47 protein-coding genes, 7 tRNA genes and 1 other RNA gene (2 of these 55 running past the window's edge) are annotated in these 57,671 nt (G+C 36.4%); 38 read left to right on the forward strand and 17 right to left on the reverse strand.

Annotated features, from left to right (window positions below; all coding sequences use genetic code 11):
* The 3 genes in view from DRF57_RS00745 to DRF57_RS00755 are tightly spaced (at most 12 nt apart) and all read right to left on the reverse strand, a layout consistent with a single transcriptional unit that may run on beyond the window.
* Positions 1–373: the 5' portion of an ankyrin repeat domain-containing protein gene (locus tag DRF57_RS00745; RefSeq protein WP_084085725.1), read on the reverse strand. Its footprint begins 74 nt before the window's first position; the window shows 373 of its 447 coding nt (coding positions 1–373); its start codon is at positions 371–373; its stop codon lies off the left edge, out of view.
* Between the two features lie 12 nt (positions 374–385).
* Positions 386–589 carry a helix-turn-helix domain-containing protein gene (locus DRF57_RS00750; RefSeq protein WP_047488898.1) on the reverse strand — a complete coding sequence of 68 codons (204 nt, stop codon included), beginning with the start codon at positions 587–589 and terminating at the stop codon, positions 386–388.
* 2 nt (positions 590–591) lie between these two features.
* Entirely contained in the window at positions 592–1,176 is a 585-nt protein-coding gene (locus DRF57_RS00755) for a DUF2975 domain-containing protein (RefSeq protein ID WP_157969864.1), read from the reverse strand.
* A gap of 209 nt (positions 1,177–1,385) precedes the next feature.
* On the opposite strand from DRF57_RS00755, the gene DRF57_RS00760 reads away from it, so the two are divergent.
* Together DRF57_RS00760 and DRF57_RS00765 are read left to right on the forward strand one after the other, a co-directional pair.
* The gene (locus tag DRF57_RS00760; RefSeq protein ID WP_047488906.1) at positions 1,386–2,780 is read left to right on the forward strand and encodes an MATE family efflux transporter; all 1,395 of its coding nucleotides are present in this window, start codon (positions 1,386–1,388) and stop codon (positions 2,778–2,780) included.
* Positions 2,781–2,909: 129 nt separating this feature from the next.
* Positions 2,910–3,029, forward strand: coding sequence for a 30S ribosomal protein THX (locus tag DRF57_RS00765; protein WP_081989009.1), 120 nt, complete (start codon positions 2,910–2,912; stop codon positions 3,027–3,029).
* Positions 3,030–3,089: 60 nt separating this feature from the next.
* Here the strand turns inward: DRF57_RS00765 and DRF57_RS00770 are convergent, their stop codons facing one another.
* From DRF57_RS00770 to DRF57_RS00780, 3 genes are all read right to left on the reverse strand, one after another.
* A complete protein-coding gene (locus DRF57_RS00770; protein ID WP_047488909.1) occupies positions 3,090–3,746 on the reverse strand; it encodes a DUF937 domain-containing protein in 657 nt (218 codons plus the stop codon).
* A gap of 83 nt (positions 3,747–3,829) precedes the next feature.
* Complete coding sequence (locus DRF57_RS00775) at positions 3,830–5,089, reverse strand: protein O-mannosyl-transferase family (RefSeq protein ID WP_115916363.1); 1,260 nt, start codon at positions 5,087–5,089, stop codon at positions 3,830–3,832.
* Between the two features lie 2 nt (positions 5,090–5,091).
* Entirely contained in the window at positions 5,092–5,601 is a 510-nt protein-coding gene (locus DRF57_RS00780) for a DUF2480 family protein (RefSeq protein WP_047488918.1), read from the reverse strand.
* Between the two features lie 159 nt (positions 5,602–5,760).
* Here DRF57_RS00780 and lpxB point away from each other — a divergent pair, with 159 nt between their 5' ends.
* From lpxB to DRF57_RS00860, 15 genes are all read left to right on the forward strand, one after another.
* Entirely contained in the window at positions 5,761–6,864 is a 1,104-nt protein-coding gene (gene lpxB / locus DRF57_RS00785) for a lipid-A-disaccharide synthase (protein WP_084085884.1), read from the forward strand.
* A 40-nt stretch (positions 6,865–6,904) separates the two neighbouring features.
* Entirely contained in the window at positions 6,905–7,996 is a 1,092-nt protein-coding gene (locus DRF57_RS00790; protein ID WP_115916365.1) for a glycoside hydrolase family 99 protein, read from the forward strand.
* A 147-nt stretch (positions 7,997–8,143) separates the two neighbouring features.
* Positions 8,144–9,916, forward strand: coding sequence for a ComEC/Rec2 family competence protein (locus DRF57_RS00795; protein ID WP_115916572.1), 1,773 nt, complete (start codon positions 8,144–8,146; stop codon positions 9,914–9,916).
* Positions 9,917–10,062: 146 nt separating this feature from the next.
* Positions 10,063–10,725, forward strand: coding sequence for a succinate dehydrogenase cytochrome b subunit (locus DRF57_RS00800; protein WP_047488924.1), 663 nt, complete (start codon positions 10,063–10,065; stop codon positions 10,723–10,725).
* A gap of 15 nt (positions 10,726–10,740) precedes the next feature.
* The gene (locus tag DRF57_RS00805) at positions 10,741–12,753 is read left to right on the forward strand and encodes a fumarate reductase/succinate dehydrogenase flavoprotein subunit (protein WP_047488928.1); all 2,013 of its coding nucleotides are present in this window, start codon (positions 10,741–10,743) and stop codon (positions 12,751–12,753) included.
* A 24-nt stretch (positions 12,754–12,777) separates the two neighbouring features.
* On the forward strand, positions 12,778–13,545 hold the full coding sequence (locus DRF57_RS00810) for a succinate dehydrogenase/fumarate reductase iron-sulfur subunit (RefSeq protein WP_047488931.1): 768 nt from the start codon (positions 12,778–12,780) through the stop codon (positions 13,543–13,545).
* 236 nt (positions 13,546–13,781) lie between these two features.
* On the forward strand, positions 13,782–13,997 hold the full coding sequence (locus tag DRF57_RS00815; RefSeq protein ID WP_115916367.1) for a hypothetical protein: 216 nt from the start codon (positions 13,782–13,784) through the stop codon (positions 13,995–13,997).
* 158 nt (positions 13,998–14,155) lie between these two features.
* A complete protein-coding gene (locus DRF57_RS00820; protein WP_115916369.1) occupies positions 14,156–15,727 on the forward strand; it encodes a vitamin K epoxide reductase family protein in 1,572 nt (523 codons plus the stop codon).
* A 110-nt stretch (positions 15,728–15,837) separates the two neighbouring features.
* The gene (locus DRF57_RS00825; RefSeq protein ID WP_115916371.1) at positions 15,838–17,376 is read left to right on the forward strand and encodes a TlpA family protein disulfide reductase; all 1,539 of its coding nucleotides are present in this window, start codon (positions 15,838–15,840) and stop codon (positions 17,374–17,376) included.
* A 172-nt stretch (positions 17,377–17,548) separates the two neighbouring features.
* Complete coding sequence (gene rlmD / locus DRF57_RS00835) at positions 17,549–18,958, forward strand: 23S rRNA (uracil(1939)-C(5))-methyltransferase RlmD (protein ID WP_047488941.1); 1,410 nt, start codon at positions 17,549–17,551, stop codon at positions 18,956–18,958.
* 31 nt (positions 18,959–18,989) lie between these two features.
* Positions 18,990–19,466, forward strand: a complete 477-nt coding sequence (locus DRF57_RS00840) for a DUF6452 family protein (protein WP_115916373.1) — start codon at positions 18,990–18,992, stop codon at positions 19,464–19,466.
* Complete coding sequence (locus DRF57_RS00845) at positions 19,432–20,091, forward strand: DUF6048 family protein (RefSeq protein WP_047488950.1); 660 nt, start codon at positions 19,432–19,434, stop codon at positions 20,089–20,091. Before DRF57_RS00840 ends, DRF57_RS00845 begins: the two co-directional genes overlap by 35 nt.
* A gap of 306 nt (positions 20,092–20,397) precedes the next feature.
* On the forward strand, positions 20,398–23,379 hold the full coding sequence (locus DRF57_RS00850) for a reprolysin-like metallopeptidase (protein WP_084085710.1): 2,982 nt from the start codon (positions 20,398–20,400) through the stop codon (positions 23,377–23,379).
* A 290-nt stretch (positions 23,380–23,669) separates the two neighbouring features.
* Complete coding sequence (locus DRF57_RS00855) at positions 23,670–28,379, forward strand: GEVED domain-containing protein (RefSeq protein WP_115916375.1); 4,710 nt, start codon at positions 23,670–23,672, stop codon at positions 28,377–28,379.
* 258 nt (positions 28,380–28,637) lie between these two features.
* Positions 28,638–33,659 (forward strand): GEVED domain-containing protein, encoded by a 5,022-nt coding sequence (locus DRF57_RS00860; protein ID WP_115916377.1) that lies wholly within the window; start codon positions 28,638–28,640, stop codon positions 33,657–33,659.
* A 53-nt stretch (positions 33,660–33,712) separates the two neighbouring features.
* Here the strand turns inward: DRF57_RS00860 and coaE are convergent, their stop codons facing one another.
* Genes coaE through ruvB form a run of 4 tightly spaced genes read right to left on the reverse strand, consistent with a single transcriptional unit; the run spans position 33,713 to position 36,894 of the window.
* Positions 33,713–34,342 carry a dephospho-CoA kinase gene (coaE, locus tag DRF57_RS00865; protein WP_047488957.1) on the reverse strand — a complete coding sequence of 210 codons (630 nt, stop codon included), beginning with the start codon at positions 34,340–34,342 and terminating at the stop codon, positions 33,713–33,715.
* A 9-nt stretch (positions 34,343–34,351) separates the two neighbouring features.
* Positions 34,352–35,218: an MBL fold metallo-hydrolase gene (locus DRF57_RS00870; RefSeq protein ID WP_047488960.1), complete on the reverse strand. Its 867-nt coding sequence runs from the start codon at positions 35,216–35,218 to the stop codon at positions 34,352–34,354.
* 11 nt (positions 35,219–35,229) lie between these two features.
* On the reverse strand, positions 35,230–35,841 hold the full coding sequence (locus tag DRF57_RS00875) for an FMN-binding negative transcriptional regulator (protein ID WP_115916379.1): 612 nt from the start codon (positions 35,839–35,841) through the stop codon (positions 35,230–35,232).
* Positions 35,842–35,871: 30 nt separating this feature from the next.
* Positions 35,872–36,894, reverse strand: a complete 1,023-nt coding sequence (ruvB, locus tag DRF57_RS00880) for a Holliday junction branch migration DNA helicase RuvB (RefSeq protein ID WP_047488973.1) — start codon at positions 36,892–36,894, stop codon at positions 35,872–35,874.
* Positions 36,895–37,202: 308 nt separating this feature from the next.
* On the opposite strand from ruvB, the gene hutI reads away from it, so the two are divergent.
* From hutI to DRF57_RS00900, 4 genes are all read left to right on the forward strand, one after another.
* Positions 37,203–38,429: an imidazolonepropionase gene (hutI, locus tag DRF57_RS00885; protein WP_115916381.1), complete on the forward strand. Its 1,227-nt coding sequence runs from the start codon at positions 37,203–37,205 to the stop codon at positions 38,427–38,429.
* Positions 38,430–38,448: 19 nt separating this feature from the next.
* Complete coding sequence (locus DRF57_RS00890) at positions 38,449–39,525, forward strand: DUF695 domain-containing protein (RefSeq protein ID WP_115916383.1); 1,077 nt, start codon at positions 38,449–38,451, stop codon at positions 39,523–39,525.
* 100 nt (positions 39,526–39,625) lie between these two features.
* Positions 39,626–40,549 (forward strand): formimidoylglutamase, encoded by a 924-nt coding sequence (gene hutG, locus DRF57_RS00895; RefSeq protein ID WP_047488979.1) that lies wholly within the window; start codon positions 39,626–39,628, stop codon positions 40,547–40,549.
* Positions 40,550–40,687: 138 nt separating this feature from the next.
* Positions 40,688–41,980: an aldehyde dehydrogenase family protein gene (locus tag DRF57_RS00900; RefSeq protein ID WP_115916385.1), complete on the forward strand. Its 1,293-nt coding sequence runs from the start codon at positions 40,688–40,690 to the stop codon at positions 41,978–41,980.
* 128 nt (positions 41,981–42,108) lie between these two features.
* Here DRF57_RS00900 and pyk read toward each other — a convergent pair whose 3' ends face one another.
* The 6 genes from pyk to map form a co-directional block, all read right to left on the reverse strand.
* A complete protein-coding gene (gene pyk, locus DRF57_RS00905; protein WP_047493496.1) occupies positions 42,109–43,554 on the reverse strand; it encodes a pyruvate kinase in 1,446 nt (481 codons plus the stop codon).
* Positions 43,547–44,020, reverse strand: a complete 474-nt coding sequence (locus DRF57_RS00910; RefSeq protein WP_115916387.1) for an IPExxxVDY family protein — start codon at positions 44,018–44,020, stop codon at positions 43,547–43,549. Before DRF57_RS00910 ends, pyk begins: the two co-directional genes overlap by 8 nt.
* Positions 43,998–44,762, reverse strand: coding sequence for a ribonuclease III (rnc, locus tag DRF57_RS00915; RefSeq protein ID WP_047493503.1), 765 nt, complete (start codon positions 44,760–44,762; stop codon positions 43,998–44,000). Before rnc ends, DRF57_RS00910 begins: the two co-directional genes overlap by 23 nt.
* A 9-nt stretch (positions 44,763–44,771) precedes the next feature.
* Positions 44,772–46,016: a beta-ketoacyl-ACP synthase II gene (fabF, locus tag DRF57_RS00920; RefSeq protein WP_047493506.1), complete on the reverse strand. Its 1,245-nt coding sequence runs from the start codon at positions 46,014–46,016 to the stop codon at positions 44,772–44,774.
* A gap of 34 nt (positions 46,017–46,050) precedes the next feature.
* Positions 46,051–46,290 (reverse strand): acyl carrier protein, encoded by a 240-nt coding sequence (locus DRF57_RS00925; RefSeq protein ID WP_002976354.1) that lies wholly within the window; start codon positions 46,288–46,290, stop codon positions 46,051–46,053.
* A gap of 459 nt (positions 46,291–46,749) precedes the next feature.
* On the reverse strand, positions 46,750–47,514 hold the full coding sequence (gene map, locus DRF57_RS00930) for a type I methionyl aminopeptidase (RefSeq protein ID WP_115916389.1): 765 nt from the start codon (positions 47,512–47,514) through the stop codon (positions 46,750–46,752).
* A 146-nt stretch (positions 47,515–47,660) separates the two neighbouring features.
* On the opposite strand from map, the gene DRF57_RS00935 reads away from it, so the two are divergent.
* Complete coding sequence (locus DRF57_RS00935) at positions 47,661–48,116, forward strand: hypothetical protein (RefSeq protein WP_123863264.1); 456 nt, start codon at positions 47,661–47,663, stop codon at positions 48,114–48,116.
* A gap of 18 nt (positions 48,117–48,134) precedes the next feature.
* A complete protein-coding gene (locus DRF57_RS00940) occupies positions 48,135–48,467 on the forward strand; it encodes a hypothetical protein (RefSeq protein ID WP_115916391.1) in 333 nt (110 codons plus the stop codon).
* A gap of 137 nt (positions 48,468–48,604) precedes the next feature.
* On the opposite strand, the gene ssrA is transcribed toward DRF57_RS00940, so the two are convergent.
* Positions 48,605–49,003: a transfer-messenger RNA gene (gene ssrA / locus DRF57_RS00945) on the reverse strand.
* 313 nt (positions 49,004–49,316) lie between these two features.
* Between ssrA and rpsU the strand changes: the two genes are divergently transcribed.
* The 15 genes from rpsU to DRF57_RS01020 all read left to right on the forward strand — a co-directional run.
* On the forward strand, positions 49,317–49,514 hold the full coding sequence (gene rpsU / locus DRF57_RS00950; RefSeq protein ID WP_047493530.1) for a 30S ribosomal protein S21: 198 nt from the start codon (positions 49,317–49,319) through the stop codon (positions 49,512–49,514).
* 83 nt (positions 49,515–49,597) lie between these two features.
* On the forward strand, positions 49,598–50,485 hold the full coding sequence (locus DRF57_RS00955; protein ID WP_047493533.1) for a tyrosine-type recombinase/integrase: 888 nt from the start codon (positions 49,598–49,600) through the stop codon (positions 50,483–50,485).
* Complete coding sequence (locus tag DRF57_RS00960; RefSeq protein WP_047493536.1) at positions 50,482–50,772, forward strand: HPF/RaiA family ribosome-associated protein; 291 nt, start codon at positions 50,482–50,484, stop codon at positions 50,770–50,772. Before DRF57_RS00955 ends, DRF57_RS00960 begins: the two co-directional genes overlap by 4 nt.
* A 107-nt stretch (positions 50,773–50,879) precedes the next feature.
* Positions 50,880–50,953, forward strand: a tRNA-Thr gene (locus DRF57_RS00965).
* Positions 50,954–50,972: 19 nt separating this feature from the next.
* Positions 50,973–51,053, forward strand: a tRNA-Tyr gene (locus DRF57_RS00970).
* An 87-nt stretch (positions 51,054–51,140) separates the two neighbouring features.
* A tRNA-Gly gene (locus tag DRF57_RS00975) sits at positions 51,141–51,213 on the forward strand.
* 90 nt (positions 51,214–51,303) lie between these two features.
* Positions 51,304–51,377, forward strand: a tRNA-Thr gene (locus tag DRF57_RS00980).
* A gap of 21 nt (positions 51,378–51,398) precedes the next feature.
* A tRNA-Tyr gene (locus DRF57_RS00985) sits at positions 51,399–51,479 on the forward strand.
* Between the two features lie 83 nt (positions 51,480–51,562).
* Positions 51,563–51,635, forward strand: a tRNA-Gly gene (locus DRF57_RS00990).
* A gap of 41 nt (positions 51,636–51,676) precedes the next feature.
* Positions 51,677–51,748: transfer RNA gene (locus DRF57_RS00995), tRNA-Thr, on the forward strand.
* A gap of 203 nt (positions 51,749–51,951) precedes the next feature.
* Positions 51,952–52,632, forward strand: a complete 681-nt coding sequence (locus DRF57_RS01000) for a response regulator transcription factor (protein WP_047493539.1) — start codon at positions 51,952–51,954, stop codon at positions 52,630–52,632.
* Positions 52,633–53,997: an ATP-binding protein gene (locus tag DRF57_RS01005; protein ID WP_047493542.1), complete on the forward strand. Its 1,365-nt coding sequence runs from the start codon at positions 52,633–52,635 to the stop codon at positions 53,995–53,997.
* A gap of 222 nt (positions 53,998–54,219) precedes the next feature.
* Entirely contained in the window at positions 54,220–55,467 is a 1,248-nt protein-coding gene (locus DRF57_RS01010) for a TolC family protein (protein ID WP_228450425.1), read from the forward strand.
* A gap of 2 nt (positions 55,468–55,469) precedes the next feature.
* Complete coding sequence (locus DRF57_RS01015; RefSeq protein WP_115916393.1) at positions 55,470–56,555, forward strand: efflux RND transporter periplasmic adaptor subunit; 1,086 nt, start codon at positions 55,470–55,472, stop codon at positions 56,553–56,555.
* A 103-nt stretch (positions 56,556–56,658) separates the two neighbouring features.
* Positions 56,659–57,671, forward strand: the 5' portion of a protein-coding gene (locus tag DRF57_RS01020) for an efflux RND transporter permease subunit (RefSeq protein WP_084085686.1). Its footprint extends 2,086 nt past the window's final position; only the first 1,013 of its 3,099 coding nucleotides appear in the window; the start codon lies at positions 56,659–56,661; its stop codon lies off the right edge, out of view.

Here is a 57,671-nt window from a genome sequence, read left to right on the forward strand (position 1 = left end):
TCTTAGTATCTTTTTTAGCACCGTTTATTAAAAGTTTTTTCAGCAGCTCTGTATTGCCATACTTGGCAGCAAACATTAAAGGTGTCTTTCCATCACATGCTTTTTCTATATCGGCTTTTTCATCAATCAGCTTTTGAAACACCTCTTTACTGTTCATTTTAATGGTTAATCCTAACAAGGTGTAGGCATTGTTTTCTATCTGATAGCATGTGTTGATATTCTCTTTATTGACCAGTGTGGGAAAGTAGGCTGTATTATCATACTTCAACATTTGTTTATGCTCGTGGGTGAGTTCCTGAGCAGAGATAAACAGTACAGTGCACAGTCCGAAGACCAGACTGAGCATTTTCTTAGGGATTGAAGATAATTTCATGGTTTTTTATTTTTAAGGTTTAAATTCTAGTATATCACCTGGCTGGCAGTCTAAAGCAGTGCATATTGCTTCCAAAGTAGAAACTTTTATGGCCTTGGCTTTTCCATTTTTCAAAATGGAGAGGTTAGCCTGAGTTATTCCTATTTTTTCAGCTAACTCCTGAGATTGCATTTTTCGTTTAGCAAGCATTACATCTATATTGATAATAATAGGCATAGTTATATTGTTAAGTCGGTTTGTGTCTGGAGTTCATATCCTTTTTTGAAGAACTCGATAATGAATATAATGATGATACCTGTAGCAAGGTGAAGCAGGATAAACATAGGATCAATGCTGTATACTGACTGATCTATGAAATATAAAACGATTGAGTAAATCGGTATGAATATGATGTTGAGGAAGGCAAATTTTCTTAAATACCTGATGGTTTCTTTATTAAAAATGATATCCGTACTCATTCCTTTAAAAATCCTGAACAAATAAAAAGTAAACAGGCTGTAGAACCCAAGAAAAAATAATATTGAAGTGAATGTAGAGAACGTAAAATTTCCTTTAATAACAGCTTCAGAAAATGGTATACTGAACTGGAATGCAAGAGCATTGGATACAGTGTTGTCTACTTCGTTATTAAAATTTCCGGTTTTAAAAATATCAGAGAAAAAAAGTGTTTCCTGATGAAGGTTGGTGTAGGCAACAATAAATCCAAAGATGAGATAACCTAAGTACAGCAATTGACCCATACAGCCAATCAGTAATATTTTGCTTAAAATTGTAGAGATAGATTTTTCGCCAATTAATTTCATGGTGTTCATTTTATTGTTGTAAATATATAAATATTTATTGATTTACGATAAAAAATTATTGTAATTTTATTTTTGAATGAGTTGTTAGCTCAATAAAGCTCAATTCTGCCCGGAACAGAGCAAAGATTTGTCATCTCTATAAAACTTTCCATATGCTAAGTCTTAATTGTTTTTGAATTGATATTTTTGTCAGGTAAACCAAAAATAGAATGACAAAATATATCAATTTCATAAAAAGAGCCCTAAGCGGAGAAGAAGTAGATTATACTAAAGTGGGTATAAGAAGTGCTGTGCTTTTTTTAGCAATACCTATGATGTTGGAAATGGCAATGGAATCGGTATTCGCTTTAGTGGATCTCTATTTTGTCGGACATTTGAAAGAGAGTGGTTTTGCCATTCAGACAGTGGGCCTTACAGAATCTGTACTTTCTGTAATGTATTCTATTGCTATCGGAATGAGTATGGCTGCCACAGCATTGGTAGCGAGAAGAATTGGAGAAAAGAATCCGGAGCAGGCTTCCAGAAGTGCTGCACAGGTTGTATTGGTTTCATTTGTTATCACGTTTGTCTTGAGTTTACTGGGAGTTGTCTACGCAGAGGAAATTTTAATCCTGATGGGGTCAAAACCCGAAGCGGCAGCTTATGGTAAAGATTTTACAAGAATTATGATGGGAAGCAGTACAGTGATTATGCTCTTATTTTTAATTAACGGAATCTTCAGAGGAGCGGGAAATGCTATGATTGCAATGAAAAGTTTATGGATCGCCAATATTGCCAACATCATCCTTTGCCCCATCTTAATTAAAGGATTAGGGCCGGTTCCGGCAATGGGGCTTACTGGGGCAGCATTGGCCACAACCATAGGACGAAGTATTGGAGTGCTGTATCAGCTTTATCATCTTTTGATTGCGGATACCCAGATCAGGATTAGAATGGATTACTTTAAACCGGATTTTGAATCTATCAAATCTATTATAAAAATTGCAACCCCTGGAATTTTTCAATTTGTGATTGCTTCATGCAGCTGGATTTTTCTTGCGGAGCTGGTAGCTACCACAGGTGGAGAAAATGCTTCCGCCGGTTATCAGACCGCACTGAGACTGATGATGTTTTTTATGCTTCCGGCGTGGGGATTAAGTAATGCCGCCTCCACCTTGGTAGGGCAAAATATGGGTGCTAATGAAATGCTGAGAGCAGAGCAGGCGGTCATGAAAACGGTGAAGTATAATGTGATTTTTATGTTAGCTGTCAGTCTGATATTCCTTTTTATGGGTAATTTTTTGGTAAGTTTCTTTACTCAGGAAACCGAGATCATGAATTTTGCAAAGAATGCCCTGCATATTATGAGTATAGGATTTATTTTTTATGGAATAGGTATGGTGATGATCAATGCCTTTAATGGAGCCGGAGATACCTGGACACCTACATGGGTCAATCTTTTTGGGTTCTGGCTGTTTCAGATTCCTTTGGCTTATTTTCTTGCAAAGCATTTTGGAATGGGACCTAAAGGTGTTTTTATTTCAATCCCGGCAGCAGAAACTCTTATTACCATCGTAGCCTTTATTTTATTTAAAAGAGGAAAATGGAAAAACGTTAAAGTGTAACAAAGACTAAGGCAGAACTATTGTACTCTTACCTAAAATCCATCCTGTTTTAGCAGTTTTTAACACTGTAATTGATTGGATTTTAATAGTATATTCCCTATATTCGTAGAACAACAAACATTTAATACTATGGGAAAAGGAGACAAAAAATCTAGAAGAGGTAAAATTAATTCAGGAAGTTATGGGAAAAAGAGACCTAGGAAAGCTTCAAGATCTATTGTAGCCTCTGAAGAAAAAACTAAGAAATAGTATAAGTAAAAAAGACCGAAGAATTAATCTCCGGTCTTTTTTTATAACAAATTAAACTAATTATTTTCCAAAAATATTTCCAAGGATACCTCCCAGGCCTCCTTGCTGTTGTTGAGTATTACCTCCACCACCAAGTACACTTCCCAGTATATCATTCAGTGGATTTCCTGATGATTGTGATTGCCCACCATTACCAAGTACGCTGCCAAGAATGTCATTTAAAGGACTTGATTGCTGAGCCTGTGCCTGGCTGGATGCGTTTCCAAGGATTCCTCCCAGAAGATCACCTAGGCCTCCGGCACCTACATTGTTTTGCTGTTTTTGTTGGCCAATATATCCCATTACTACAGGAGCTAGCATGGCCAGGATTGGTCCCAGTTTATCTATTGAAATTCCTGTATTTTGGGAAAGCTGGTTTTCTACAGTGCTTTTTTGTCCTCCGAAAATGTGATCAAGAATAGAGCCTCCTTCAGCCTGCCTTGCTTCAACTTGTGATGCATCATTTAAAATACTGCCATTATGATCTTTATCTAAAGCGCTGTTTAAAGCTTCTGCTTCTTTAGCATCCTGAGATTTATTTCTTAAGTAAGAAATGATAAGAGGTGTGGCTACTGCCAATAAGGCGATGACCTGATTTTTGCTGATTCCAAATTTGTTTTCAGCCTGTTCAGCAACCTGGTTGCTGGTGTTCCCTGTAAGTAGGTCGATTAAGCTCATTTTTTGTGTTTGTTTAAAGTATTAACTATCTCAAAGTTATCAAAAAATATGGTTCATAAAATGCCTTCAGGTCATAATTATTGTTAAAGTTTTCTGATCTCTTTTTCAGTAAATCCTTTGCTTTTTAGGAGCTCAATATATATTTCTGCCTCTTCGGTCATCCAGAAGATAAGATCGGGGGCTACTTTCTTGTCTATTGTGAATTCCAAAATCCCCACATTGTTATTCATCCATGGATACATATAATATTCCAGTCCGCCCTTGTATTTTTTATAATTACCAAAATCCTGTCCTTTTTCAGTTGATGAAACAATTTGAAGGGATAGCACGTAGAAAAGAGGAATGAAAATACATACCCATGACCATTTTTTTATCCACGGATATTGTACCTGAGATAGTCCATAGCCTATAGATAAAGCAAAAATCATATTGAAAGGGATAAAGAAAACATAGTTATCTGTAACAGCATAGAATGTTGCAAAACCATATACACATAACGAAGCGGTAAAGAAAACAAAAAACATTTTCTTATTTGTCCGGTATAAAAAATAGATCCCGGCAATCCCTAAAAGTGTAAAGACATTAAAATTGTAAATGATATAGACTACAGATTTAACGAGGTCCTGAAGGTATTGTACAAATGTTTTTTTGAATGAATTGGAAAGCCATTCTCCTCGTTCAGAAAAATAAGGAGAGCTCAAAGATAACCCCTGGGAAACATTAAGAACGCTAATGGACCCGAAGATCAGTAAAAAAATCAATAAAGAGGAGTAGACATACTTAGTTTCTTTTCTGAAATAATACAGAAATAAAATAAAAGCTGGAATCAGCAGAATATTCTGAATATGTACCCAAAGACTGATGGCAAAAAAGAATCCGGCTAAAGGAATGTGTAGCTTCTTTTGCTCTGCAAAACTTTTGACCAGGGAAAAAAAGAAAAGGCTTAGCCATAGTGAATTATAGGTATAAACCTCTACAATTTCTGCATTTTTCCAAAACGTAAAACTAAATCCAAAAATAAATGCTGCTGCAACAGAAGCCCATTCTAGCTTTGTAATACTTTTTACGGTAAGATAGATTACGGAAACAGTAAGGGCACCAGACGTGATAATTAAAAACCGACTGGCTTCAATAGCATTGATTCCTGTAATATTCTTGATAAAAATAGCGGTGTTAACATACAGAAAATGAGTAGTGGCTGTAGCCGTTGTCTCAAAATCTCCCTGTTCTACGGGAAGTACAAAACCGATAGCGTCAGCGAAAGGAATTCTTGTAAAACTGCCGAGATAGTAAATAAGTAAGAAAATAAAAAATATAAAACCTGCAGATATATATTTATTCATTCCTAGTTCTTTATGATAGGGACATTAGAGCATGCTTCTCCGAACATCAGCGACTTTACAAGTGGCTTTAGCTGTTCTACCAGTTCGATGTAGGCATTTTCCGGAATTTCTTTATCTGAGCATCCTTTTACTAAAACTCTTTTCCCTCTCATCTCTTCAAAATCATAAGTCTGAATAGCATTGTGCATCAAAATAACTTCCAGATCCTCACGGTTTCCGAAAACTATTTTTTTAGCAACCTCCGTAAGCTTGGCTGTCAATACAAAATAAGCCCAAAGAGGAATAATGGTATCCACAGAATTATAGATGTAAATATAAGCATCCTTGTATTCATCAACGTTGATGAGCTCCACTTTTTCACGGAAATCTTTTTCTTTCAGAATCATTTCCTGAAAAAGAAAGTCTTTAAGGTCAATACCCTTTCTCTGCCCTTTTGGAAGCAACGTACTAAGGTCAAAATTTACAAGGCCGCTTTCCGCAACTTTATTTCGGATTTCAAATTCTTCTGACATTTTTATCATTATCTTTGAACAAATTTACAAATTAAGATCAATATATATTTTAATTTGTTCTCTATCCTTACCATAGAGACCGCCCATGATTCATAATGATCCGATAATGGTAGGTTTACAGTGGGTATTAAAAAACAAATAATAAAGATTTCGGAAGAAATGAAATATTACATTATTGCAGGAGAAGCTTCCGGTGATCTGCATGGGAGCAATTTAATGAAAGCTTTAAAACAAAAAGATCCGAATGCGGAATTTCGGTTTTGGGGCGGAGATCTTATGGAAGCTCAGGGAGGAACACTGGTTAAGCATTACCGTGACCTGGCTTTTATGGGATTCCTGGAGGTTGTTATGAACTTAAGGACCATCCTAAATAATATTGCATTCTGCAAAGAAGATATCAGAAAAAACAGACCGGATGTTTTAATATTGGTAGACTATCCCGGTTTCAATTTAAGAATTGCCAGATTTGCCAAGGAGTTGGGAATCAAAGTAGTTTACTATATTTCTCCACAGCTTTGGGCATGGAAGGAAGGACGTGTGGAAACCATTAAAAAATATGTGGATGAAATGATGGTTATACTTCCGTTTGAAGAAGATTTTTACAGAAAACATGGTGTTCATTCCCATTTTGTAGGACATCCTTTGCTTGATGCTATTTCGGATCTTAAAGAAATCAGTACAGAGCAGTTTAAGAAGGAAAACGGATTGAATGACAAAGAAATTATAGCCCTTCTGCCGGGTTCCAGAAAACAGGAGGTGGAAAAAATGCTTGAAATAATGCTTTCGGTAAGGCCTCATTTCAAAAACTACCAGTTTGTGATCGCCGGGGCACCCAGTCTTCCGAAAGAATTTTATCAAAAATATGTGGATGACAATGTTCATTTTGTCTCCAACAGAACTTATGATGTATTGAGATGTTCAAAAGCAGCTCTTGTGACTTCCGGAACGGCTACTCTGGAAACCGCCCTGTTGAATATCCCTGAAGTAGTCTGCTACCGAGGCAGTACAATTTCGTATGCAATCGCCAAAAGATTAGTGAAAAATATCAATTACATTTCTTTAGTCAATCTGATTATGGACAGAGAAGTGGTGAAAGAACTGATTCAAAATGATCTGAACACTAAAAATCTGGTAGATGAGCTTGCCAAAATTTTAGAAGGAGAAAAAAGAGAACAGGTACTGAAAGAGTATAGCCTTCTAAGAGAAAAGCTGGGAGGTAAAGGGGCTAGTGACCATGCGGCTGAGGTGATTTTGAAGGTCTGAAATTTATTTAATTCTTGATAATTTAATTACTTTATTGAAAATGAATCATTTGAAACGTTTTTTATTACTTGTTGCATGTACGTTTTTTTTCTCAAAAAGTTTTGCTCAGGAGAATATTCCAAGAGATAAAGTTCAGATATTTTATTACGGCTGGTATGGAAATCAGGCAGTAGATGGGAGTCTTCAGCATTGGAATCATGAAATTATCCCTCATTGGAATAATCCTAAATGGAATAATTTGGGACATTATAAAGGAGGTGATGATATTGGAGCCAATTTTTATCCTGCTTTAGGAAACTACAGCTCTAATGATGTAAAGATCATTGAAAAACATATGAAAATGATCAAAGAATCAGGTGTTGGTGTTGTGGTTATCAGTTGGTTGGGAAAAGATTCTTTTACAGATAAAAGTGTTTCGAAATATTTAGATATTGCAGATCGTTTTAATCTGAAAATTGCATTTCACATAGAGCCGTTTTATAAAACAATTACCGAGCTCAGAGATCAGCTTTCCTATCTTGTTAAAACCTATTCTGCTCATCATGCCTTTTATAAAAAAGACGGGAAACCTATGTTTTACGTTTATGATAGCTATAAAATTTCTCCGGAAGAATGGTCAAAGCTTCTTTCTAAGAATGGAGAGAAAACGGTGCGTGATACGGAGCTTGATGCTCTTTATATAGGGTTGTGGGTGGAGGAAAAAGATGCTGCTTTTTTTGAAACTTCCGGCTTTGATGGTTTTTATACCTATTTTGCGAGTGAAGGTTTTGTGTATGGAAGCACCACTTCAAACTGGGATTTTCTTTCCAGATTTGCAAAAGACCATAAGCTGATTTTTATACCTTGTGTGGGACCCGGGTATTCTGATACCAGGATCAGGCCGTGGAATGAAGCTAATTTCAAAAGCCGTGAGAACGGAAAATATTATGAAAGTATGTTTGATGCTGCTATAAAAGTGAAGCCTGAATGGATTGGAATCACATCTTTTAATGAATGGCATGAAGGCACACAAGTAGAACCTGCTAGCCCCAAAAAGACAAGCCGTTTTACATATGAAGACTATGGAAAAGATCCATGGATGTACATTAAAGAAACAAAACGTTTAACGGATAAGTTTTTAAAAGGGAAGTAAAAACTTTTTTATAAAAACTTAAATTGACAGCAAAAAAATAAGCGCTCTATTAATCTCTTTGATGAGGTATAGAGCGTTTTTTAGTGATCGTAGAGTTGAAATTCAATTGATTAATTTCCTACTTTGGTAATGTAATTGATTGGAAATGTGAACAAACAACCTCTCCTTATTCTAACGTTATGTTTTATCCTTGGAATTCTTTTTCAGGATCATTTTTTATGGGAAGGTATTACTGTTTATTCCGGCATGCTTCTTTGCCTTGGAATTGTAGTTTCGTTATTTTTTTATTCCTATTTTTTGAACAAATCTAAACCGGTTTTGCTGGGTGTGTTGTTTTTTGGATTGGGAATTATTTTTCATTTTTTCAATACGTTTTCTTCTGTTGCAGGATTAGCTGTTAAAGAAAAAGAAACTGTTATTTTCAATATTTCTCAGAAATTGAATACAACGGAGAAGTATAAAAGGTACGAAGGAGTAGCCATGGTTGGGAAGAAGAGCTTCAATACCATTTTATATATTCCGAAAGATGCTCATGAACTTGATTTTAAACATTATTACAAAGCCGAAGCTTATCTGACACCCATAAAATCTCCGAAGTATGATTTTCAGTTCGATTATGCCAGGTATCTGAAAAGGAAAAATATTGAATACCAATGTTATCTTTCAAAGAGTATTTCTTCAGCTGAGAAAAGAGACTTAAGTTTTTTTGATAAAGTGAGGCAACAGAGACTCGAGATTCTGCAAAGGATTGACAAAACCGGAATGTCTGAAAAAGCCAAAACTTTTTTAAAAGGAATTATTCTGGCTGACCGGACCGAAATTGATGCAGGAACAGTCCGGGACTTCAACAGATCCGGGTTGATTCATTTACTGGCTATTTCAGGAACTCATATTGTTGTGATCTTTGGGATGTTTTATTTTTTACAGATTCGGTGTATGCCTTTGCGGTTAAGAAAGTATGCTGTCATTTTCAGTTTGGTTTTTATCTGGCTGTTTGCAGGTTTTATAGGTTTTGGAAATTCTGTTTTAAGATCTTGTATTATGCTGATCGTATATTTTATTTATATTTTACTTCAGAGAAAAACGGATCTGCTGCATGCACTGGGATTATCTGCATTTATTATTCTTGTTTTTGATACCCAGCAGTTTTTTGATATTGGATTTCAGCTCAGCTTTTTGGCTGTTTTGGGAATTTTTTGGTTAAATGAGCCTCTGTTGAGAAAATTTCCAATACAGGATCATTATTGGAAAAAATTACTTTTTAATACGATTACGATTTCCATTGCTGCCCAGCTGGCAACACTTCCTTTGGTGTTATATTATTTCCATCAGTTTTCCTTTATTTCAGTCATTGCCAATTGTATTATTGTTCCTTTTTCAGAAGTCATTATTGTATTTTCATTTTTAATGACAATTCTTATTGCTTTTAGGATTGACTTTACGTTCATTACTGTAGTATATGATAATGCTATCTTGCTGTTACTAAAGGTGATTCACTGGTTTGCAGAGACCGATGTGTTATTTTTTGAAAATATACCTATGAATTTACCTGAAGTCATATCAGTATTGGGAGTGGTCTACTTACTGAGGTCTGTAATTTTAGACTTTAATTTTAAGAGTTTCATGAGGCTTTCAATGTCTTTTTTAGCCTTTTTAATAATAAGAACAGGGAGTAATGTTTTTGAAAATCAGAGAGAAGAGGTGTTATTTCAAGAATTCAATAAAAATAAAGTGTTTTTGGTAAAGAAAGGAAATGAGGCCTGTTTTTGGATTTCAGAAAGGACAGATCGGGACAGGGTTATCCGGTATTTTATCAATCCTTACTGTTCATCGAGGAGGATCGCACATTTTGAGATAAAAAGCTTCCCTTCTTCTGTCCGGAAAATTGTTTTTCAGGATCAGATTTATGAAGTAAAATAGGATAGAGTCTTTCTGATTAATTACGCTCTGTTTATCGTTGCGTAGTCTTATTTAGAAAGATTACAAACTGGTTAATTGTGAGATTTCTCACTTTTCAATATTGTTAACATTCCTTAATTTTGTGGGAAATTCAAATTTAAACTTATATGGCAGGTTTAACGAGTTCTACGATAGGTAGAAAATATGCTATGGCATTATCAGCTATGTTTTTGCTGATTTTTCTTATACTGCATTTGACGACCAATTTGTTATCAGTTCTTAATAAGGACGCCTTTAACACGGCTTCTGACTTTATGGGCTATAATCCTTTTGTGCAGTTCTTAATGCAGCCTATTCTTGGTTTTGCAGTAATTTTCCATTTTGCGATGGGGTTTGTACTGGAAATTAAGAATAATAAAGCGCGTCCGGTAAAGTACGCAGCAAACAATGCTTCTGTGAATTCTTCATGGATGTCCAGAAATATGATTATTTCCGGTGCTGTTATTTTAGCTTTCCTAGCGCTTCACTTGTATGATTTCTGGCTTCATGAAATTAATTACAAGTATGTGGAAGGAATCGCTCCTGATGCAGAACGTTTCTGGCCGGAACTTCATGAGAAGTTTGCTGACCTTTGGAGAGTGGCTCTATATGTGATCTCTTTTGTATTATTAGGATTGCACTTAGCACACGGATTTCAGTCTTCATTCCAGTCTGTGGGAGCAAGACATCCAAAGTATACACCAGTAATCAAAGCTTTTGGGAAATGGTATTCAATCCTTATTCCTGCAGGGTTTATTTTAGTTGCTGTTTTTCATTTTATAACTCAATAATATCAATATACTAGTATGAGTAAATTAGATTCAAGAATTCCAGCGGGTCCTCTTAAAGACAAGTGGAAAAATCATAAAGACCATATGAACCTTGTTGCACCAAACAACAGAGATAAGATTGATATTATTGTTGTAGGTACAGGTTTGGCGGGAGGTTCTGCTGCTGCTACTTTAGCTGAGCAAGGATACAATGTGAAAGCATTTTGTTATCAGGATTCTCCAAGAAGAGCGCACTCTATTGCGGCTCAGGGGGGAATCAATGCTGCTAAAAATTACCAAGGTGACGGTGACTCTACCTATAGATTGTTCTATGATACAATCAAAGGTGGTGACTATAGAGCAAGAGAAGCTAACGTTTACAGATTAGCTGAAGTTTCTGCAAATATTATTGACCAGTGTGTTTCTCAGGGAGTTCCTTTCGGTAGAGATTACGGTGGCCAGCTAGATAACCGTTCATTTGGTGGGGTTCAGGTAAAAAGAACATTCTATGCAAAAGGACAGACTGGACAACAGTTGTTGTTAGGTGCGTATTCTGCAATGAGCCGTCAGATCGGTAAAGGTAGAATCAAGATGTACAACCGTCATGAAATGCTAGACCTTGTTATTGTTGACGGAAAGGCAAGAGGTATTATTGCAAGAAACCTGGTAACAGGTGAGGTTGAAAGACATTCTGCACACGCTGTAGTAATTGCTTCAGGAGGATACGGAAACGTATATTTCCTTTCTACCAATGCAATGGGATCAAACGTTTCTGCAGCATGGAAGATCCACAAAAAAGGAGCTTACTTTGCCAACCCTTGTTACGTACAGATTCACCCGACTTGTATTCCTGTTCATGGAACACAGCAGTCTAAACTGACTTTGATGTCTGAATCATTAAGAAACTCCGGAAGAATCTGGGTTCCTAAAAAACATGAAGATTCAGTAGCCATCAGAGAAGGTAAACTGAGACCGGAAAATATTAAAGAAGAAGATAGAGATTATTATTTGGAAAGAAGATACCCTGCATTCGGTAACCTTGTGCCTAGAGACGTTGCGTCAAGAGCAGCTAAGGAAAGATGTGATGCTGGTTTCGGAATTGAAAATAATGATACACAGGAAGGTGTTTACCTGGATTTCTCTACAGAGATCATGAAGAAAGGTAAAGAAGCCGCTATCGAAAAACATATTCATAACCCAACTGACCAACAGCTTTATGATTTAGGTAAAAGCTGGGTTGAGGAGAAATACGGTAACCTATTCGTAATGTACGAAAAGATTACTGCTGATGATCCTTACAAAACTCCAATGAAGATTTATCCTGCAGTTCACTATACTATGGGAGGTGTTTGGGTTGATTATAACCTTCAGTCTACTATCCCTGGATGTTTCGTAATTGGTGAAGCTAACTTCTCTGATCACGGTGCAAACAGACTTGGAGCATCTGCTTTGATGCAGGGGCTTGCTGACGGATATTTTGTACTTCCTTATACTATTGCAGATTATCTTTCTGCAGATATCAGAACAGGAGAAATTCCTACCAATTCAGGAGCATTTGATGAAGCTGAAAAAGGGATTAAAGAGAAAATTGATTTCTTCTTAAATAATAAAGGAACTCATTCAGTAGACCATTTCCATAAACAATTAGGACACATTATGTGGAATAAAGTAGGGATGGGAAGAACTCCTGAAGGATTAAGAGAAGCGATCAGAGAAATTGAAGAAGTAAGAAACGACTTCTGGAAAAATGTAAAAGTTCCTGGTGAAGGAGAAGGGATGAACACTGAGCTTGAAAAAGCATTCAGAGTAGCAGACTTCCTTGAATTAGGACAATTAATGGCTATCGATGCACTACACAGAAACGAGTCTTGTGGTGGACATTTCCGTGAGGATCACTCAACTCCAGACGGAGAAGCGGAAAGAGATGACGTAAATTACAAATACGTCGGAGCTTGGGAATATCAGGGAGGAGATATCAACGCGGAAGTGTTGCATAAAGAAGACCTGATATATGACAACATCGAGGTTAAAACTAGAAGTTACAAATAATCTCCAACCTATAAATAAAAAATTATGAGTGCAAAAAAAGGCTTACATCTTACGCTGAAAATTTGGAGACAAAAAAATAGTAAAACTAAAGGTCAGTTTGAGACCTATAAAATATCAGATGTTTCCACAGATTCTTCATTTTTGGAGATGCTGGACATCCTGAACGAAAATTTAATTAACGAAGGAAAAGAGCCGATCGCTTTTGACCATGACTGTCGTGAGGGGATCTGCGGAATGTGTTCTCTTTACATCAATGGTAGAGCACATGGTCCGGATACGGGGATTACTACCTGTCAGCTTCACATGAGAATGTTCAAAGACGGTGAAACCATCGTTATTGAACCATGGAGAAGTGCTGCTTTCCCGGTTATTAAAGACTTAATGGTAGACAGAAGTGCATTTGACAGAGTAATGGCTGCAGGTGGTTTCGTTTCTGTAAATACTTCAGGAAATACGTTGGATGCGAATGCTATTCCGGTTCCTAAAGAAGATGCAGACAGAGCTATGGATGCTGCTGCTTGTATTGGATGTGGAGCTTGTGTAGCAACATGTAAAAACGGATCTGCTATGTTATTCGTGGGAGCTAAAGTTTCACAGTTTGCTTTACTTCCTCAAGGTAGGGTAGAAGCAAAAAGAAGAGTTCTGAACATGGTGAAAGCTATGGATGAAGAAGGATTCGGAAACTGTTCAAATACCGGAGCATGTGAAATAGAATGTCCTAAAGGTATTTCTCTTGAGAATATCGCAAGAATGAACAGAGAATATATGGCTGCTCTTGTAGATCAAGGATAGAATTGATTCAGATACATAAAAAGTCGTCTTCATTTGAAGGCGACTTTTTTTATGCTATTGAAGCAAAAAAATGGCAATATTTTACATAAATATAAATTACGTTATATTAGTGATTTTAATATTTGAAATTTTATTTTGCTTGTTTTTTTTAAATTCATTTTGTTAAAACAAAAATATTTTCATTTATAAATGTTGAATAATTCTATATTTGGTGATACAATAAAACAATTCTTAAAATGAAAAAACTTAAAAAAATCACAGGAGGTTTATCAAGAAATGAAATGAGAAAAGTTAATGGAGCTGGGCTGCCTCCTGAGGATCCTGAAACTCTTGCATGTCCAACAACAACATGTACTTCGAGTGACATTTGTACTAGCACATCAGGATTAGGTTCTTGTTCTTGTAAAATAGGTCCTTGGGATTCTGTTGGTGTTTGTCAAGCGCATGGATAAACAAAAAGACATTTATTTTACTAAAGAACGTCTCATAATTGAGACGTTCTTTTCAGATTGTGTCTTGCGTACATTAAAACATTTAGAATTTAATTAAATATTTATATAAATAGCTTCATGCGAAGGAGAAGCTATTTTGTTAAAAGAATCAATTAGTTATGTCATCCAACGAGGAATTAAAGCAACTAGCATCTTATTTGAAATATGAAAAGGTCTATGTAGATTTTGAAGAATTTAAATTTCAAGCAGAGACTCATCCTGACTATCCAAGCCTATTAGCATATTCAGATACTCTTAATTTTTTTAATATACCCAATCTTGCGACAAAACTATCATTAGAGGAAATAGAAGAAATAGATAATATAGATAGTTATGTGGCATTACTTGCAGAAGATAATCTTGTACCATCTTTATATCATGTAGAAAAGCGAGGGAATTTTTATTATTATAAAAAAGGAAAAAAAGAAGTTGAAAATAGTAGAAACGATTTTTTGAAGGTTTGGCAAAATATTGTTTTCCTCATAGACAAACCAGAAGAGGAAGAAAAAAATACAAAATATTTTAACTCATTTTCATTATTACTCATATTTTCATTTTGCATACTTGGTTTGATATACTTTTGTTCAAATTCTATCCTAGCTATAATCTTTGGTGCAACTTCAATTTTGGGGATTTTTTTATCTTTAGAGGCATTAAAAACCGAGCTAGGAATTGAGTCACAAGTATCAAAGTCTTTTTGTAAAACTATTCCTAATGCAGATTGTGCACAGGTTATTAATTCTAAAAAGAATAAATGGCTTGCTAAAGTTAAGATTAGTGATATCAGTATGTGGTTTTTTACTTCGCAAATTCTTAGTTTATTTGTTTTTGCAGTAGCAAATAGTATTGATGCTTTTTCTAGCTATATGTTTCTTGGAATAATGTTTTCTATTCCTTTAACTTTTTTTTCTATTTATTTTCAATATAAAATAGAGAAAAGTTGGTGTCCGATCTGTCTATCTATAATATTGGTCATTTACATACAATTCGTTGTACTTTTTTTTCTAAATACAGGTTTTTATTTTTCAGAGAAAAATATGATGTTGTTTATTTTTTGTTTTTTACTTATAGGTGGTTTAATATACTTATTAAAACCATTTTTTTTAGAACATAAGGAAATGAAAGAAGATTATATTAAACAATTACGTTTTTCAAAAAATTATGACCTATTTAAAAATACTTTGTTAAAATCAAAACAGGTTTTTTTTAAAAAAGAAGTTATTATTTTAGGTAATCCAAACGCATTAAAAAGAATTTCTATAATAACAAGCCCAATGTGTGGACATTGTAAAAATGTTCATGAAATTATTGATGACATCTTTAATATGTATTCAGATGAGATTGCAATAAGTATTAGATTTAATTATTATAACAATAATGATATTGATGTTCAAAATCTTCTATTTACTCTGGTTGAAATCCATAGAAATAATGGTGATATAAGTTTTGTTAATGCATTACATGATTGGTTTAATCATAGAGATTTTGATAGTTGGTTTTTTAAGCATGGGAGAACTGAGAAAAATTCTATGATACAATCTGAATTAGAAGAAATAACCATAGAAAATACTGAAAATGGAATTAATTTTACACCCGATATTTATTTTAATCAATTTAACTATCCAAAAATATATACTCGTAATAATTTAAAATACTTCATTGCGGATTGGATAGATGATGAAAATATATAATGCCAATAAGGTTGGTTTTTATTTTATTCTGAGAAATGTTTTTTTAATTTCAACTAATATTTCTCTATGTGTATAAAAATTGTATTTTTGCTTAACTTATAAATTTAATAATGAGAAAATATCTTTTATTGTTTATCATCACTATTTTTGTGATGTCTTGCTCTAAAAAAGTTGATGTAAAAGGAAAAATAACGGGTGGGTCTCCACTGGAAAGAATTGAACTTATAGAAGCTTCTGGTGTTGCAACTCTACCTTTAGTTAACTTGGGTTTAGATAAAGATGGTAATTTTTCTGGCTCTTTTGATGCTCCTAAAAATGGCATGTATGAAATTAGTTATGGAGGAAAAAGAAATATAATTTACTTAAAGGCTGGACAAACTTTAAATATTTCAGGTAATGGGGCTACGTTTCCAACGGAATATATAATTACTGGTGATGCTAAGAAAAATAATGATTTCTTTGTTGCAACACAAAAATATTTGGTGAACTATGCGCAAAAGATCAACATTCAAGAGTTGATGGCAAGAGATGAGAAAACTTTTTTACAAGGAGTTCAAAAAATAGAAGGTGATATCAAAACAAATATTGAAGAAAATATTAAGAAGTTTAACCCTGATAATGACGTTGTTGAATGGAAGAAGATTGATGTTGCAAGTACTATATTATCTGTAATGGCTCAATATGAGATGGTAAAGAAAATGTCTGGAGATCCTTCTTTTAAAGTTTCAAAGGCATTTACTGATTTTGAAAATAAATTACAACAGGATAAGGATAAAATGCTAAAGATCAGTCCTACTTATAGAAGTTATTTGTTGAATAAATATAATTCTGATTTTCAGAAATTTGCAGAGCCAAGAGCTTCTAAAAATCCAAGCGTTACTTTGTCGGAGTTATTCACTGAATTTATGAAAAGTAAGAAAGATACTCCACAACTAACAAAAGACTATCTGCTGTCTTTTGTGATTGCACAAGATATTCGTCCTGGGATTGATCCTAAAGCTCTAGATAAAATTTCTAAAATTATTGATGATAATATCAAAGATAATGAGATTAAGAAAGGATTAAAAAATATTGAATTAGCAATTGCTGGAAATAAGATTGGAACAGTAGCTCCGGAAGCTCCTTTGGTGAAACAGGACGGAAAGGCTTATAATCTTTCTGAAAATAAAGGAAAACCTTATATGCTATTCTTTTATGCATCTTGGAATCCTTATATCAGCGAAGCTACAGTACCTGTATTGAAAGAAGTTGTTAACTTTTATAAGTCTAAAATGAACTTTGTGTTTGTCAATGTAGATGATACAAAAGATCAGTTTGTAAAAACCAGCAATTCTCTATTGAAAGGTATTCAGGGAGTAAATGTTTACGGAGAAAAAGGAATGGAGTCTGAGATCGCTAAAAAATATGGTGTATACGGATTTAAATTACCTTGTTTTGTAATCATAGACAAAGATGGTAAAATTGCCAGCAGATCATTTGTGAACCTGGGAGAACAGGAATTGGTAACTATTTTGGATAAATTGACAGGTCTTGCAGCGCCAAGAGTAGATCAAGCTCCACAACAAATGCCACAAGGATTACAAGTGGATCCGTCTGCACAGCAACAGGCTCCACAACCGGCAAATCCACAACCAGCTCAAACGAAATAATAAACTTTAACATAGATGGAAACCTTATCTTCGGATAAGGTTTTTTTTTATTGTATTTTTGCAGAATTAAACCGAAAGTTTTCTTTCGGCTGTATTAGAAAAAATAGAAATAGAGATGTAGGAATGAAACCTTCCGGTTTCGTCCTGCCATTAAAAGAAATTGAGTTTACGGATGAAAAAGAAGAAGAAAGATATAATTCTTGAAAATATTAAGTTATTCGGAGCAGGGGCAAAAGGTGTCGCGATTGGAAAAACAGAAGAAGGAAAAACAGTACTGATCTCAGGAGCGGTTCCGGGAGATGTAGTGAATGCAAGAGTAAAAAAATCCAAATCCAAATATTATGAGGCAGAAACTGTAGAAGTTGTGGAGCCTTCAGCATTTAGAGTAGAGCCTAAATGTATTCATTTTGGAACGTGCGGTGGATGCAAGTGGCAAAATATGAGCTACGAGAAACAGCTTGACTTTAAGCAGGAAGAAGTATACAATAATATTAAGAGAATCGGAGGGATTGACGAGTTTGAAACGGTTCCGATCTTAGGGGCTGAAGAGCAGTATTTCTACAGAAACAAAATGGAGTTCTCTTTCTCTAACGCAAGATGGCTTACACAGTATGAAATAAGCTCTGAAGAAAATTTTGGCAGTAAGGATGCTCTGGGCTTCCATATCCCGGGAATGTGGAGTAAGATTCTCGATCTTAAAGAATGTTTTCTTCAGGAAGACCCTTCCAATGCAATACGACTTGCCGTAAAACAATATGGTGTCAACAATGGATTGGATTTCTTTGATGTGAGAAATCAGGAAGGTTTCTTAAGAACTTTAATGATGAGACAAAACTCTAAAGGGGAATGGATGGTACTATTCCAGCTTTATAGAGAAGAAAAAGAAAACAGAGAAAAACTTTTCGAATTTTTACTGGAGAAGTTTCCACAGATCAAAACGTTGGTATACGCTATTAATCCAAAACAGAATGATTCAATCTATGATTTAAATATCAATGTTTATTTTGGAGAAGGATATCTGATGGAAGAAATGGATGGACTAAAGTTTAAAATAGGACCAAAATCATTTTTTCAAACCAATTATAAACAGGCTTTAGAATTATATAGAAAAACATTAGAATTTGCAGACCTGAAAGGGGATGAAGTGGTTTATGACCTTTATACAGGAACAGGAACTATAGCACAATATGTAGCAAGAAATGCAAAACAGGTAATAGGAATAGAATCTGTGCAGGAAGCTATAGACGCGGCAATAGAACACGCTGAATTAAATGGTCTTACCAATTGTACTTTCTATTGTGGAGATATGAAAAATGTTTTTAATGATGAATTCATGGAAAATCATCCTAAGGCGGATGTTTTAATCACGGATCCACCAAGGGACGGAATGCACCAGAAAGTAGTAGAGCAAATCTTAAAGCTTGCCCCGGAAAAAGTAGTCTATGTGAGCTGTAACTCAGCAACACAGGCGAGAGATCTGGCACTGATGAAAGATCATTATACTTTGGTGAAAATATTACCGGTAGATATGTTCCCACAAACCCATCACGTGGAAAACATTGCTTTATTGGTTAAAAAATAAATTTATTTAAATTTGAATTTCAAATCTTAGTATGAGATACTTTAAATTTTTCATAATAACCTGCCTTTTGGGAATGCTTTTTTCCTGTGGTGGAGACGATGATATCTGCGAAAGTGGAGAAGGAACCCCGAGAATGAAAGTGGCATTTAGATCAGCGGAATCGGGAAAAGACAGAACATTGGATTCGTTATATGTAGCCGTTGATTACGGTTCCGGAAAAGTTCAGTTAGGAGGAGTAGCGAAAGCCGATTCCAAACTTATTCCTTTAAGAGTAGATGACTCTCCATATACTGATGTGTATTTTAGATTAACTAATAAGGGAGCTGAAGCCAAAGTGAGAGTGAAGTACACGACAAAGTCTACCTATGTATCTCCTGGATGTGGTATGAAAAAAGCATATGAGAATTTAACCTCAGAATTAATAACTCCCAATCCTGTTCAAAACCTGGAAGCCGGACAAAATCAAATAGAGAATGAAGACAAGACTAATCTTTACCTTCTTTTTTAGTATACTAGGAATACTGAGCTGGGCACAGGATAAGAAAGAGACCAAAAAAGAACAATTAAAATATGAACCTAATTTTATGGTTGGTTTTGATGTTCTTAATACAGGGGCCGCTTTCTTTTCAGACAGGAAATTGTATCAGGGATTTATTTCTTCAAAAATAAGAGGAAATGTTCATGCTGTTGCTGAAGCTGGATTTGAGAAAAATATATATCAGAAAAATGGATATGATGCCAAAGTAAATGGACCCTTTGTTAAATTAGGTGCATTTTATATGTTGGCGAAAGATGCAGAAAATGAATTCAATGGTTTCTACGCAGGAGGAAAATTGGGTGGATCATTTTATAAACAGGAATATATGGCCATACCGGTGCGTGGATTTGGGGGAAGCAGCTCTTCGGTAGCATTTCCTTCTTCATCACAATCCTCTTTTTGGCTGGAAGGAACATTGGGAGGCAGGGTACAGCTCTTTGAATCCAATTTCTATATTGATGTCAATCTGCAGCCCCGTTATTTGGTATATACTACAAAACAGGACGATATATCCCCCATGATTATTCCAGGATTTGGAAGAAGCTCTTCCAAATTTAATATGGGATTTGCATGGAATATAGCATATAAATTTTAAAAGGAGCGTTGAGCTCCTTTTTTTTTGTGATTACGTTTTATAGGGAAGTAAACTGGTCTTCATTCCGGCTTACTTTTATGATAAGACTAATTGTGATATTATAATAGTATATCCGGTAAAAGTGCCATGTTTATTACGAAAGTTTTTGTTTTTTGTCTATATTGAAAAACTAAATTTTTGAATTGTTTTTGTGTTATTATAATGTATTTTACTTTTGATTGTCGTATTTGTTTTAAATAATGATTAAAATTTAATAATTAGTAGTATAAAATAATTATATTTGGAAAAAAATATAATTAACTTTTTATGAAAAGACTACTTACTACTTTGATGTGTGCTTTAGTAGGGGGGACAGCGTTCGGACAGTGGACGCCCGCTACTATTAAGGTAGACAGCAAAAAAAGAGCAGTGGACATGAAGGCCACTAACGTAGGATCTAATTTCAAATTGGACTTGAATCAGCTGAGAGCTCAATTGAAAGGAGCTCAAGAAATGGGAGCTAATGCTAGACCTGTTGTTATTTCCATCCCGACCTTAAGTGGTAAAATCGAGAGATTTAATGTGTACAGTTTTCCTGTGGTTGTAAAAGAACTTGCAGATAAGTATGAGCTTGGTTCATACATAGGAACTTCTGTTGAGGACCCTTCTCAGCAAATTAGATTCTCTGTAGCTCCAAATGATTTCCAGTCTATGTTATTTAAAGATGGAAATTATGAGTTCGTTGAACCTGTTGACAAAGCAAATGGAATATATTCTCTACAGCTTAAAAAGAACAAGACAGGAGAAAAACCTTTCGTATGTAGCACAATGGAAGAGCCAGGTGCTGTAAAAGACCTTGAGAATTTATATAACAGCGGAAAATCATTTGCCCATAATTCCGGAACTTTTAACAAGAATTCTGATAGAAAGTACCGTACAATGAGAGTGGCAATCTCAACTACTGCTGAGTATACCGCTTATTTTGGAGGTGTTCCGGGTGCATTAGCACAGGTGAATGCTACACTTACACGTGTGAATGGTGTTTTTGAAAAAGATTTTGCATTGCATTTAAATCTACAGTCTTATCCAAGTTTGATTTTTACGAATGCTGCAACAGACCCATATTCTCCTGCTGCGCAAATGAATAACTGGAATGTTCAGCTACAGCAAACGCTTACCAGTGTAGTAGGAAATGAAAACTATGATATCGGACATTTATTTGGAGCTACAGGTGGTGGTGGAAATGCCGGATGTATCGGATGTGTATGTATAGATCCTGCTACTCCAACTTCTAAAGCAAAAGGATCTGGGTTTACATCTCCGGCAGATGGGATTCCAATGGGTAATAATTTTGATATAGATTATGTAGCTCACGAAATGGGACACCAGTTGGGTGGTAATCATACATTCTCCCATGGGATCGAAGGATCTGGGGTAAATGTTGAACCGGGATCAGGATCTACTATCATGGGATATGCAGGGATTACAGGAGCAACTACAGATGTGCAGGCGCATTCCGATCCTTATTTCCATAGAGCAAGTATTGGTCAGATTCAAACCAACCTAATCAGTAAAACATGTGATGTTGAAACCAGTGTTGCAAACAATGCACCTGTAATCGCAGCACTTTCTCCTTATACAATTCCTAAGAAAACTGCATTTGTACTTACAGCTAACGTTACAGATGCTGACGGGGATCCAATGACGTATACATGGGAAGAAATGGACAGTGGAATGACTGCCAGCCAGACTATTGATAAAAATAATTTAGGACAAACAACTTATGGGGCATCATTCAGATCGGTATCTCCTTCTAACACCCCAACAAGATACTTCCCTAAATTTTCTTCTGTACTTGCAGGAGCTTTAGATAATTCATTAAATACCTGGGAATCTACTTCACAGGTAGCCAGAACTTCTAAATTTGCCATTACAGCAAGAGATAATAATGCTGATGTAACACAGCAGCAGACTAACTCTGCACAACAGACTATTACAGTTGGAAATGACGGGCCATTCCAGATTACTCAGAATTTCCTTTTTGCGAATGCTCCTTCGGACTTAACTTGGGATGTGGCCAATACATCATCGGCTCCTTATAATGTTGCTAATGTTAAAATTGACTATTCAACAGATAACGGAGTAAACTGGACAGTTCTTTCTGCTTCTACTCCTAATGATGGTACAGAATCTTTTACAATACCTTCGTCTTTAAACGGACAAACTATTGTGGTAAGGGTTTCTTCTATTGGAAACGTTTTCTATACTCTTAAGAAAATTCCTGTAACTAACCAGGTAGCATGTGGTTCTGCTCCTATTGGTTTAGTAGCTCAAAATATTACACTGAATGGTGCTTCTGTTTCTTGGAGCCCGGTTGCTGGAGCTGCTTCTTACGCTGTGAGATATAGATTAGCATCTGCTACTCCATGGACTCAGCTTCCGGATAGCAATACGAACTCTGCAACATTATCAGGATTGTCAGACTGTACTGCATACCAGGTTCAGGTAGCTGCTATCTGTGGTGGGGTAACAGGTCCTTATTCTGCAACAACAGCCTTCTCTTCTGCATGTGTTACTTACTGTACATCAGCAAGTAGTAGTGGTCAGTATAATTATATCTCCAATGTTACATTGGGAACTGTAAACAATACAACTGGAGGAACAACATATTCTAACTTTACAAACAATACAGCATTACAGCCTGTTTTGTTAGTAAACAGCTCCAATACAATTAATGTTTCTCTTACTACCAATAATGCAGGTGCATTAGTGAATGGAATGGCTGCATGGATTGATTATAATAAAAATGGACTATTTGAAGCCTCTGAAAGAGTTCTTGATATGCCAATAACTTCTTTGATACTTGGAACTACTCCTAATACAGCAACATTTACAGTGCCGTCAACTGCGGTAACTAATACTCCGGTAAGAATGAGAATTGTTACCGTATTAATAAATCCAGATTATATTGGTGAGAGTCTTCCTGATGATTTTGCATGTGGAGATTTCCCTAATGGAGAAGTTGAAGACTATAATGTAATTATTGCAACCAATCTTGGAACTTCTGAGACAGGTGTTAAAAACAATGGAATTCAGATCTATCCAAATCCTGTAAATGATGTTTTAAATGTAACTAAAGTTTCTGATAAAGCAGCTTACAAAATTTACAGTGCAGCGGGTCAGCTGATAGACAGTGGAAATATCAACAGTGGAAAAATTAATGTTTCAGCACTAATTAAAGGTGGATACGTAATTACAATTGAAGATAAAGGTCAGGATCAGTTTAGATCTAAGTTTATCAAAAAGTAATGTAAATCTTTATAACATTAAATCCCCAAGTTTCTTGGGGATTTTTTTATTCTAAACCATATTGGGTATTATTGTGAAATTTTTTCAAAAAAATATTTTAATAGATGTGTAATAGTGAAAAAATTATTAGATTTGTGTAATTATTAAAATATTAACATATGGAATGAAAATTACTTTTTTAATACAGTTTATCTGTAAAATGAGATGTTTCAAAAAATATGTTTGAACATCTCAACTAGGAAAACCTTATAATTCTTGACTATTCTTATCACTATTAAATTTTAAAAAATATGAGTGTACTTTTACTCTGTAAAATGAGCAGTCCCAGAAGGACTCTCATAACATTACTTTGTATGGTCTTCGGTCTATTCCTGCAAGCACAAACAATCACGATTGGTACAGGAACATCAACTCAAAGATATCCTTTGAGTTGTTATTATGGATTCGAAAGATCATCTTCACTTTATACAGCTGCAGAAATAAATACAGCTGCGGGAGGAACCGTCCTGTCCTTAGGATGGAATGTGACTGCAGCCTCTACTGCCACCATGCCGGTAAAGATTTATTTAAAATCTGTACCCGCTGCAACAACAACTCTTACTTCACAAAACTGGGTTGATGCCACTGCAGGAGCTACTTTAGTCTATGATGCGAGTTTAACTAATTTACCAACAGGATGGAATACCATTACGTTACAAAACCCTTTTTATTATAATGGGTCAGATAACCTGTTAGTGTTAGTTGAAACAAACTATGGTGGATACGGAACAGGATCTTCATCAGGAAGTGCAGTTACCTATAGTACTGCTACATCGAAACATATGTATATTCAGGGAGATTCCACTGCTCCTACAGGAACAGGAACAGTGACTTCCAGCAGACCAAATATTCAGATTACTTTTGGTCCGCCACCTTCATGTATCCCTCCTGGTGCCCTAAGTTTAGGAACGATCACTGCTACAAGTGCTGTAGTAAACTGGTCGGCATCCACACCTGCACCCGCAGGAGGATATGAAGTATATTATAGTACTACCAATACTGCACCAACAGCAGGAACTCCTCCTTCACAAACTGTGACAGCACCAACAGCAACACTTTCTCCACTGGTACCGAATACCAATTATTATGTTTGGGTACGGGCAAAATGTAGTGGAACGAATCAAAGCTGGTGGGTGGGACCAATCGCTTTAGCTACACCACCTACTTGTCCTCCAATGCCTACTACAGGATCTTTATCTATGGGAATGGTTACACCTACCAGTGCAGTACTGAACTGGACCGCTTATGGGTATACCCCTGCAGGAGGATATGATGTATATTACAGTACCAATAATGCAGCTCCTACTGGGGCAACTCCTCCTTCACAAACGGTGACAGGATTAACAGCAACGCTTTCTCCACTGGTGGCTAATACAACCTATTATGCCTGGGTGAGAGCAAGATGTAGTGCGACTGATCAAAGCTCATGGAGTGGGCCAATTTCCTTCTATACAGGGTATTGTGTACCTACAGGAGGTACGGGATCAACTTCATATTACCTGAATAATATTACGAGTACCGGAGGTATTTCTAACTTAAATTATACTGCTGCTGCTTACCAGGCATATGTTAACAGTACAGCCAGTGTATTTTCAGCAATACCTACCAATACAATAACATTGAATTTGGCTTCTGCCGGAAATAATACATATCATTATTATGTTTGGATTGACTGGAATAACGATATGAGTTTTACCGGTACTGGTGAACTTATTTTTGCTTCCACAGCGTATAATGCCACTGAATCTGTATCCATTCCTATACCGGCAACTCAGGCTCCCGGAAACTATAGAGTAAGAGTTGGTACAACATATTCCGGTACAATGGTTCCATGTGGACCGGTATCTAGTGGTAACTATGTAGATTTCAATTTAAACGTAATTGCTTTACAGCCATGTAATACATTGCCTCCAAGTAATATTACCGTTTCAAATATCACGGCAAGTACTGCTCTTGTAAGCTGGGTTCCTTCTACAGGAGCAACATACAAATTGCAGTATAGAAGAACTGGAACTTTACCATGGACTGTGGTTGATTTAACTGCTCCATTATCAAATAGCTATACTATTCCTAACCTGATTGATGCTACTCAGTATGAATTTCAGATAGCGACCATATGTGGTGGAACTCAGGGAGCATTCTCTCCTTTAGCGAACTTTACCACCCTTGCCCTTACTTATTGTGATCCGAGCCCTGTAAATACAACATCGGATGGTTATATCAATAAGGTAGTTGTTACCCCTACGAATGCACCACTTATGGTAAATGATTCAGGGTATGATGTATATAAAGATTACACAACAGATGCTACCAAAACAATTATATTGGTAAGAGGATCAGCAGGAAACAAAATTAGTGTTAATAAATACTGGCCGGGATCTACATCTTCTTACGGTGTAGTGGCATGGATTGATTATAATAGAAACGGATTATTTGAAACCTGGGAAAAAGTATTGGATACTTCAAGCAGTACCACTACTCCGGTAAACAATACCTTTTCATTAGCTGCTTTACCAGCTGGAGCTGTTTATAGTGGAGCTCAGCCTACACGTATGCGTGTTGCTATGAAACAATATGACGTTCCTATTCCATGTGGTGCATTTGATGCGTTTGATTACGGAGAAGTGGAAGATTATCCGGTAAGATTTATTGATCAGCCTGTATGTTCTACTACACCTCCAACGAATGTTACGGTTTCAAACCTTACAGCTACGAGTGCAACTTTCTCATGGGTAGCTGCTACAGGAGCAACTTATAATTTGAGATACAGAAGAACCAATCCGGTGGGGGCCTATACAACGGTAACCGGTATTACAGGAAACACTTATACAATTCCTGGTACAGCACCTTTAACTGAGCAAACGGACTATGAAGTTCAGGTGGCTACAGTATGTAATGGTAGTACAGGTTCATACTCAACAGCAGTACCATTTAAAACACCACCTTTATCTTATTGCCAGATGGTAGGTAGTGGAAATAACGATCACATTTCAAATGTAACAGTTACTTCTTCTAACCTTGGGGTACCTGCTATGAGTAATACTTCTGTACAGACGAACTACATCAGCTATACCAATGCACAAACCCTGATTACTCTTGATATTGAATCTACAGATAATAAAATATCAGTAGCAAAAGGTTGGACAGGTGCTACCAATAATGATGCTGTTTCAGCATGGATTGATTTCAACAGAGACGGACAGTTTACTGATGCAGAAAGAATTCTTAATTCTGCGGCCAGTACAACAACTCCTGTTACAGCTACATTTATTGTTCCTGCAGGATCTTATTCCGGACCACTGACTACTACAATGAGAGTGGTACTAAAACGTTCAAGTGCTCCGGTAATGTGCCAGAATGCAGTGAATGGTGAAGTGGAAGATTATAGAGTAATGTTGAGACCATGTAGCAGTGCTACTCCGGGAACTCCTACTATTGTAGCTACTCATAATAGTGCTACTATTACCTGGACGGCAACAGGAGCTAATGTAAGTTATCTTGTAAAATATAGAGTACAGGGAACTACAGCATGGACTGAAGTATATGCTTCTGCAATTTTAGGTAATATGCCACTTGTTATCAATGGTCTGACTCCGGCTACCACTTATGAAGTTCAGGTTGCAGCTGTTTGTGGAACTACTATTGGTACTGCAACACCTATAAAAACATTTACAACGAGATGTGATCCTACGCCTCCAAATGTTACGATCAGCGCTATTACTCCTACTACAGCACTGGTTACCTGGGCACCGCTTGCGGCAAGTTCTACTTATGTGATGAGATACAGAGTAGTGGGATCTGGTACAGCAGGATGGGTTGAAGTAAATTTACCGGCTGCTCCTGCCAATACCTATGTGCTTGGTAGTGCAACTCCGCTATTACCTTATACTACATACGAGGTTCAGATTGCCAATAAGTGTGTAGGAGAAAATACCCTGAATCCATATTCAAATCCTAAAGTATTTACGACGGAAAGAATTTGTGAAATTGCTCCTCCTGGATTAACAATTACACAATTATTGCCAACAATGGCAGAAGTTAAGTGGGATCCTTTCCCAGGAGCAACATATGTGTTGAGATATAGAAAAGTAGGTATTCCTAGCTGGACAGAAGTTCCAACACCTGTTAATAATGTAGTATTGTCAGGATTGACAGAACTTACAAAATATGAAATGCAGGTAGTGAATATCTGTAATGGTACACCAGGTAATTATACACCTCTGTATTACTTTACAACACCTACAGTAGTGTATTGTAATATGGGTTCTCAGAATTCTACGGGTGAGCATATTGCTAAGGTTACTGTTAATCCAAACGGAAAGCCTAGTATGGAAAATGCATCTGGTGCCTCTTCTTATACAGATTACACAGGAGTTACTGCTAAGTTTATAGAGTTGATTCAAGGATCAACAGACAATGAAATTATCATTGAGAAAAAATGGACAGGAACTAATCATAACGAAGGAATTGCAGTATGGATCGATTTCAACAGAAATGGTGAATTTGATATCAATGAGAGAGTGTTTACTTCACCTCCGAATACTACCACTCCGGTATCAGGAAAATTCAGTGTTCCGGCAGATGCATTTGTAAGCATGACAGATTACAAATATGTAGTGATGAGAGTAGCTATGCAAAGAGATGGGGTACCTGTAAGCTGTGTTAACTTTGCTAACGGTGAAGTTGAAGATTATACAGTAAGAATTTCCAAAAAGGCAGTTTTAAATCCTATTGATCAAACTGAGATCATGATTTATCCTAACCCTGTAAGTTCAGTATTATATGTGAAGAATATTAGCAAAAGAGCTAAATATAAAATCTATAATGCAGCAGGACAGGTGATCAACGATGGAATTCTGTTGAACAACCAAATCAACGTAAGCAAATTAATCAACGGTGTTTATGTAATAGATATTGAAGATAATGGCAATACGGTTCAAAAGAAATTTATCAAAGAATAATTCATTAAATTTCTATAGAATAAGCCTCCAGCAATGGAGGCTTATTTTTTTTGATATAAATATAAACTTGATATTTGAATATTATATATCTATATGTTGTGATTTATTGAATTTTTTCGTTCAAATGTATATTTTTATTTATTTTATTAATTAACATCGAGTTTTATTATTGTATTCGTAATTTATATGCGCTATATTATTGTTAATTCATAAAAAAAGGCTTAGGTTTGTGAGATTAATATAAAGTTTTATAAAATTATGAAAAAAACTTTTACTTCTTTCTTGTTCTTTTGTTTACTCGTAATGGTTCAGGCCCAATGGTCACCAACAATATACAATGGAAAAGAAACCGGAGACGGATCTAAAACCAGGAGCTATTACTCTTTAGACCTTCCGATGTTAAGATCTCAACTCTCAAAAGCACAGGAAACAGGAAAAAGTGCTAAACCTGTGGTGATTTCTTTGCCGACTTTAAAAGGGAAAATAGAACAGTTTGCTGTATATAGTTTTCCTGTTGTCGTGAAAGAGCTGGCGGATCAATATCAATTAGGTTCTTATGTGGGAGTAGGGATAGATGATCCAACAAAATATTTAAGATTCAGTTTAGCGCCTAATGATTTTCAATCCATGATCATTACCAGTGAAGGTTCCGAATTTATAGAACCTGCCAATGCAGCTAAAACAATTTATAGCGTACATCCTAAAACTCAGGGCGGTAAAAACGGTTTTGTGTGCTCAACTAGGGAAAGAGAAAGTGATCACCAAGAAATAGAAAATCTATATCACCAGGGTAAATCTTTTACTAATCAGTCTACAGACTTTAGGCGATCTTCTGACCGAAAATATAGAACGTTGAGGTTGGCCATGTCTGTGACGGGTGAATACACTCAATTTTTTGGAGGTACAGTGGCAGGAGCTTTAACAGCTATTAATGCTACGCTTACCCGGGTAAATGGAATCTTTGAAAAAGATTTTGCCCTTCATTTAAATTTACAAAACTACCCGAATGTCATATATACAAATCCCAATAGCGATCCTTACTCTCCTGCAAACATAGGAAACTCTCCTCCCAATTTTCCATGGAGTACAGAACTGCAGCAGACATTAGCTTCCAATGTGGGCCATGCCAATTACGATATTGGGCATTTGTTTGGTGCATCGGGAGGAGGAGGAATGGCCGGATGTATAGGATGCGTTTGTTTAGATCCGGGTAATCCAAATCCGGCAACAGGAAATGGTAAAGGATCAGGATATACTTCTCCTTCCAATAATATTCCACAAGGTGATACTTTTGATGTTGATTTTGTTGCTCATGAAATGGGGCACCAACTGGGGGGAAATCATACATTTATGTACGAATATCAAACACCCAATGTGCAATTTGAACCCGGTTCAGGTACAACGATTATGGGCTATGCTGGGGTAGCAAACGGTAATGCCGGTACTGCTCCTTCTCCTGGAGGCACGTTTGATATACAGCCCAATAGTGATGCTTATTTCCTTAGAAACAGTATTAATCAGGTTCAGACAGTCTTAACTACTGCGACATGTGACATAGAAACGCCAATAACCAATAATCCTCCTGTTATCGCTGCTCTGCCTACCTATAATATTCCTAAAGGAACGGCATTTGTTCTGACAGCTTCTGCCACAGATGCTGAAAATGATCCAATGACCTATACCTGGGAACAGGCAGATGCCATGCTTAATAATACTCCTCCTATTGATAATATCAATTTAGGAAATACAACTTCAGGTGCATCATTCAGGTCTGTGATACCGTCTACAAGCCCTACTCGTTATTTTCCTAAATTGTCCTCAGTATTAGCGGGAGTTTTACATGATACCAATGGTTGGGAAGCTGTATCTACTGTGGCGAGAACAACAAAATTTTCAATAACAGTAAGGGATAATCACCCACTTGCCAACCAGCAACAGACTCAGTCTGCGGTTCAGACCATTATTGTAGGAAATAACGGACCTTTTAAAGTTAATCCGACAACCCTTTATAATAATGGTCCTACCAATGTAACCTGGGATGTGGTGAATACCAATGCTGCTCCTTATAATGCCGCTAACGTTAAAATAGATTTTACAACAGATAACGGAGTAACCTGGAATGTGGTGGCAGCTTCCACCCCTAATGACGGAACCGAATCTCTTGATTTTAGCCCTTTCCCACTTATCGTTGGAGGAACAGCAAAGATTAGAGTAAGTGCAATTAATAATGTATTTTATGCTGTCGGTAATGCCCCTATTGAAACGCTGCCTATCTGTAGTACCACCAATCCACCGGGTGGAGTTGTGGTATCGGCTATTACACAAACATCTGCAACCATTACCTGGAATGCATCATTTAATGCTACTTATGTAGTGCGGTACAGAGTAGTAGGAACAGCAAACTGGACAACATATACCCCGACCCCCATTACAAATACGGTAAGCCTTACCGGTTTAACAGCCGGAACACATTATGAGGTTCAGATAGCCAATATTTGTTCAGGAGTAACAGGACCTTTTTCTGCAGTTACAGTTTTTATGACTCCCTACTGTACTGCTACTTCCAGCAATACGGGTAATGGATATATTTCAAATGTAACGGTTTCGGGAACCAACGCTTATACCATGAGCAATGATTCCGGAGCAAATAATTATACGGATTACTCGACAATTGCAACAAAATTAATAACACTGGTGAGGGGAACAGCCAACAATACTGTTTCTGTTTCTAAATCATGGCCGGCTGCCATGAGTAATAAGGCGGTAAGTGTTTGGATAGATTTTGATAAGAATGGGACATTTGATACTGCTGAAAGAATTTTAAATAATTCTAATAACCAGACTACTCCGGTAACAACCATATTTCAGGTACCTGCCACAGCCTATGCCGGAACACTTACCACCCGTATGCGTGTAGTGCTTAGAGATATGAATAATCCTGCAGCCTGCGCCTCATTTGCAAATGGGGAAGTAGAGGATTATGCAGTAAAGATTATTGATATACCAGCATGTACCAGTGCTGCTCCTTCTAATATTACCATTACAAACCTTACCCCTACATCGGCTAATATATCATGGATGGCAACAACGGGAGCAACTTATATACTGAGATATAGAAAAGTGGGTACAGCTACATGGACAACCATAAATCCTGTACCGGCTCCTGTAAATAATTATACCATTCAAGGTCTAACAGAGCAAACTCAATATGAAGTCCAGGTAGCCACCAAATGTAATGGAAGTCAGGGAAATTATTCTGCTTCACAGCAATTTACGACTCCAGCAGTCTCCTATTGCCCGATGACAGGTACAGGAACTAATCATCATATCTCAAATGTAACGGTTACCTCGATCAATCCCGGATTACCGGTTATGAGTAATAATTCCGTACAAACCAATTATACCAGTTATACAACTCCTAATACCTTGATTACTTTGGAAATCGGATCTACAGCCAATAAAATTTCTGTAGCAAAAGGGTGGACGGGAGCAACAGGAAATGCGGCGGTTACAGCATGGATTGACTTTAACAGAAACGGACAGTTTGAAAATACTGAAAGAATTCTAATTTCTTCAGCAAGTACCACAACGCCTATTTCTGCGACATTTGATGTACCCTCAGGTGCTTATTCAGGGCCATTGACAACTACCATGAGAGTTGTTTTAAGTGGAACAACTCCTGTAATATGCCAAAATGCAATAAACGGAGAAGTAGAAGACTATGCCGTACAGTTGAAACCATGCAGTACCAGTACACCAACCGGACTTACATTCAATACCATAACTCATAACTCTGCGATCGTTAACTGGACTGCAGCGACCAATAACCTTACCTATCTTTTACAGTATAGAGTACAGGGAACAGCTACCTGGACGGATGTATATGTTACTGCTATTCCGCACACGTTAAACAACCTTGTGCCTTCTGCTACTTATGAAGTACAGGTTGCAGCTAATTGTGGGAGTACAATTGGTACATTTACACCCGTGGGTACATTTTCTACCCGATGTGATCCTACACCTCCTAATATTACAATCAGCAATATTACGGCAAGCTCTGCGCTGATTACCTGGAACCCTGCAGTAGTGGGAGTATCCTATATGATGAGATGGAGAAAAGTTGGAACTACAGGTTGGCCAAATCCGGATATTACCTTGCCTGCAGCTCCTGCCAGTACCTATACACTTGGTAATTTAGCACCATATACCAATTATGAAGTACAGATTGCCAACAGATGTGCAGGGGAAACCACATGGAATCCGTATTCAAATCCAGCTGTATTTACAACAGACAGAATATGTGAACTGCCTCCTCCGGGGCTTACCATAACACAGATATTCCCAACATCCGCATACATCAGATGGGATTCTTTTCCAGGAGCAACCTATGTGCTGAGATATAGAAAAGTAGGAATCCCAAGTTGGAGTACTATTCAGGTGCCGACGAATACTTATACACTAACAGGGCTTTTGGAGCTCACGAAATATGAAATGCAGGTTGCTAATGTTTGTAACGGAACTCCGGCTACTTTTACTCCTCTGTATTATTTTACCACTCCTACAGTAGTCTATTGTAAGATGGCGTCGGGAAGTTCGGCAGGAGAGCATATTGCTAAAGTTACCGTGAAGCCTAATGGGAAACCTGTCATGGAAAATGCATCAGGAGCTTCAACGTATACAGATTATTCCGGAGTTTCCGGTACGTTTATAGAACTTATTCAGGGGTCCGCAGACAATGAAATCAGTATTGAAAAAGCATGGACCGGTCAAAACTATAATGAAGGAATCGCAGTATGGATTGACTTCAACAGAAACGGTGAATTTGACATCAATGAACGTGTGTTTAGTTCACCACCAAATACCACGACACCTGTTTCCGGAAGATTCAGTGTGCCTGCAGATGCATTTGTAAGCATGACAGACTATAAATATGTATTGATGAGGGTAGCTATGCAGAGGGATGGAGTTCCGGCAAACTGTATCAATTTTGGCAATGGGGAAGTGGAGGATTATTCGGTAAGGATTTCCAGAAAAATAATTCCAAATCCTCTAAACCAGACTGATATTTTGATTTATCCTAATCCTGTAAGTTCCATATTATATGTGAAAAATATCAGCAAGAGAGCTAAATATAAAATTTATAATGCAGTAGGGCAGGTAGTAGCTGAGGGTATCCTGTTGAATAATCAGATGAATGTAAGTAAACTCATCCATGGAGTGTATGTAATAGATATTGATAACAACGGAACAACCGTGCAGAAGAAGTTTATCAAAGAATAGTTTTTAGATTTTTTAATAAAAGAACTCGTTAGAATTTTCTAACGAGTTCTTTTTTATTCTATACTAAAGACGATTTTTTCCGTCTGTTCTTTTAAATCTTCAAGATTGGTATTGTTATAGATTACACAATCCGCTATTTTGATTTTATCTTTTTCAGGCATTTGCTTTTCCATAATTGTTTCTACCTCCCGGTAGGTTTTATGGTCTCTGTCCATGACCCTCTTAATTCTGATATTATCTTCTGCAGTGACCAGAAGGGATTTATAACATTGTCTGTTTAATTTTAACTCAAACAACAATGCCGTTTCTTTAAAAACTAAATATTTGGTCTGTTTTCGTATCCAATTCTCAAAATCAATACGTACAGCAGGATGAATAATTTCATTTAATTTTTGAAGCAGATCTTTATTATTAAAAACCTTATCTGCTACAAATTTCCTGTCATATAAACCCTCTTTATCATATGACTGCTCTCCGAGGAGTTCTTTGATCCGGATCTGTAAATCCTTATCGTCATTGACAATTGTTTTAGCCCGGTCATCAGAATAGTAAACCGGAAAGCCCAATTCCTCAATAAAACGGGCAACTGTTGTCTTTCCCGAGCCTATACCTCCCGTTAATCCAATGATCTTGGGTGATGGTTCCGGTTCGGTCTGTTGTGTCTCTGAATGTAATTCTTCCATAATTAAAAATTAATATCCAAAAACATCATTAAAGGTGAATGTTTCATCAAGTCTTACTCCTTTTTCCGTCATCTTAAGGCTTGCCAGTTCATTATGGGCATCGTGTTCTAAAAACAATAGATATTCGTTATCTACACATTGTTTCAGGAATTTCCCTTTTTCTTCTAAAGTTAAAAGAGGTCTTGTATCATATCCCATTACATAAACCTGATTCACATGTCCGGCAGTAGGAATAAGATCCGCTGCGAAAACAACTGTTTTTTCCTGATATTGGATTACCGGAAGCATTTGTTTTTCCGTATGTCCATCTACAAAGATGACATCCATTTTTAAGTCCGGAGCAAAACCGTAATTTCCGGTAGTAGGAAGGGGAAGAAAATTCAATTGGCCACTTTCCTGTATCGGAATAATATTTTCCTTCAGGAAACTTGCCTTTTCTCTTGCATTAGGCTCTGTTGCCCATTTCCAGTGATTTTCATTAGTCCAGAATTGCGCATTTTTAAAAGCAGGTCTGTATCCCGTTCTGTCATCATTCCATTCTATGGCTCCACCACAGTGGTCAAAATGAAGATGAGTAAGGAATACATCTGTGATATCTTCCTTTACAAAACCATATTTTTTTAAATTTTTATCCAGGTTATCATCTCCCCAAAGAGAATAATGTCCAAAGAATTTATCATCCTGCTTATTACCCAGACCACAGTCTACCAGGATTAATTTTTTACCGTCTTCAATAAGAAGAGAACGGGTTCCGAGTTCAATTAGATTTTTTTCGTCTGCTGGGTTTGTTTTTTCCCACAGACTCTTTGGGACGACTCCAAACATGGCACCGCCATCCAGTTTAAATTTTCCACATTGTATTGGATATAGCTTCATATATATTTTGATTATTTTTTTATTAATTTCATTTTCCCAGCAATTTTTCTGGAATTATCATCTGATGTTTCAAGTTGAGAGATAATATTGTCAAAATCACTTTCTTTTCTATTTTGAGAAAGCTTTTGTTTAATGAATATCTCTGTAGGGATGATCTTAATACCAAAGGCTCCTTTCATTTCTTTTTCTACAAACTCTTTTCCCATATCTTTCACCATCATCGGGCATTGCTGAAATTTTTCATATTTGGATGTTAATTTATCTAAATGAGCATAAAGTTCATCATGATCCATCAATTCTACATTTCCGCGGATCTGTACTGCTTCATAATTCCATGTAGAAACATTAACGTGATCATACCAGCTGCTTGATATATAAGCATGCGCACCCAAGAAATCACACAACACTTCATCCCCGTTTTTCAAGATTTTTGCCTGAGGATTAGCTCGGGAAATATGAGTTTCAATATAAGAATTTTCCGGATTATCCTCATTAAGCATCATCATAGAATGAGTAGCGCGAATTTTATCAACAGAAGAAATTAATAAAGCGAAAGAATTTTCACTGATAATTGCTTTCATTACATTAAAATCTTCACTTCTGTATAATTTAGGTATAAACATAAATCCGTAATACTTTTTCTGTTATTAAATCTAAAAAAGCTCTCCCGGGCCTTTAGGTCTTGATATATTCAAATGGATATAAGCCTTTTCTGTAACCTCCCTTCCTCTTGGAGTCCTGATAATAAAGCCTTCCTGAATTAAAAATGGTTCGTATACTTCCTCCAATGTTTCCGGGTTTTCTCCAATCGATGTTGCCAGTGCGGAAATCCCAACAGGCTTTCCTCTGAAGTTTTCTATCATGACACGCATAATCTTATTATCCATTTCATCCAGGCCAAACTCATCTACATTGAGAGAGTTGAGTGCATATTTTGTAATATTAATTTCAACTTCCCCATTACCTTTGATCTCTGCAAAATCACGAACCCTCCTTAGGAGTGCATTCGCAATTCTGGGAGTTCCACGGCTTCTTCTGGCGACCTCTATAGCGGCATCTTCATAGATTTTTACCCCTAAAACTCTGGCACTTCTCTGGATAATCATAGATAAAAGCTCAATAGAATAATATTCCAGTCTGCTTTGAATTCCAAATCTTGCCAGCATTGGTTTGGTAAGCATACCACTTCTGGTTGTTGCTCCCACTAGCGTAAAAGGGTTCAGTCCAATTTGAACACTTCTTGCATTAGGCCCTGTTTCCAGCATAATGTCAATTTTGTAATCTTCCATTGCTGAATACAGATATTCCTCCACAACAGGGGAAAGACGATGGATCTCGTCAATGAAAAGAACATCATTTTCTTCCAGATTAGTCAGTAAGCCTGCCAAACTGCCGGGCTTATCCAAAACGGGACCTGAGGTAATCTTACAGTTTACCCCAAGTTCATTAGCAATAATATTGGCCAATGTTGTTTTTCCCAGACCCGGAGGGCCATGTAAAAGGACATGATCAAGTGCTCCGCCCCGTCTTTTGGCTGCGGAAACAAAAACTTCAAGATTTTCCAGCGTTTTCCTCTGTCCTGCAAAATCTTTAAAGCTCTGGGGACGCATCTGTTCTTCCTGCATCAGCTCCTCGCGTGAGTAGTTTTCCTTATCTGGATGTAAAAAATCTGGCATTAATTCATTTCATTTACTTCAAAGATAGGAATTTTAGACTAAGGTTGAAGCTTAGATTAATAAAACGTTGAATTGAGAATAAGGTTTATGCTAAGATTAAGAGCAGGATGTAGAATGAGTAGAGCTAAGGCCCATAAATTGAGATTTTTTAAGTATTTTTGAGAGAGAAAAATATTGATAATTGATAGCATATTTTTCAGAAAATGATTGTTTAGAGAGATAAAAGTTGATGACTCCCACTAATTACAAATTCAATTTGAAGAGAGGAGATCAGCCTTAGTTTAAATCTTAGCCTTAATCTAAAAAAAATGAAATTAATAGGACCATTTAAGCAGATAGTAACACTTGCTAACTTACCATTAAGAGGAAAACTTTCCGATGAACAGCTGGAAATTATTGCTGATGGAGGAATTCTGGTAGATAGCAATATCATTCAGAAAGTAGGGAGTTTTGAAGATCTTAAGATCGGAAATCCTGATGCAGAAATTCAGAAGATAGAAGGAGAACAGGTTGTCCTTCCTGCATTGGTAGATTCTCATACCCATATTTGTTTCGGAGGAAACCGTGCCAATGATTTTGCAATGCGTAATGCCGGAAAAACATATCTGGAAATTGCTGAAAGTGGTGGCGGGATCTGGAGCTCTGTACAACATACAAGAAATGCTTCAGAAGAAGAATTGCTCACCACCTTACTGGAAAGGATTAATTTTCTGATTGATCTCGGAATTACTACCATTGAGGTAAAGAGCGGGTATGGACTAGATGTGGAAAATGAGCTGAAAATGCTTCGTATCATTAAAAGAGCCCAGGAATCTACCCCGGCTACTTTAGTTCCCACCTGTCTTTCTGCGCATTTGAAACCAAGAGATTTTGAAGGCAGCAATCCCGAATATCTGGAATACATTCTCACTGAAATTTTACCCAAAGTAAAAGAAGAAGGTTTGGCGCGCCGTGTTGATATCTTTATTGAGAAATCTGCGTTCCAGCCGGAAGAAAGTAAAGCTTTTTTGCTTAAAACTAAATCTTTAGGTTTTGAAATTACGGTTCATGCAGACCAGTTTACCCCTGGAAGTTCGAGAATTGCTGTAGAAGTAGGTGCGAAATCTGCAGACCATTTAGAAGCTACTGTTGATGAAGATATAGCCTTTTTAGCACAATCTGATACTGTAGCAACGGCCCTTCCGGGAGCCAGCTTAGGTTTGGGGGAGAAGTTTACTCCGGCCAGGAAGTTATTAGATGCAGGCGCTATTGTTGCCATCGCCAGTGACTGGAATCCGGGATCAGCCCCAATGGGGAATTTAATTACCCAGGCTTCCATATTGGCTACTTTTCAAAAACTGACAACAGCTGAGGTATGGGCGGGAATGACGTTCCGTGCGGCATTTGCACTTAACCTGGAAGATCGTGGAACCCTGGAAGTAGGTAAAAAAGCTGATTTTGTTACTTTTAAGACTCATAATTTCCAGAATGTACTTTATAATCAGGGAAGTTTGAAAGCTGAACACGTGTATATTAATGGAAATCTGATAGGGTAAGTAAAAGGCTATTCAGGATATGGAGGAAAAAGAATTTAAGGAAAGGCTTGAGTACAAAGATTTTTGGGACTGGTTTTTAACGATGGAAAAGAAATTCTTTGAAGTTGTAAAAGAAGGCGAACAGGAAGCTATTGAAAAAGACTTTTTTAATATCATTTCTCCTAAACTTAATCAAGTCAATGAGGGGTATTATTTCCTTACCGGAATGTTTGATGAGGATACAGCAGAATTGATTATTACCGTAGAAGGAGAAGTGAAAAATATCGTCTTCGCTGAAGAACTTATTGAAGCTGCTCCCAAGCTTAACCATTGGATATTTACAGCTTTAAAACCAGCAATAGATATACAAAATGTAAATATAGAGCTGGGAAATCATAAATTCTCAAAGGATACTGTTTCTTTTTATGCCAACGAACAGGAAGAATATCCGGATGAGATTGATCTTGTGTTTGTGTATCAGGGGACTGCTGAAAATAAAAAGGCAGTCACTACAGGAGTTTGTGTTCTTTTAGATAATTTTTTGGGAGAATTAAACTTTGCAACGCAAATCGACACCTTTACGGTTATAGGAATAGATCAGGCGGAGAAAGAGCTTGTCCCCATTGAAAAGCTGAAGGACTTTCTGGATTGGAGAGAAAGGGAGTTTATCGAGAAGTACAAAAGTATAGAGAGGGATGATAAAGAAGAAAAATTTTCTATTCTCAGGGCATATCTGGAAAATAACAGACCCCTTATTGCCTGTATGAATCTCTCTTTATTACAATATGATGCCAAGGCTTCTTATCCATGGGTTTCAGTACTTAAAATCCACTATAATGGAGATGATAATGATGGACTCCCTGAAAAAGAAGATTTTGAAAAATTAAACGATATTGAAAATAAAGCTATTGAAGAACTGAAAAAAGGGGGCTATTTATATATAGGAAGGGAAAGTGCGGACAATATAAAGGAAAGTTTTTTTGTGGGTAAAGACTTTAGACGGGCTTCTAAAGTTTTTAAAACAATCATACAGGATAATCCTGGATATGAAATATCATTTGGAATCTTCAAAGATAAATACTGGCAATATTTTAAAGATTATGAAAATGCCCATTAAAGGCAAATGATACAATAAAAAAAGTAGTTTTATATATAAACAATATTGGTTAGCTTTACTGAATATAACTATGTAAATACAATTGAATTTTTAAAGAATTATGGTTCAAAATATTTGGCAGGGTAGATGGGATGGAGAAGAGCTTCTTTTCCACAGAATATTTCAAAGAGTAAAAGAAGAGCAGAATTACGATAACATTTCACCTAATGATTTCGTTCTGCATGGTTTCGCAGTAGACGAAGGAGTAAGAAGAAATAAAGGCAGGCAGGGTGCTAAAGATGCCCCGGATGTGATCAGGAAAAACATGTCTAATTTTCCGGTAGTACTTCCTGACTTTTCCATGCTGGATTTCGGGAATATTACCTGCGAAGACGGTCATTTGGAAAATGCACAGAATAGTCTTGCCAAGAATGTTTCTAAAGTTCTTTTAAAGGGCGGAAAATCTTTAGTGCTCAGCGGAGGTCATGAAGTGACCTACGCTCATTATCTGGGGCTAAAAACAGCCTTTCCGGAGCAGAAAATAGGAATCATCAATATAGATGCCCATTTTGATAACAGACAGCCCGAAAAAGAGGTAGGTCCAAGTTCCGGAACGGGGTTTTGGCAGATTGCACAGGAAGGACCAATCAATTCCCTTCATATCGGAATCCAGAGGAATTCAAATACCTTAAAACTTTTTGATACCGCCCATCAGTATGGGATGAAATATATTCTTGCTGACGAACTTTTTTTTGAAAACCTTCCTTCTATTTATCAGCGTATTGATGAGCTGTTAGACAATGTTGATTTCGCTTATCTTACCATTTGTATGGATGTTTTTAATGCTTCTATCGCTCCCGGAGTTTCAGCTTCAGCATATAATGGTATCTTTGCAGATGCAACCTTTATGCATTTTTACAGGCATATTTTAAAAAATAACAAACTTGTTGCGCTGGATGTGGCTGAAGTGAACCCTTCTTTCGATATTCAGGATCGAACGGCGAGGCTGGCAGCATGTCTGGTAAATGAATGGCTGATGATGTAAAGATAAAGTTATATTCTTCCGATAGAGAAAATCACTATTTTATTTATCCTTAAGGAACGAAATTTGCTGATCTTTTCCGTGCTTTTACATAAAAGCGCGAATAAATTCATTAGCTGAATTTAAAACAGAAATTATATTATGGAACAATTAATTGAAAGTAAGCTTATTAAAGCAGATAAAGCTTTTTCAGTGTGGAGAAAAATGCCGTTTGAGGAAAGGCAGAAGTTAATTGCAAAAGCAGCGGAAATTTTAAAGAATAATTCAGAAAAATTTGGAAGGATCATTACCACAGAAATGAATAAACCCATTTCGGAATCCATTGCTGAGGTAGAAAAGTGTGCTTTAATGATGAATTATTATGCCGATGCTGAGGATATTTTAAAACCCGAAAAAGTTGAATCTGAATTTACTTATTCTGAAGTTCATTATGTTCCGAAAGGAGTCATTTTAGGAGTTATGCCCTGGAACTTTCCTTTTTGGCAGGTATTGAGATTTGCTGTTCCTGCAATTTTAGCAGGAAATACAGTGGTTTTGAAACATGCTTCCATTTGTTTTGGAAGTGGAAATGCAATCGAAGAAGTTCTTTTGGAAGCTGGTTTCCTGGAAGGTATTTTTCAGAATTTAGAGGTAGGGCATAAAGCTGTAAAAGAAATTCTTGAGCACGATGTTGTAAAAGGAGTGAGTCTTACAGGTAGTGGAAAAGCAGGAGGAGAAGTAGCTTCAATTGCGGGATTAAATATCAAAAAATCATTACTTGAATTAGGTGGAAGTGATGCTTTTATCATTTTTGAGGATGCAGATCTTAAGGAAGCAGCAAAAGCTGGGGTGAAATCAAGACTTCAAAACTGTGGACAAACCTGTACTGCAGCCAAAAGATTTATCATTGATGAAAAAGTTGAAGATGAATTTTTACCAATATTCATCGAAGAATATAAAAAATACGAAATTGGAGACCCTTTCAGTAAAGAAACTAAATTAGCCGGAATGGCAAGACCTGACCTGGCTGATGAGCTGGAAGCTCAGTTCAACAGAGCGCTGGAAAATGGGGCTGAAATTATCATTCCTTTGGAAAGACTTTCAGAAAATCAATTTAAACCTGGTTTAATCAGGGTTCAGGAAGGAAACCCAATTTTAAAAGAAGAGCTTTTCGGGCCTTTGGGTATGGTGATGATTGCAAAAAGTGATGAAGAGGCGTTACAGATTGCTAATGATATCCCTTTCGGACTTTCTAATTCTGTATGGACTCAAGATAAAACCCGTCAGGTGTTCTTTATTGAAAACCTTGAATCCGGAACAGTAAATATCAACAGAATGACAAGTTCTGACCCACGTTTTCCATTTGGTGGAAGCAAGGCTTCAGGATATGGAACCGAGTTATCATTACTGGCTTTAAAAGAGTTTGTGACGGCAAAGACAATTGTAGGAAATTAATATATAATGTACAATGTATAAAGTATAATGTACAAAGTATAAAGTATTGCTTTGTATGGATAAAATAAAACCTCCCGAAGATTATTTCGGGAGGTTTTTTATATCGTTAAAAAAGAAAATTTTTCTCTTTATACAGTGGTCAATCTCAATGTATTGGTTTTTCCACCTTCATAAGATGGAGTTGCATTGATGTTGATCACAAAATCTCCGGTTTCAATATAACCATAGTTGTGTGTCAGCATATTCACCTGAATAATTGTTTCATCAGTAGATTTCTTCATATCATAGTAATACGCATGTACTCCCCAAAGAAGGTTCAGCATTGTAATTACTCTTTTATTTCCACTGTATACAATAATCTGAGAATTCGGTCTGTGAGCAGCAAGCTGGAATGCCGTATATCCCGAGTGAGTAAGCGTAACAATAGCTGAAACATTTGTTGTTTTTGCGATTCTTACTGCAGCAAGACATACTCTGTTGGTAATGAATCTTTCATCTATACAGTTGTAGTCTTTTTCAATCGGTTCATTTTTATGTTGATAGAAATGAGTGGTTTCGATATTCTTTACGATTTTTGCCATGTTTTCTACCACCTGTACCGGATATCTTCCTACCGAAGTTTCTCCTGAAAGCATTACGGCGTCAGCACCATCCAATACGGAGTTGGCAACGTCATTCACTTCAGCTCTTGTCGGTGTTAAGCTATTGATCATGGTCTCCATCATCTGAGTAGCAATAATAACCGGCTTGGAATAGAATCTCGCCTTTTCTACCAGGTTTTTCTGGATAGCAGGAACCTCTTCCATTGGAACTTCCACACCCAGGTCACCACGGGCAACCATAAGACCGTCACATTCCAATAAAATTTCGTCAATATTTTTAACACCTTCCGGCTTTTCGATCTTCGCAATGATTGGTGTTTTGAATTTACCGTTAGGGTGTTTAGCGATTAATTCTTTTAAATCAATAATATCCTGTGCATGACGTACGAAAGAAAGAGCAATCCAGTCAACTTCCATATCTAGCATGAAGTTGGCGTCCTGGATATCTTTCTCAGTCAGGGCAGGAAGAGATACTTTTGTATTAGGCAGGTTCACTCCTTTTTTAGAACTTAGAGGTCCCCCCTGTATGGTCTTAGCCTTTACTGTATCCTTTTCGTTGGTTTCAGTAACTTCCAGTACCAATTTTCCGTCATCAATAAGGATTCTTTCCCCTACTTTTACGTCTTGTGGAAACTGTTGGTAAGTCATAAATACCTTCGTAGAATCTCCTTCCATCTTTTCATTGGTGAAAGTAAGAATGTCACCAGGATTCAGGTAAGAACCTTCCTTTACAACACCTACTCTCAGTTTGGGGCCCTGAAGGTCACCCAAAATACCCACTGAATACCCGTACTCACTGTTTAGTTCCCTAATTATATCAATATTGTTTCGAACTAAGTCGTAATCTGCATGTGAAAAATTTATTCTGAAAATATCAACACCCGCTTTCATTAAATCTAACATCACCTCCTTCGATGAAGAAGCAGGTCCTAGTGTTGCGATAATTTTTGTCTTCTTTAAATACTTATTCATAATACTGGATAATTTGATAAAGTTCTTCGTCAGAACTCAATGTGTAATCTTGAATTGGAAACACAAGATTTTCAGGGAGCAAAATTACGGAAAAATCAGGAAACTGTTCCGAACTATGTAGAATATATTCCACATCTGCCTGATTATTTAATAAAAATTTAATGTTTTCTTCTTCTGTAAAGAGCTCGGTCTGAACTTTTTTTTGTTTACTTTCCGAAGATTTGTTTGAAATAAAAGTAAAACAGGTCTTCGTAGACTTGTGATAGGCCTCGAATCTCGGAAATAAATAGTCATAATAATCTCCATGAAAGATCAGGTCTTTTTTTCTTGAGAATTTAAGATCGTTTGTTTGATTTATTTTATAGAAAAACTCATGATCGGGTATATCTTTTGCTAATCTTACCAATCCTATGGCAATATCTTCAAATTCTATATCATCAAGATCATAAAGTTTTTGAATTTCCAAGTATGTTTTCTTTTTTATTTAAAATATAAAATGCCCGCTGTGCTGCCTTTTCTTCTGATTTTTTCTTCGATGTTTCTGTTGCATTGGCAATTTTTTCATCTCCCAACCAGACATGACATCTGAATACAATCGCCTTATTGGCCTGTATTTCTTCGCAGGTTTCGTACTTTATATTGACCTTCTTTTTCTGGCTCCATTCAAGCAGGAGGCCTTTATAGCTTACAATTTTATTTTCAAGTTTGTTAATCTCGGAAGGGGTAAGCAGCTTATCCAAAATAATCTTTCTGCAAATATCATAATGGAAGTCCAAATATACAGCCCCAATTAAAGCTTCAAATAAATTTCCGGAGATATTCTCGCCCAAAGCTGCAGAACTGTTCTGTTTTTGCAGAAGGCTTGTAAGCTTTAGGTTTTCTCCTAATTTATTAAGATTTTTCCGGTTGACAATCTTAGATTTCATCTGAGTCAGGTACCCTTCATTAGCCTGAGGATAGGTCTGGAACAAATGACAAGAAATAATTGTACCCAAAACAGAATCTCCCAAAAATTCAAGTCTTTCATAATTGCTGTCTTGATTTTTAGAAGAATTTTTCAAAGAGAAAGCCTCACGGTAAAAAGCAATATTTTGTACCTCCGTACCCAACACTTTTTTAAGCTCGGTACTGAGAAAATATTCTCTTTCCGTTAACTGTCTTTTTCTTTTTTTAAGAAGGAATTTAGAAAAGTATTTCTGTAACTCCATTCATTGAATTTAGATTTTCTTAAATAGAACGCAAGCGTTATGCCCACCAAATCCAAAAGTATTACTCATGGCTACTTTTACATCTTTCTTCACAGCTGTATTAAACGTAAAGTTTAGTCTGCTGTCAATATTTTCATCATCAGTAAAATGGTTGATGGTAGGAGGAACGATACCATGAATAATAGTTCCCAGTGCAGCGATAGCTTCAATAACACCTGCGGCACCCAGAAGGTGACCTGTCATTGATTTTGTAGAATTAATCTGAATGTCATAAGCATGCTCGCCTAATAACTTTGAAATTGCGTTGGATTCAGCAATATCTCCTAATGGAGTAGAGGTACCATGCATATTGATGTGGTCTACTTCATCAGCAGTTAAGCCTGCATCTTCCAAACAACTTTTCATTACCAGATAAGCACCAAGGCCTTCAGGATGAGGAGCGGTCATATGGTGTGCGTCAGCACTTAAACCTCCCCCTTGTAATTCTGCATAAATTGTAGCACCACGTTTTACCGCGTGCTCATATTCTTCAAGAATAATACATCCTGCTCCTTCTCCTAATACAAATCCATCTCTGTCTTTGTCAAAAGGTCTTGAAGCGGTAGTTGGATCATCATTTCTTGTAGAAAGTGCCATCATTGCATTAAATCCACCGACACCACTTGCTGTAACGGCTGCTTCTGAGCCTCCACATACAATAACGTCTGCTTTTCCTAGCTGGATCAGCATTTTGGAATCAATTAGAGCATTGGCTGAAGAAGCACATGCAGATACAGTGGTATAATTAGGTCCGTGGAAGCCGTATTCTATTGAGATATGTCCCGGCGTAATATCCGCGATCATTTTAGGAATAAAGAATGGGTTGAATCTCGGAATTTCCGTGTTTGCCCATCCTAAAACTTCTGTCTCAAAAGTCTCTAAACCTCCGATTCCGGAGCCCCAAATTACACCGACTCTGTTTTTATCTACATTGTCTTCCATAATTTTGGAATGTGCTACAGCCTCTCTGGCTGCAACAAGTCCCAATTGGGTATTTCGGTCCATTTTCTTAGCCTCTTTCTTATCGAAATGCTGTAAAGGATCGAAATTTTTCACTTCGCAAGCGAACTTTGTCTTAAAGTTTGTGGCATCAAAAAGAGTAATCGGAGCGGCACCGCTCTCACCTTTCACAAGGTTTTCCCAGTATTCTTTTGCATTATTTCCAATCGGTGTTATTGCTCCAAAACCGGTTACAACTACTCTTTTTAATTCCATAAACTTTGTTTAATTTCTTTTTTGTTGAAGAATATTATTTATTTACTACTTCTTCGATGTAAGCGATAGCGTGTCCTACAGTAGTAATTTTTTCAGCCTGGTCATCAGGGATTTGGATATTAAATTCTTTTTCAAATTCCATGATTAACTCAACTGTATCTAGTGAATCAGCTCCTAAATCGTTAGTGAAGCTAGCTTCAGGAGTTACTTCTGTTTCTTCAACGTCAAGCTTATCAGCGATGATAGCTTTTACTCTTGATGCAATGTCTGACATAGTAAATTATTTTTTTAATTGTTAGATGGTGCAAATATATAAAATTCTTTACGATAAAACATTTTTTTAGTCTTTTTTGTGGACCTGTAGCCTTCATTTTGGAACTTTAGACTTTAGTGTTTTCGTTTTCAGTAGGTTATATTTTGTGTTTCTATATGGGTGGGAAATCAATTCTAAAAGAGATTAAGGGTAAAGTAAGGGCCTGTATCTTTTAAATCTCTGTTTTTCTGACTCCTGATTTTATAAATAAAGTATTAGAACTAAGACATCTGGAGCTTTCTTGAATTCCAAAGTTTATTGTATTGGCATCTCTGATATTGAAAGCTAAGCTGTATGAAAAATAGAATGATCTTTGGTCGGATTCGGGGTGAAATTTTTATATAATACAGCCATTATCTTTTAAATAAAGCTCGTTTTTAATTCTTTTTACCCCGGATCGAAGTTGCCGTATGAATGTTTTTAATTCAATATACCATTCATTTCTGTTAAAATCACAGGTTCTCCATCGGTAATCAGAATGGTGTGTTCATGCTGAGCCATATGTCCACCCTTATTACCTACCATAGTCCATCCGTCCTTAAGCTCTACTGCAATAGTTGAAGAGGTGGAAATAAAAGTTTCAATGGCTACTACAGAATTTTTTTTGAACCGCCTGGAATCGAAACGATTTCTATAATTCAGTAATTCATCCGGTTCTTCATGAAGGCTTCTCCCTACGCCATGACCTCCAAGATTTTTAATGACTTTAAAACCTCTTTTTTTAGCTTCTGTTTCTATAAGCTGTCCGATGTCTGCTATTTTTACCCCTTCTTTTATATTGCTGATTGCTTTTTCCAATATGTATTTAGAGGCATCTACTAAGTTTTGATGTTGGTTGATGTCTTTTCCAACAATAAAAGAACCTCCGTTGTCTGCCCAGAAACCGTTAAGCTCTGCAGAAACATCAATATTGATTAAGTCTCCTTCCTGTAAAATCCGTTGTTCTGTAGGGATGCCATGGCAAAATTCATTATTTACACTTATGCATGTCCAGCCTGGAAATCCATAGGTAAGATAAGGAGCAGAATTGGCACCGAACCCTGAAAGTATCTTGGCGCCATATTCGTCAAGATCTTTGGTCGTCATGCCAGGTTGTGCATAATGAATCATCTCCTTCAAAGTATATGCAACTGCTTCACTTACTTTCTGCATTCCGGTTAATTCATATTCATTTGTTATTGACATTTTCTTTTTTTTTCTTAAATGTAAGTATTATATCTTTATTTTACTGATATATATAGGTATACATTCATTAAAATATAAATTTATTTGTCTTTGATAATGAAAAACAGGTAAATTTAGACTAGCTAAAACCATTACAATTTAATTCCATGAATTCAATTATTTTAAACAAACGAATATCAATACTGATGAGCTTCCTGCTTGTTATATTGACTAGCTGCACCTCTATTAAGCTTATCAGTGATTATGACGAACTCACAGACAAGAAGATTGTAGCGCTGCAGGAAAAGGTGACCGGATTTGTCGTTAAAATCCGGGATGAAATTGGTACAGATAAGGCTAAGTATGTTAACTATAAACCCTTTTATCAGGAGGTTAAAGTGGATCTGGAAACCCTTAAAATCCGCACTAATGCCATCGATAATAATAAAATAGTACAGGATCAGGTTTCTACATTGGCCACATACATAGACAATTTAGAGAAGGTCCATAAGCTTGGTTTTAATGATGTTTCCGAGGTGGATCTTATCAACAGCCAGTGTAATACTATTTTTACAGCCCTTACTAAATTACAGCTTGGCCTGAAAAGAGGTGAAAAAAAATAACCATAAAAACGAATTAAAATGGCAGATATAGACTATAGTCAATTATTGAAAGATATGCTGGCGGCAATGAAACAATCATTCACCAATGACTGGAATGATGCTCAGCCTTATGCAAAAGCAGAATTAAACTCTTTCGTAGACAATATCAAGTTAATTAATAAGCTAAAATCTGATGGGAAAATCACTGAAGAGAAAGCGAAATTGTATCTTGAAATGCAAAAGGGATCAATGAGAATTGTTCTCTTAACCATAGATGGGTTGACGATATTAGCAGTTGAAAATGCAATTAATGCAGCGCTGGATGTCATAAGAAATACAGTAAATACAGCAATAGGCTGGACTATTTTATAAACAAAGATTTGTTACAACTTAATAAAGGGCAGGTGAAGAATGATTCATTTGCTCTTTTTTTGTTTAAAATTGGAGCGTTTTGGATATAAAATAAAAAAGAGAAAATGTAATGATTTACAAATTCTCTTTTATCTTTTTAGTGGAGTTGGAGGGATTCGAACCCTCGTCCAAACAAGCAATACATAAGATTTCTACATGCTTATTCTACCATTAATTTTCGACTGAAGGCAGAGGGCAGACACCCAACTTCCAGCTTATCTTCTAAAGTTTTCGAGTTTCAGCCAAAGCATCTGAAACCTTATTCCCGCATTCCTATATCTCAGGATCAAACGCCGCAGAACAGAGCATTTGTGAGATATCTTGCTTCCTTACTATCTTCAGGAAAACGCTTGATCTACTATACTTCGATATTAAGCTGCAAGAGCGAACTCTTCGTTGCCAGTTAAAGTTGTGTAGCAAGGGATTTAAGAGATCGCGCTACGGTTCTCTGCATGCTTACTTACCCATTGATCTTGCTGTCGAAACCAGTCAACCCCATGAATAAAGTGAATGCAAAGATAATGCTTTTTGTTTATATATCATTATTGTAGGTCTTTTTTGTGACGAATAAGTAATAAGAAGATCTGTTTGGTGTGATTGAAAGGAGAAAAAGGGTAGGGCAGGATCAATAAAACAGGATGCTTATCATGGAATGTTAATTAATTGTGGATAAAATAATTAGTGCATGTGTAGCCCTTTAATACTGGGTTTTTAATCCGATATTGAGTTTAAATGTGATAGTTTTTGGGTATATATTTTGTGATTTAAGAAAAAATGTCTAGTTTTGCAATCCAAAATGAGATGTAAAATATGTTAATAATACCAGTAAAAGATGGTGAATCCATCGACAGAGCTCTGAAGAAATACAAGAGAAAATTTGATAAAACAGGTACAGTTCGTCAATTAAGATCTAGACAACAGTTTATTAAGCCTTCTGTGACTTTAAGACAATCTAGACTGAAAGCTGCTTACAAACAAAGAGCACTTAGTAAAGAAGAACAGGCTTAAGATTTTTTCTTAGACCATATACTAATTCACTCCTTAAATTCTTATATTTGAGGAGTGAATTTTTCGTTTTTATACCTGAAGTAATGCTGAATAAGTTTTTAGAATATTTAGAGTTCGAAAAGAGGTATTCTCCTCATACTATTACAAGCTACAGAAAAGACCTTGATGACTTTTCCTGTTTCTATCTTAAAACAGAGTCGTCAGAAGATATCTTTAAGGCAGATAAAAAAATCATCCGAAACTTTATTGTAGAATTAAGTGAACATGGTATTTCAAAAAGAAGTATCAACAGAAAATTATCCTCACTCCGCAGTTTTTTCCTTTTCCTTCTAAAAATAGGTGAAATTAAGGTTTCTCCTGTAGAAGGAGTTTCCTCCCTGAAATTTTACCCAGAGAAGCAAATACCCATGTCTAAAGAGGAAATGGGGGATCTTAGCGAGCGGATTTTAGAACACACCCATGATATCCTGGATAAATGTATCATTGAAGTACTGTATCAAACCGGTATACGGAAAGCTGAGCTTTGTGGCCTGATATTTGAGAATGTTGATATAGAAGGAAATGAATTAAAAGTAATTGGAAAGGGAAATAAAGAAAGAGTGGTTCCCATTTCCGAAGATCTGTCTGAGCTCCTTAAAAGTTATTTGGAAATAAGAAATCCTCAGGCAGAATTCAAATCCTGTTTTTTCGTGAATAAGAAAGGGAAAAAACTCAATGAAAAATTTGTTTATGTGGTAGTTAATAAGTACCTTAGTCTTGTTACAACGAAAGAAAAAAAAAGTCCTCATATCCTTCGGCATAGCTTTGCTACTCATGTGTTGGATAATGGGGCGGAGATCTCCAAAGTAAAAAAAATATTAGGGCATTCAAGTCTTGCCAGTACTCAAGTCTATACGAATGCTAATATTGAACAATTGAAAAAAGTGTTTAATCAAGCTCATCCTCGAGCGTCTAAAAAAGAAGAATTATGAAGATTTCAGTTCAATCAATTGGTTTAACTCCACACGAACCACTAGAATCACACATTGAAAAAAAAGTAAGCAAATTAGGAACCTTCTATGATAAAATTCAGGAGTGCAAGGTTTTCTTAAAAGTGGAAAATAACTCCGATAGAGCTAATAAAACTGCTGAGATTATTTTGGCTGTTCCGGGGGACGATATTGTGGTTAAGAAGACAAGTGCAACTTTTGAGGAAAGTTTGGATCTATGCGTGGATACAGCTAAAAAGCTACTAATCAAGAAAAAAGAAATGGCTTAGGAAAAAAAGTTAAAAAAAGTTTATAAAAAATTTGAGAATTCAAAAAATCCGTTCTATATTTGCACTCGCAAAAAAGGAACAGCGATCTTTTGAATTCTTTTTAATTTGCCTCCATAGCTCAGTTGGCCAGAGCACGTGATTTGTAATCTCGGGGTCGTGGGTTCGAATCCCTCTGGAGGCTCATTTTAATATAAAACTTTGGGGAGATTCCAGAGTGGCTAAATGGGACTGACTGTAACTCAGTTGCTTCGGCTTCGCAGGTTCGAATCCTGCTCTCCCCACATTTATATTATTAAAAAAAACTTGCAGGATTAAAGAATTATTCTTAGTTTTGCACAGCGTTTACCAATAGTTTTGGAAACAAAATTGCGGAAGTAGCTCAGTTGGTAGAGCGTCAGCCTTCCAAGCTGAATGTCGCGGGTTCGACCCCCGTCTTCCGCTCAAAATAATCACCTTATAAAAGTGATATTTTTAACAGCTGAAATGTATAGAGTAGAGTTTCTCCATCAGTTTCAGTTCAATTATTAAAATGCCTCCATAGCTCAGTTGGCCAGAGCACGTGATTTGTAATCTCGGGGTCGTGGGTTCGAATCCCTCTGGAGGCTCTATTTTAATATAAAAACTTTGGGGAGATTCCAGAGTGGCTAAATGGGACTGACTGTAACTCAGTTGCTTCGGCTTCGCAGGTTCGAATCCTGCTCTCCCCACTTTTATATTAAAAAAACTTGCAGAATTAAAGAAATATTCTTAGTTTTGCAAAGCGTTTACCAATAATTTTGGAAACAAAATTGCGGAAGTAGCTCAGTTGGTAGAGCGTCAGCCTTCCAAGCTGAATGTCGCGGGTTCGACCCCCGTCTTCCGCTCAAAAAAATCATGCTAATTCAGTGTGATTTTTTTATTTGATGCCGACTTAGCTCAGCGGTAGAGTGCTTCCTTGGTAAGGAAGAGGTCACGGGTTCAAGTCCCGTAGTTGGCTCTCAATTTTCCCGGATTTTATTCGGGAATTTTTTTTACCCAAAATTCAGTGATAAAAGTAAAAGCCGAAAAATAGAACGAGTGTTATGATTCACTTCATCTGCTGCTTTGACAACTTATCCGGATGGTGTTTAATTTTTTTTATATCATCTTTAGAATTGCAATCATAAAATTTTTGTTAAATTCGTGTAAAATATATTTTTGATGAATATTCTTTTACTAGAAGATGATCTCATTCTTTCCGCAGAACTTTGCAGATTTTTAGAATCTAATAATTTTAACTGTGATAAAATCTATGATGGAGAAACTTTTCTTCGTCAGATTAAAAACAATACCTATGACTTGTATCTGCTGGATATTAATGTTCCCAAAATAAACGGATTGGATGTCTGCCAAACCATCCGTTCTTTTGATAAAAATACACCTATCATCATTATTTCGGCGTATGGAGATATTTCGGATAAAAAAGATGCCTTCACCAGGCTGGCAGATGATTATCTTGTAAAACCTTTTCAGTTTGAAGAACTGCTTTTAAGAATCAATTCTTTGCTGAGAAGAAAAGCTCCATCTGATGCTTCCGATCAGGATATTATCAGAGTTGACGATCTTATCATCAATAAAACAGAACAGAAAGTATACCGTGGAGGTAATGAGATTACACTTACTTTAAAAGAGTTTCAGCTATTGGTCTATCTTGCCGAAGCACAGGGAAGAACTGTTTCTAAACAGCAGATCACAGAACATGTGTGGGAACATAATTTTAATACCAATACCAATACGGTAGAGGTCTATATCAATTTTTTAAGAAAAAAGATTGATAAGGATTTTAAAATAAAACTGATCCATACGCGCTCCGGGTTTGGATATTACTTAAGTCCATTATAAATGTCTTTAAAAAGAAAGATTGCTTTAACGATCAGTATTGCCTTTTCACTGCTTTTTGGAATGGTGATGGCTGTCATTTATTTATCTTTCAATGATTTTAGACGGGATGAGTTTAAAGAAAGGTTCAGGCAAAGACTGGAGTTTACCACTCATTTTATTTCAAGATCTAAAGATTTTGAAGAAGAAGCGCCTATTTTTTTTAATGAGAATTCAGACAATATTCTTTTGAATGAAAAGATTTTAATTTTCAATGACAAGAAAGAACTGATCTATAGTACGATCAAAGACCGGAATGTCACATGGGATACTACCATGCTTAAAGAACTGGATAAAAAAAAGATCATCTATACTGAAAAGACCGTTCCGGAGATTTATGCAGCCTTACGAACTATTAATGGAGAGAACTACTATATCCTTACCAGTGCTTTTGACACCAATGGAAAATCAAAACTGACCTATCTTAAATATCTTTTGATTTTGGCGTATGTGATGAGCACCCTTCTGATTGGTTTTTTCAGCTATTATTTCGTAGAAAAATTCCTGCGCCCTCTGGAAGACCTGAATCAGGAAATTTCAGAAGTTACCGCCCATCAATTAACAAAACAGATTCCTGTTCAACAGTCAAATGATGAAGTAAGCGTTTTGGCAAAGTCTTTCAACACCATGATCGTAAGACTGAATGACGTATTTCAGTCCCAGAAAGATTTTACAGCGAGTGCTTCACATGAGATAAGGACTCCGATCACAAGAATGGCTTTCCAGCTTGAAAACCTGATTACATTTGAGAAGCACTCTCCTAAAACCCTGTCTGCATTACAGCAGATTCAGAGGGATGTGTATCAGCTGTCAGATCTTACCAATTCATTATTGCTTCTCACCAAGTTTGATAAAGAAAATATTCAGAGTATTTATGAAGAGGTAAGAATTGATGAAGTAATATTTGAAGCTTTTGAAGCGGTAGAGAAAAGTTATCCCGATCTTAAGCTTGATTTTCTCATTACCGAAGATACTTCTGAAAATGCTCTTCTCACGATAGACGGAATACCCTCTTTATTAGTTATCGTTTTTATTAATTTATTTAAAAATGCTGCAGTATATTCTGATAATACTGAAGTGAACGTTTTAATCACCGAAACAAACGACCGCCTTTCTGTAGAGGTAATATCTCATGGGGATATAATTCCTGAAGAAGAGCAGTCTAAACTATTTGAAGCCTTTACCAGAGGAAATAACGCTCAGAATATATCCGGATCCGGCCTAGGATTGCGAATTGTGAAGCGTATTCTCGAATACCATGATTCTGAAATTGTATATTCTTCACCTGAGGAATACCTGAATAAATTCACAGTAATTTTTAAAAAGTAATTTCCATATTATCGTTTATTTTTAGAATTACACTCTATTTTCTTTAAGCTAGGGATTGGAATTTTAAATAAAAAATCAATATGTGGAGAAAAAAATAAAATTTATTTTTATTGAAAGACCTTCTGAAATAGCCTGTTCACAGAGATTTTAATTTTATTTTAAGGCTCATTTAAGTTTCTTTTAATCGTATGAAAGCAATTTTGTAATTTAAAAAGAAAAATAATGAACAGAATAACCATGCTGTTTCTGGCCATTTCCTCATTCGTGGCTGGGCAGCAGCAAATGTCTCTTTTGGATTGTGAAGAAGCATTCCAGAAGAACAACCTCCAGCTACTTGCTGCACAATATAATATTAGTGAAGCAGAAGCAGATATTATTCAGGCAAAAATATGGGATTTACCAAATTTGTCTGTTGAATTGAATGCTATAGATCCGGAGAATAATAAAATTCTTCATATAGGGAGTACAGGAGCAAAAGAATTTGGAGTAGATCAGCTTTTGACCTTGGGAGGTAAAAGAAAGAATGAAGTGGCTTTTGCAAAATCAAATAAGGAGATTGCAGAGCTACAGTTCAAAGGGCTTATTATAGATTTAAGAACACAATTGAGAAATACTTTTTACAGTATTATTTTTGACGAAAAAAAAGAAGTTAATATAGATCTTCAGCTTAAATATATCATCAATCTGTTAAATGCCTACGAGAGTCAGAATAAAAAAGGAAATATTTCATTGAAAGATGTGGTGAGACTTCAATCACTGGTCATTGGATTGCAGAGTGATAAAACAGAAGTTACCAATAATATTATTCAACAAAAACAAACCCTCAAATTGCTTACCGGAAGTCAAACGGAGATTCAGCCGATTATCTCTGATGAAGAACTGGAGAAGCTGTTTAACAGACAACCCTTAACAAGTGTGGAAGAACTGCAACAGAAAGCATTGGAGAATAATACAAACTATCTCACCTTCATTAAAATAACAGAAAGCAGCCAATTGAACCTAAAATGGCAAAAATCTCTCAATATACCGGACCTTACAGTAGGTGCCCGTTATACACAACGAGGTGCAGCTTTTGACAATCAGGTAGCTGTTTCCTTTGGAATACCCATACCACTATGGAAAAAAAATAAAGGAAATGAAATGAAGGCTGAATACCAGATAGAAGAAAGTAAAAAAGATGAAGCCAGACAAAAGGAAGAGCTGGCAGCCCAGGTTAATAGCACTTATAAAATATGGGATAATCAATATCAACAATATTATACCTTACAGCCTCATGATTTTAAGAATATGGATATTGTATTTACGGGAATTGTAAGTAATTTCCAGAGAGGAAACGTAAGTCTTATTGATTTTACCGACTTCATGGAAAGCTACAAACAAAGTATTTTACATATTTACGAAATGAAGAAACAGATTATGCAGTCTGCAGAACAACTTAATCAATTAGTACAAACGAAAATCTTCTATTAACAATGAAAACATATATTATCCCTGTATTGATGGTCTTATCATTATTGGCCTGTTCAAAAAAAGAGGAAGAAACAACAAACCAGGCTAAGAAAGGTTTTGAGCTTAGTAATACCATGCTTGGTTCTATTTCATTAGCTAAAGTAGAGAAAAAGAATATAGAAGATGTGTATAGCTTTTACGGAAAGATTTCTGCAGACAAAAACAGTTATATAGATGTATATCCGCTTGTAGGAGGAAACGTAATGAGTGTAAATGTAGAGCTGGGAGATTACGTGAAGAAAGGGCAGGTGCTGGCCACCATCAGGAGTACGGAACTCGCAGAGGTCCAAAAAGATGTAAGCGACTCAAAAACCGATTTGGTAGTGGCTACGAATAATCTTCGGGTTGCCAAGGAGTTGTACGAAGGAAAACTTAATACAGAAAGAGATGTACTGGAAGCTAAAAGCCAGTTACAGAAAGCCCAGGATCAGTTACAGAGAGCCTCTGCTATAAGTACGGTATATAATGTAAAGTCGGGAAATATTTACAGTGTGGTAGCTCCAATTAGCGGATATATTGTTCAGAAAAGTATCAATAAGGATATGCAGCTGAGAAGTGACAGAAGTGAAAATATTTTTGATGTAGCCAACACCACAAATGTATGGGCGATCATGAACGTTAATGAATCAGATATTGATAAAATAAGCCTTGGAATGAAAGCGCAGGTTTCTACCCTTTCTTATCCGGATAAAGTTTTTGATGGTAAAATTGATAAAATATTCAAAATTATTGATCCGCAAACCAATGCAATGCAGGCCAGAGTTGTTCTGGATAATGCCAATGGCTTACTGATTCCGGATAGCAAGGCTACGATAAAAGTTTCCAGTTTGGAAAATAACAGTATGCTGACCGTTCCGTCTAAGGCAGTAATCTTTGATGATAACAAAAGTTTTGTGGTGGTTTTTAAATCCAGAACAGACGTGAAGGTAAAAGAAGTTAAGGTTCAGAAACAGGTAGGTGATGTTACCTATATTGCAGATGGATTGACTGAAGGAGAGGAGGTGATTACCAACAATCAACTGCTCATATACCGTTCCCTGAATAGCTAACTCTATTAAATTCTTTATCAGCCTTAGGGGGTTGATAAAAATGAAAATAGATGTAAAAATAATTTTATTTCAACGGCTTTTTTAGGTCATCAATTTATCTATCATGAATAAATTCATTAAAAATATAATCGCTTTTTCATTAAAAAATAAAGCATTTACCTTTATCTGGGTAGCTATTCTGGCCATCGCCGGCTTTATAAGTTTCAAGAACATGCCGATTGAAGCTTTTCCGGATGTTACCAATACCCAGATTGTAATTATTACCCAGTGGAATGGGCGTAGTGCAGAAGAAGTAGAACGTTTTGTTACTACTCCCATCGAATTAGCTATGAGCCCGGTTCAGAAGAAAACCAGTGTGAGGAGTACTACCATGTTTGGACTTTCCATTGTTAAAATTCTGTTTGACGATGGGGTGGACGATACTTTTGCCAGAAATCAGGTGAATAACCAATTAAGAACCATTAGCCTTCCTGATGAGGTAGATCCCGAAGTACAGCCACCCTACGGGCCCACCGGGGAGATTTTCAGATATACCCTGGAAAGTAAAACAAAAGATTCCCGTAAATTGCTTACCCTTCAAAACTGGGTCATTGACCGTGCTTTGAGAGGAGTGCCGGGAGTAGCAGATATTAATGTTTTCGGAGGGCAGGATAAAGTTTTTGAACTGAGTATTGATCCACGCGCGCTGGATAAATACAATTTAACTCCTCTGCAGGTATATGATGCTGTGACCAAAAGTAACCTGAATGTTGGAGGAGATGTCATTGAAAAAAATGGGCAGGCTTATGTGGTAAGAGGAATAGGTTTGGTAAAATCTGTAGCTGATATAGGAAATATCACCATCCTGAATGACAGCGGGAACCCTGTTTTGGTGAAAAATGTAGCCGAAGTGCATGAAAGTTCTATGCCCAGGGTAGGGCAGGCGGGTCTGAATAACCATGAAGATACCGTAGAAGGGATTGTGGTAATGAGAAAAGGAGAGAATCCAAGAGAAGTTTTAATAGGTGTAAAAGCTAAAATTAAAGAACTCAACGAAAAGATTCTTCCGAAAGATGTAAAAATGGTAACCTTTTATGACCGGGATAATCTGATGGATTTTACGACACGTACCGTGAT

This window comes from Chryseobacterium rhizosphaerae (assembly GCF_003385455.1).
GTDB classification, from domain to species: domain Bacteria; phylum Bacteroidota; class Bacteroidia; order Flavobacteriales; family Weeksellaceae; genus Chryseobacterium; species Chryseobacterium rhizosphaerae.

Excerpts from the sequence above, each read along its gene's own strand:
- DRF57_RS00750 (WP_047488898.1), bottom strand. The coding sequence starts at position 589 with ATGCCTATTATTATCAATATAGATGTAATGCTTGCTAAACGAAAAATG.
- DRF57_RS00755 (WP_157969864.1), bottom strand. The coding sequence starts at position 1,176 with ATGAAATTAATTGGCGAAAAATCTATCTCTACAATTTTAAGCAAAATA.
- DRF57_RS00760 (WP_047488906.1), top strand. The coding sequence starts at position 1,386 with ATGACAAAATATATCAATTTCATAAAAAGAGCCCTAAGCGGAGAAGAA.
- DRF57_RS00765 (WP_081989009.1), top strand. The coding sequence starts at position 2,910 with ATGGGAAAAGGAGACAAAAAATCTAGAAGAGGTAAAATTAATTCAGGA.
- DRF57_RS00770 (WP_047488909.1), bottom strand. The coding sequence starts at position 3,746 with ATGAGCTTAATCGACCTACTTACAGGGAACACCAGCAACCAGGTTGCT.
- DRF57_RS00775 (WP_115916363.1), bottom strand. The coding sequence starts at position 5,089 with ATGAATAAATATATATCTGCAGGTTTTATATTTTTTATTTTCTTACTT.
- DRF57_RS00780 (WP_047488918.1), bottom strand. The coding sequence starts at position 5,601 with ATGTCAGAAGAATTTGAAATCCGAAATAAAGTTGCGGAAAGCGGCCTT.
- lpxB (WP_084085884.1), top strand. The coding sequence starts at position 5,761 with ATGAAATATTACATTATTGCAGGAGAAGCTTCCGGTGATCTGCATGGG.
- DRF57_RS00790 (WP_115916365.1), top strand. The coding sequence starts at position 6,905 with ATGAATCATTTGAAACGTTTTTTATTACTTGTTGCATGTACGTTTTTT.
- DRF57_RS00800 (WP_047488924.1), top strand. The coding sequence starts at position 10,063 with ATGGCAGGTTTAACGAGTTCTACGATAGGTAGAAAATATGCTATGGCA.
- DRF57_RS00805 (WP_047488928.1), top strand. The coding sequence starts at position 10,741 with ATGAGTAAATTAGATTCAAGAATTCCAGCGGGTCCTCTTAAAGACAAG.
- DRF57_RS00810 (WP_047488931.1), top strand. The coding sequence starts at position 12,778 with ATGAGTGCAAAAAAAGGCTTACATCTTACGCTGAAAATTTGGAGACAA.
- DRF57_RS00815 (WP_115916367.1), top strand. The coding sequence starts at position 13,782 with ATGAAAAAACTTAAAAAAATCACAGGAGGTTTATCAAGAAATGAAATG.
- DRF57_RS00820 (WP_115916369.1), top strand. The coding sequence starts at position 14,156 with ATGTCATCCAACGAGGAATTAAAGCAACTAGCATCTTATTTGAAATAT.
- DRF57_RS00825 (WP_115916371.1), top strand. The coding sequence starts at position 15,838 with ATGAGAAAATATCTTTTATTGTTTATCATCACTATTTTTGTGATGTCT.
- rlmD (WP_047488941.1), top strand. The coding sequence starts at position 17,549 with ATGAAAAAGAAGAAGAAAGATATAATTCTTGAAAATATTAAGTTATTC.
- DRF57_RS00840 (WP_115916373.1), top strand. The coding sequence starts at position 18,990 with ATGAGATACTTTAAATTTTTCATAATAACCTGCCTTTTGGGAATGCTT.
- DRF57_RS00845 (WP_047488950.1), top strand. The coding sequence starts at position 19,432 with ATGAAGACAAGACTAATCTTTACCTTCTTTTTTAGTATACTAGGAATA.
- DRF57_RS00850 (WP_084085710.1), top strand. The coding sequence starts at position 20,398 with ATGAAAAGACTACTTACTACTTTGATGTGTGCTTTAGTAGGGGGGACA.
- DRF57_RS00855 (WP_115916375.1), top strand. The coding sequence starts at position 23,670 with ATGAGTGTACTTTTACTCTGTAAAATGAGCAGTCCCAGAAGGACTCTC.
- DRF57_RS00860 (WP_115916377.1), top strand. The coding sequence starts at position 28,638 with ATGAAAAAAACTTTTACTTCTTTCTTGTTCTTTTGTTTACTCGTAATG.
- coaE (WP_047488957.1), bottom strand. The coding sequence starts at position 34,342 with ATGGAAGAATTACATTCAGAGACACAACAGACCGAACCGGAACCATCA.
- DRF57_RS00870 (WP_047488960.1), bottom strand. The coding sequence starts at position 35,218 with ATGAAGCTATATCCAATACAATGTGGAAAATTTAAACTGGATGGCGGT.
- DRF57_RS00875 (WP_115916379.1), bottom strand. The coding sequence starts at position 35,841 with ATGTTTATACCTAAATTATACAGAAGTGAAGATTTTAATGTAATGAAA.
- ruvB (WP_047488973.1), bottom strand. The coding sequence starts at position 36,894 with ATGCCAGATTTTTTACATCCAGATAAGGAAAACTACTCACGCGAGGAG.
- hutI (WP_115916381.1), top strand. The coding sequence starts at position 37,203 with ATGAAATTAATAGGACCATTTAAGCAGATAGTAACACTTGCTAACTTA.
- DRF57_RS00890 (WP_115916383.1), top strand. The coding sequence starts at position 38,449 with ATGGAGGAAAAAGAATTTAAGGAAAGGCTTGAGTACAAAGATTTTTGG.
- hutG (WP_047488979.1), top strand. The coding sequence starts at position 39,626 with ATGGTTCAAAATATTTGGCAGGGTAGATGGGATGGAGAAGAGCTTCTT.
- DRF57_RS00900 (WP_115916385.1), top strand. The coding sequence starts at position 40,688 with ATGGAACAATTAATTGAAAGTAAGCTTATTAAAGCAGATAAAGCTTTT.
- pyk (WP_047493496.1), bottom strand. The coding sequence starts at position 43,554 with ATGAATAAGTATTTAAAGAAGACAAAAATTATCGCAACACTAGGACCT.
- rnc (WP_047493503.1), bottom strand. The coding sequence starts at position 44,762 with ATGGAGTTACAGAAATACTTTTCTAAATTCCTTCTTAAAAAAAGAAAA.
- fabF (WP_047493506.1), bottom strand. The coding sequence starts at position 46,016 with ATGGAATTAAAAAGAGTAGTTGTAACCGGTTTTGGAGCAATAACACCG.
- DRF57_RS00925 (WP_002976354.1), bottom strand. The coding sequence starts at position 46,290 with ATGTCAGACATTGCATCAAGAGTAAAAGCTATCATCGCTGATAAGCTT.
- map (WP_115916389.1), bottom strand. The coding sequence starts at position 47,514 with ATGTCAATAACAAATGAATATGAATTAACCGGAATGCAGAAAGTAAGT.
- DRF57_RS00935 (WP_123863264.1), top strand. The coding sequence starts at position 47,661 with ATGAATTCAATTATTTTAAACAAACGAATATCAATACTGATGAGCTTC.
- DRF57_RS00940 (WP_115916391.1), top strand. The coding sequence starts at position 48,135 with ATGGCAGATATAGACTATAGTCAATTATTGAAAGATATGCTGGCGGCA.
- rpsU (WP_047493530.1), top strand. The coding sequence starts at position 49,317 with ATGTTAATAATACCAGTAAAAGATGGTGAATCCATCGACAGAGCTCTG.
- DRF57_RS00955 (WP_047493533.1), top strand. The coding sequence starts at position 49,598 with ATGCTGAATAAGTTTTTAGAATATTTAGAGTTCGAAAAGAGGTATTCT.
- DRF57_RS00960 (WP_047493536.1), top strand. The coding sequence starts at position 50,482 with ATGAAGATTTCAGTTCAATCAATTGGTTTAACTCCACACGAACCACTA.
- DRF57_RS01000 (WP_047493539.1), top strand. The coding sequence starts at position 51,952 with ATGAATATTCTTTTACTAGAAGATGATCTCATTCTTTCCGCAGAACTT.
- DRF57_RS01005 (WP_047493542.1), top strand. The coding sequence starts at position 52,633 with ATGTCTTTAAAAAGAAAGATTGCTTTAACGATCAGTATTGCCTTTTCA.
- DRF57_RS01010 (WP_228450425.1), top strand. The coding sequence starts at position 54,220 with ATGAACAGAATAACCATGCTGTTTCTGGCCATTTCCTCATTCGTGGCT.
- DRF57_RS01015 (WP_115916393.1), top strand. The coding sequence starts at position 55,470 with ATGAAAACATATATTATCCCTGTATTGATGGTCTTATCATTATTGGCC.